This is a genomic window from Enterococcus olivae (assembly GCF_053760925.1).
This window is the reverse complement of the sequence record NZ_JBSMVT010000024.1, coordinates 1-45,598: the sequence shown is the minus strand read 5'-3', so window position 1 is coordinate 45,598 and position 45,598 is coordinate 1. Positions and strand designations below refer to the sequence as shown.

The 45,598-nt window shown below is 40.7% G+C and carries 46 protein-coding genes and 1 other RNA gene; 34 read left to right on the top strand and 13 right to left on the bottom strand.

All coding sequences use genetic code 11. The features are described from left to right. Positions 1 to 194 precede the first annotated feature (194 nt). The 6 genes from ACWODM_RS13105 to ACWODM_RS13080 all read left to right on the top strand — a co-directional run bounded on the left by ACWODM_RS13105 (position 195) and on the right by ACWODM_RS13080 (position 2,470). Complete coding sequence (locus tag ACWODM_RS13105; protein WP_455321817.1) at positions 195 to 629, top strand: universal stress protein; 435 nt, start codon at positions 195 to 197, stop codon at positions 627 to 629. Positions 630 to 737: 108 nt separating this feature from the next. Continuing rightward, complete coding sequence (locus ACWODM_RS13100; RefSeq protein ID WP_455321816.1) at positions 738 to 1,085, top strand: RNA polymerase sigma factor; 348 nt, start codon at positions 738 to 740, stop codon at positions 1,083 to 1,085. Further along, positions 1,075 to 1,194, top strand: coding sequence for an RNA polymerase sigma factor (locus ACWODM_RS13095; protein WP_455321815.1), 120 nt, complete (start codon positions 1,075 to 1,077; stop codon positions 1,192 to 1,194). Before ACWODM_RS13100 ends, ACWODM_RS13095 begins: the two co-directional genes overlap by 11 nt. Positions 1,195 to 1,266: 72 nt before the next feature. After that, positions 1,267 to 1,632 carry a hypothetical protein gene (locus ACWODM_RS13090; protein ID WP_455321814.1) on the top strand — a complete coding sequence of 122 codons (366 nt, stop codon included), beginning with the start codon at positions 1,267 to 1,269 and terminating at the stop codon, positions 1,630 to 1,632. A gap of 24 nt (positions 1,633 to 1,656) precedes the next feature. Beyond that, positions 1,657 to 2,217, top strand: coding sequence for a hypothetical protein (locus tag ACWODM_RS13085; RefSeq protein WP_455321813.1), 561 nt, complete (start codon positions 1,657 to 1,659; stop codon positions 2,215 to 2,217). Position 2,218: 1 nt separating this feature from the next. Beyond that, positions 2,219 to 2,470: a hypothetical protein gene (locus tag ACWODM_RS13080; protein ID WP_455321812.1), complete on the top strand. Its 252-nt coding sequence runs from the start codon at positions 2,219 to 2,221 to the stop codon at positions 2,468 to 2,470. 111 nt (positions 2,471 to 2,581) lie between these two features. Here ACWODM_RS13080 and ACWODM_RS13075 read toward each other — a convergent pair whose 3' ends face one another. Then, positions 2,582 to 3,841 carry a peptidoglycan DD-metalloendopeptidase family protein gene (locus tag ACWODM_RS13075; RefSeq protein ID WP_455321811.1) on the bottom strand — a complete coding sequence of 420 codons (1,260 nt, stop codon included), beginning with the start codon at positions 3,839 to 3,841 and terminating at the stop codon, positions 2,582 to 2,584. Between the two features lie 189 nt (positions 3,842 to 4,030). On the opposite strand from ACWODM_RS13075, the gene ACWODM_RS13070 reads away from it, so the two are divergent. From ACWODM_RS13070 to ACWODM_RS13045, 6 genes are all read left to right on the top strand, one after another. Further along, the gene (locus tag ACWODM_RS13070; protein WP_455321810.1) at positions 4,031 to 4,693 is read left to right on the top strand and encodes a winged helix-turn-helix domain-containing protein; all 663 of its coding nucleotides are present in this window, start codon (positions 4,031 to 4,033) and stop codon (positions 4,691 to 4,693) included. A 13-nt stretch (positions 4,694 to 4,706) separates the two neighbouring features. Further along, on the top strand, positions 4,707 to 5,177 hold the full coding sequence (locus ACWODM_RS13065) for a GAF domain-containing protein (RefSeq protein ID WP_455321809.1): 471 nt from the start codon (positions 4,707 to 4,709) through the stop codon (positions 5,175 to 5,177). Between the two features lie 101 nt (positions 5,178 to 5,278). Beyond that, positions 5,279 to 5,645, top strand: a transfer-messenger RNA (tmRNA) gene (gene ssrA / locus ACWODM_RS13060). A 150-nt stretch (positions 5,646 to 5,795) separates the two neighbouring features. Then, the gene (locus tag ACWODM_RS13055) at positions 5,796 to 6,764 is read left to right on the top strand and encodes a tyrosine-type recombinase/integrase (RefSeq protein ID WP_455321808.1); all 969 of its coding nucleotides are present in this window, start codon (positions 5,796 to 5,798) and stop codon (positions 6,762 to 6,764) included. 71 nt (positions 6,765 to 6,835) lie between these two features. Beyond that, positions 6,836 to 7,384, top strand: coding sequence for a hypothetical protein (locus ACWODM_RS13050; RefSeq protein ID WP_455321807.1), 549 nt, complete (start codon positions 6,836 to 6,838; stop codon positions 7,382 to 7,384). A 149-nt stretch (positions 7,385 to 7,533) separates the two neighbouring features. Then, complete coding sequence (locus ACWODM_RS13045) at positions 7,534 to 7,758, top strand: phBC6A51 family helix-turn-helix protein (RefSeq protein ID WP_455321806.1); 225 nt, start codon at positions 7,534 to 7,536, stop codon at positions 7,756 to 7,758. Between the two features lie 457 nt (positions 7,759 to 8,215). On the opposite strand, the gene ACWODM_RS13040 is transcribed toward ACWODM_RS13045, so the two are convergent. Further along, entirely contained in the window at positions 8,216 to 8,986 is a 771-nt protein-coding gene (locus ACWODM_RS13040; protein WP_455321805.1) for a Cof-type HAD-IIB family hydrolase, read from the bottom strand. 148 nt (positions 8,987 to 9,134) lie between these two features. Here ACWODM_RS13040 and ACWODM_RS13035 point away from each other — a divergent pair, with 148 nt between their 5' ends. The 3 genes from ACWODM_RS13035 to ACWODM_RS13025 are packed head-to-tail and all read left to right on the top strand — an operon-like array spanning position 9,135 to position 11,624. Then, on the top strand, positions 9,135 to 9,485 hold the full coding sequence (locus tag ACWODM_RS13035) for an SdpI family protein (protein ID WP_455321804.1): 351 nt from the start codon (positions 9,135 to 9,137) through the stop codon (positions 9,483 to 9,485). Beyond that, entirely contained in the window at positions 9,466 to 10,179 is a 714-nt protein-coding gene (locus ACWODM_RS13030) for a winged helix-turn-helix domain-containing protein (RefSeq protein WP_455321803.1), read from the top strand. Before ACWODM_RS13035 ends, ACWODM_RS13030 begins: the two co-directional genes overlap by 20 nt. Continuing rightward, entirely contained in the window at positions 10,179 to 11,624 is a 1,446-nt protein-coding gene (locus ACWODM_RS13025; RefSeq protein WP_455321802.1) for an ATP-binding protein, read from the top strand. Before ACWODM_RS13030 ends, ACWODM_RS13025 begins: the two co-directional genes overlap by 1 nt. Before the next feature lie 49 nt (positions 11,625 to 11,673). Here ACWODM_RS13025 and ACWODM_RS13020 read toward each other — a convergent pair whose 3' ends face one another. The 3 genes from ACWODM_RS13020 to ACWODM_RS13010 all read right to left on the bottom strand — a co-directional run bounded on the left by ACWODM_RS13020 (position 11,674) and on the right by ACWODM_RS13010 (position 15,193). Continuing rightward, on the bottom strand, positions 11,674 to 12,156 hold the full coding sequence (locus ACWODM_RS13020; protein ID WP_455321801.1) for a hypothetical protein: 483 nt from the start codon (positions 12,154 to 12,156) through the stop codon (positions 11,674 to 11,676). Next, positions 12,135 to 12,884 carry a hypothetical protein gene (locus ACWODM_RS13015; RefSeq protein WP_455321800.1) on the bottom strand — a complete coding sequence of 250 codons (750 nt, stop codon included), beginning with the start codon at positions 12,882 to 12,884 and terminating at the stop codon, positions 12,135 to 12,137. Before ACWODM_RS13015 ends, ACWODM_RS13020 begins: the two co-directional genes overlap by 22 nt. A gap of 170 nt (positions 12,885 to 13,054) precedes the next feature. Continuing rightward, complete coding sequence (locus ACWODM_RS13010) at positions 13,055 to 15,193, bottom strand: LTA synthase family protein (protein ID WP_455321799.1); 2,139 nt, start codon at positions 15,191 to 15,193, stop codon at positions 13,055 to 13,057. A gap of 210 nt (positions 15,194 to 15,403) precedes the next feature. On the opposite strand from ACWODM_RS13010, the gene ACWODM_RS13005 reads away from it, so the two are divergent. Genes ACWODM_RS13005 through ybaK form a run of 3 tightly spaced genes read left to right on the top strand, consistent with a single transcriptional unit; the run spans position 15,404 to position 17,840 of the window. Further along, positions 15,404 to 16,570: a class I SAM-dependent rRNA methyltransferase gene (locus ACWODM_RS13005; RefSeq protein ID WP_455321798.1), complete on the top strand. Its 1,167-nt coding sequence runs from the start codon at positions 15,404 to 15,406 to the stop codon at positions 16,568 to 16,570. Positions 16,571 to 16,588: 18 nt separating this feature from the next. Next, complete coding sequence (gene aroD, locus ACWODM_RS13000; RefSeq protein ID WP_455321797.1) at positions 16,589 to 17,344, top strand: type I 3-dehydroquinate dehydratase; 756 nt, start codon at positions 16,589 to 16,591, stop codon at positions 17,342 to 17,344. Between the two features lie 13 nt (positions 17,345 to 17,357). Continuing rightward, on the top strand, positions 17,358 to 17,840 hold the full coding sequence (gene ybaK / locus ACWODM_RS12995; RefSeq protein ID WP_455321796.1) for a Cys-tRNA(Pro) deacylase: 483 nt from the start codon (positions 17,358 to 17,360) through the stop codon (positions 17,838 to 17,840). Positions 17,841 to 17,881: 41 nt separating this feature from the next. Here ybaK and ACWODM_RS12990 read toward each other — a convergent pair whose 3' ends face one another. After that, positions 17,882 to 19,144: an NAD(P)/FAD-dependent oxidoreductase gene (locus ACWODM_RS12990; protein WP_455321795.1), complete on the bottom strand. Its 1,263-nt coding sequence runs from the start codon at positions 19,142 to 19,144 to the stop codon at positions 17,882 to 17,884. 111 nt (positions 19,145 to 19,255) lie between these two features. On the opposite strand from ACWODM_RS12990, the gene gdhA reads away from it, so the two are divergent. The 3 genes from gdhA (at position 19,256) to ACWODM_RS12975 (ending at position 22,748) form a co-directional block, all read left to right on the top strand. Next, positions 19,256 to 20,602, top strand: a complete 1,347-nt coding sequence (gdhA, locus tag ACWODM_RS12985) for an NADP-specific glutamate dehydrogenase (RefSeq protein WP_455321794.1) — start codon at positions 19,256 to 19,258, stop codon at positions 20,600 to 20,602. Positions 20,603 to 20,690: 88 nt separating this feature from the next. Further along, positions 20,691 to 22,037 (top strand): glucose-6-phosphate isomerase, encoded by a 1,347-nt coding sequence (locus ACWODM_RS12980; RefSeq protein ID WP_455321793.1) that lies wholly within the window; start codon positions 20,691 to 20,693, stop codon positions 22,035 to 22,037. A 132-nt stretch (positions 22,038 to 22,169) separates the two neighbouring features. Next, a complete protein-coding gene (locus tag ACWODM_RS12975) occupies positions 22,170 to 22,748 on the top strand; it encodes a YdhK family protein (protein ID WP_455321792.1) in 579 nt (192 codons plus the stop codon). Positions 22,749 to 23,023: 275 nt separating this feature from the next. On the opposite strand, the gene ACWODM_RS12970 is transcribed toward ACWODM_RS12975, so the two are convergent. The 5 genes from ACWODM_RS12970 to ACWODM_RS12950 all read right to left on the bottom strand — a co-directional run bounded on the left by ACWODM_RS12970 (position 23,024) and on the right by ACWODM_RS12950 (position 27,296). Further along, positions 23,024 to 23,176 carry a hypothetical protein gene (locus tag ACWODM_RS12970; RefSeq protein WP_455321791.1) on the bottom strand — a complete coding sequence of 51 codons (153 nt, stop codon included), beginning with the start codon at positions 23,174 to 23,176 and terminating at the stop codon, positions 23,024 to 23,026. A 313-nt stretch (positions 23,177 to 23,489) separates the two neighbouring features. Further along, complete coding sequence (locus ACWODM_RS12965) at positions 23,490 to 25,286, bottom strand: glycerophosphoryl diester phosphodiesterase membrane domain-containing protein (protein ID WP_455321790.1); 1,797 nt, start codon at positions 25,284 to 25,286, stop codon at positions 23,490 to 23,492. Positions 25,287 to 25,381: 95 nt separating this feature from the next. Further along, a complete protein-coding gene (locus ACWODM_RS12960) occupies positions 25,382 to 25,924 on the bottom strand; it encodes a TVP38/TMEM64 family protein (RefSeq protein WP_455321819.1) in 543 nt (180 codons plus the stop codon). Between the two features lie 137 nt (positions 25,925 to 26,061). After that, the gene (locus tag ACWODM_RS12955; protein ID WP_455321789.1) at positions 26,062 to 26,538 is read right to left on the bottom strand and encodes a threonine/serine exporter family protein; all 477 of its coding nucleotides are present in this window, start codon (positions 26,536 to 26,538) and stop codon (positions 26,062 to 26,064) included. Further along, complete coding sequence (locus tag ACWODM_RS12950) at positions 26,535 to 27,296, bottom strand: threonine/serine exporter family protein (protein WP_455321788.1); 762 nt, start codon at positions 27,294 to 27,296, stop codon at positions 26,535 to 26,537. The genes ACWODM_RS12955 and ACWODM_RS12950 overlap by 4 nt, the downstream gene beginning before the upstream one ends. Positions 27,297 to 27,598: 302 nt before the next feature. Between ACWODM_RS12950 and ACWODM_RS12945 the strand changes: the two genes are divergently transcribed. Next, positions 27,599 to 28,153, top strand: coding sequence for a TetR/AcrR family transcriptional regulator (locus ACWODM_RS12945; RefSeq protein WP_455321787.1), 555 nt, complete (start codon positions 27,599 to 27,601; stop codon positions 28,151 to 28,153). A 134-nt stretch (positions 28,154 to 28,287) separates the two neighbouring features. Here ACWODM_RS12945 and ACWODM_RS12940 read toward each other — a convergent pair whose 3' ends face one another. Continuing rightward, positions 28,288 to 29,091 (bottom strand): Cof-type HAD-IIB family hydrolase, encoded by an 804-nt coding sequence (locus ACWODM_RS12940; protein WP_455321786.1) that lies wholly within the window; start codon positions 29,089 to 29,091, stop codon positions 28,288 to 28,290. Between the two features lie 280 nt (positions 29,092 to 29,371). Here ACWODM_RS12940 and ACWODM_RS12935 point away from each other — a divergent pair, with 280 nt between their 5' ends. The 4 genes from ACWODM_RS12935 (at position 29,372) to ACWODM_RS12920 (ending at position 33,662) form a co-directional block, all read left to right on the top strand. Then, positions 29,372 to 30,814, top strand: coding sequence for an NCS2 family permease (locus ACWODM_RS12935; RefSeq protein WP_455321785.1), 1,443 nt, complete (start codon positions 29,372 to 29,374; stop codon positions 30,812 to 30,814). A gap of 235 nt (positions 30,815 to 31,049) precedes the next feature. Continuing rightward, positions 31,050 to 32,048 (top strand): YeiH family protein, encoded by a 999-nt coding sequence (locus tag ACWODM_RS12930; RefSeq protein WP_455321784.1) that lies wholly within the window; start codon positions 31,050 to 31,052, stop codon positions 32,046 to 32,048. A 28-nt stretch (positions 32,049 to 32,076) separates the two neighbouring features. Further along, positions 32,077 to 32,280: a hypothetical protein gene (locus tag ACWODM_RS12925; protein ID WP_455321783.1), complete on the top strand. Its 204-nt coding sequence runs from the start codon at positions 32,077 to 32,079 to the stop codon at positions 32,278 to 32,280. A 179-nt stretch (positions 32,281 to 32,459) separates the two neighbouring features. Then, positions 32,460 to 33,662, top strand: coding sequence for a multidrug efflux MFS transporter (locus ACWODM_RS12920; RefSeq protein WP_455321782.1), 1,203 nt, complete (start codon positions 32,460 to 32,462; stop codon positions 33,660 to 33,662). Between the two features lie 41 nt (positions 33,663 to 33,703). On the opposite strand, the gene ACWODM_RS12915 is transcribed toward ACWODM_RS12920, so the two are convergent. Continuing rightward, the gene (locus ACWODM_RS12915) at positions 33,704 to 33,886 is read right to left on the bottom strand and encodes a YjzD family protein (RefSeq protein ID WP_455321781.1); all 183 of its coding nucleotides are present in this window, start codon (positions 33,884 to 33,886) and stop codon (positions 33,704 to 33,706) included. Positions 33,887 to 34,006: 120 nt separating this feature from the next. Here ACWODM_RS12915 and dnaE point away from each other — a divergent pair, with 120 nt between their 5' ends. From dnaE to ACWODM_RS12875, 8 genes are all read left to right on the top strand, one after another. Next, complete coding sequence (gene dnaE, locus ACWODM_RS12910; RefSeq protein WP_455321780.1) at positions 34,007 to 37,330, top strand: DNA polymerase III subunit alpha; 3,324 nt, start codon at positions 34,007 to 34,009, stop codon at positions 37,328 to 37,330. A gap of 158 nt (positions 37,331 to 37,488) precedes the next feature. Then, the gene (gene pfkA, locus ACWODM_RS12905; protein ID WP_455321818.1) at positions 37,489 to 38,451 is read left to right on the top strand and encodes a 6-phosphofructokinase; all 963 of its coding nucleotides are present in this window, start codon (positions 37,489 to 37,491) and stop codon (positions 38,449 to 38,451) included. 61 nt (positions 38,452 to 38,512) lie between these two features. After that, positions 38,513 to 40,297, top strand: coding sequence for a pyruvate kinase (gene pyk / locus ACWODM_RS12900; protein ID WP_455321779.1), 1,785 nt, complete (start codon positions 38,513 to 38,515; stop codon positions 40,295 to 40,297). A 184-nt stretch (positions 40,298 to 40,481) separates the two neighbouring features. After that, positions 40,482 to 41,036, top strand: a complete 555-nt coding sequence (locus tag ACWODM_RS12895) for a YceD family protein (protein WP_455321778.1) — start codon at positions 40,482 to 40,484, stop codon at positions 41,034 to 41,036. A gap of 56 nt (positions 41,037 to 41,092) precedes the next feature. After that, positions 41,093 to 41,272, top strand: coding sequence for a 50S ribosomal protein L32 (gene rpmF / locus ACWODM_RS12890; protein ID WP_455321777.1), 180 nt, complete (start codon positions 41,093 to 41,095; stop codon positions 41,270 to 41,272). 215 nt (positions 41,273 to 41,487) lie between these two features. Beyond that, positions 41,488 to 42,909: an NADP-dependent phosphogluconate dehydrogenase gene (gene gndA, locus ACWODM_RS12885; protein WP_455321776.1), complete on the top strand. Its 1,422-nt coding sequence runs from the start codon at positions 41,488 to 41,490 to the stop codon at positions 42,907 to 42,909. A 149-nt stretch (positions 42,910 to 43,058) separates the two neighbouring features. After that, complete coding sequence (locus ACWODM_RS12880; protein ID WP_455321775.1) at positions 43,059 to 43,745, top strand: response regulator transcription factor; 687 nt, start codon at positions 43,059 to 43,061, stop codon at positions 43,743 to 43,745. Next, a complete protein-coding gene (locus tag ACWODM_RS12875; protein ID WP_455321774.1) occupies positions 43,742 to 45,262 on the top strand; it encodes a HAMP domain-containing sensor histidine kinase in 1,521 nt (506 codons plus the stop codon). The genes ACWODM_RS12880 and ACWODM_RS12875 overlap by 4 nt, the downstream gene beginning before the upstream one ends. The last annotated feature ends 336 nt before the right edge of the window (positions 45,263 to 45,598 follow it).

The window sequence follows — 45,598 nt, the reverse complement described above, 5'->3', positions numbered from 1 at the left end:
ATTTCTAATGGAAAAAATTTTTCCATTAGAAATAACTAGGCAAACCGAACGCAAGTGAGGTACTAATAACAAAATTTAAGTGAAGTCAGCTGCTTTTTTATTCAACCTCAAAAAATTTGACACATACCCCTTGAGGCTACGTTTTGCTTGATCGAAATCAGAGTGCTATAATATAGAAAAAGGGGGCGTTTACAATGTTAGAAACGTATGACAAAGTATTGATAGCAGTAGATGGTTCCAAACAGTCCGAGAAAGCATTTGATGAAGGAGTTGAGATCGCCAAAAGGAATAATGCCACCGTGTATCTGGCATGGATCATCAATGATGTAGAGTTGACGACAAGTGCTTATGCCTTTTCTAAATTGTTGCATGATGAAAAAGAGTTTGTTGAGGACTTTTTGACAAAAAAAGTCAATCAAGTGAAAGAAGCGGGAATCGAGAACGTACAGCCGGTCATTGAAGTAGGATCTCCAAAACGCAAATTAGCTGTCGACATTCCAGAAGAGTATGGCATCAATTTGATTATCATGGGATCGACCGGTAAGGGAGCCCTTACCCAAGCTTTGATTGGTTCTACAACCGCCTTTGTTGTCAATCATGCAATATGCAATGTGATGGTTGTCAAATAGCAACATCCTCTTAGCAGATACTCTCAAACAATTAGAGTATCTGCTTTTTTTTTTTGCAACTTTTTCAAGTCTCGTCCGTCATACATAGAAGAAAAGGGGGAAATAGGGTTGGAGGAATGGATCGTTTTATATTATGAAAAGCTCCAACACTATTTCCGAGGAAAAGTGAAGGATTCTTTTCAAGCGGAAGATTTGGTACACGATGTCTTCATCAAAGTCATGCTGGCTTTACCGAAGAAGCAACCGGATGATTTCGAAGCTTGGCTCTTCACGATCGCCAAATATACCCTGTATGATTATTACCGGAAAAAGAAGCTCGATTTATTGCCAGAAGACTATGAGTACTTTTTACCAGCTGCTGATCAGACATTGGAAAAAATCACTCAGCAGGAAAGGATTCAACAAATCGATGGTCTGACCGAAAAATTAAGAGTATCCTCTGGTCTTGTTTGCTAGAGGATACTCTTATGAAGAAATTTCATTGATCTTAAAACTGTCAGTCAGTACAGTAAAATCACGGATTTTTCATGCAAGAAAAAAATTAAGGAGTGACAGCGATGAATGAAAAAAATACCAGCGATTTCAAAAATAAGTAGAACGATCGAAGCAGAAATTGATCCTGACAGGAATTTATCAAGTGCTTTTTTGGGGCTTGGTTTTACTTGCTTGTTCCTACTTGTTCCCTTGGGTTTACTATAAAAACAGTCACAATGACGCCGAGCTTATGCGTAGTCTGCCATCTGATCCTTTAGGAATCACTGTCACAGTTGAAGAACCACTACGTGACGATTATTTGGAAAAATATCGCTTTTACTGGTACGAAATGTCACAAAGCAATCTACATTACGATCCATTGAATTTACAGATTCGCTCAACCTTTCTGGGGAAAGAAGAAATCTACCCATTGATCGCTAAAACAGCTGGTCAGGCAGAAATTGTCCATGAAGTGACAGCGCAGTATTGGTTTGATTATTTAACACGATTCGATGTTCGTAGCAGCTAGTTAAATGTCTTCACGCCGTCGACAATGCCGGTTCTTGGCTATACACCTGATGATGAACAGAAGTTTCTAGACTATTTAAAAGAACTGGGACAGTATAAATTGGCAGATTTGACGATTTATTTAAAAATCCCTTTATTGCCAAGTGAAGTTCGTGAGAGGACCGCGGATCTGGAGGTGCTGCATTATGGGATTGACTACGCGGACAGTTCAGAGTTTGGTTATTCTGATTGGATGCTGCAGGGACAAACTGCCAATGATTATGATCAGCTAGTGGAGAATGTAGTCAAAGAGGGGCTGGATTACTTAACATCTTATTTCCCAACCTATGGCCATTTAGGCTGGGAGAATAGCGAGTATCTTAATACCTTTTTTAGATCAAATCAAGATCTGAGATTTTATGATTTTGCAGATATTCAGGATTATGTTGATTACAATGGCGTGAAGATCAGTACACTGCGGGTTTCTGCCTCCAGTGAGATTTTGGCTGAATGGTTGGAAAATAATCGTGAGGCCGTGGTACGGGTAGAATTGAATCAGTTGACGGATGTGATCCTTGAAGGGGCACAAATAGGGGAGGGGAATTAAAGTGGAACGTTTTAAAACAATTTGGATGTTTATAGTTAAAAGCTATTCGCTTTATTTCTTAGCATTTTTTGTTTATCAAGTCACCGTTTTGGGGAGAATAGTGAATCGGAATGCGTTCATTTTTTATGATGCAGTCTTGAATGAGCCGACAACCGTTAGCTGGATTCAGAGATTGTTGAGTGGCAGTTTGCATCCAACAGTATTAGGAAGTGGTCGCTGCGATTACCTTGCTGCTTGCGTGGAAGGATCGTGATCTTACTCTTGGTAAGCAATTGATTTATCCAGGAGTCATTTTCGTATTGATCGCGTTGAGAACATTGGGGTAAACAAAAAAAGAACGAATCCTGCGATTCGTTCTTTTTGCTTACATAACAAATGATGTTGGATCAACAAATCCTGACCAGATTCCTGTCCCTACACGGAAATCCAAGTGTGTACCAGTTGAACGGCCAGTGGTTCCCATGCCACCGATCGTTTGACCTTGGCTGACACTTTGTCCATTGGAAACACCAATACTGCTCAAATGCAGATAATGAGAATAATAGCCGTCGTCATGGCTGACAATGATATAATTGCCACCACCAGTATCAAAACCAGTTTGAACGACAGTTCCTGCTTTAGCAGCAAAGATCGGAGTACCCGTAGAACCAACTAAGTCGATCCCTTTATGGAACTCAGAACCGGCCCCTGTTGGATTGGCGCGGGGACCATAAGGACTAGAGACAGAGACGTTGCTGACCGGAGACATCCAGCCCGAAGAATTTACGGACGGTGCTGCTGCTTGCGTATTTACTGATACTGATGCAGAAGAACCAGCTGATGAAGACGAGCTAGCAGACGATGAAGAGGCGCTCTTCACAGAAGAGACTGTGGCCTGTTCTTGAATGGCTTTACGAGCTTCTTCTTCTTGTTTGCGTTGTTCTTCCAAGGCTTTTAACTGCTCTTGGCGCTTGCGTTCGGCTTCTTCTTTTTGTTTAACAAATTTTTCTTTTTGTTTTTTCTCAGTCGCAACGGAAGATTGGAGTTCATTGATCAATACTTCTTGATCCAATTGAGCTTCAACTAATTCCTGCTGCTTGACTTGAAGTTCAGCACTTTTATCTTCGATCACTTGTAGACGTTCTTCCGTTTCAGCTAGAAGCTCTTCCAGCTTCTCTTTGTCTTTTTGTTGCTCTTTCAAGATATCGTTGTTTGCTCCAACGATTGTTGAAACAGCAAGTGCACGACCCACAGCTTCATTTAGAGAGTCAGCTGTTAAGATTGCTTCCAGGAAGTTGTCGGCGCTTTGATTGGTCTGCACATCGACCGCTTGTTGTTTCAGCTGTTCATCACGCTTGGCGATCACGATTTTTAACTCTTCTATTTCCTCGTTCAATTCATTCAAACGTTCTTCTTCTTTTGCTTTATCAGCCAACAGATCGTTTATTTCTTGTTCGATCTGATCCACGTTTGCTTGGATTTGTGCAAGTTGCCCTTCGGCTTCTTTTTGATCTTCTTGCAAAGATTCGATTTTTTGATCTTGTTCTTTGATCTTATTGTCTAAATCATCTGCATAAGCTAGCGATGGGCTGGCTAGCAGAGCGGTAAGCAACGCAAGGGTTGCTGTTTTTTTCAACTTAATCATAGATAACCTCGCATAAATATATTCTTCACTTTATCTAATATATGAAACAATTGTGAGTTTTGTGTGAGTAATTGAGAAATAATTTGAAATATAGCACTTTTAATCCAATTGAAACAAAAATAATTGAGTTGTTACAATCTGTGATGTTGAAAATTTTGACTTCGTGTATAATGAAATCGAGGTGAGAGAATGAATATTCAATTAGTATCGAATCAACCCCAAAATTATCAAAAATACTTGGATTGTCTGCGTTCAGAGTTACCTTTTGTGACTTGTCTTGTGTCTACTCAGATCAGGGAGGATCAGAACATTCTTCTCCTATTTCCAGATCAATATCCAACGATTGAAGGGTCATTTCTTTCAGAAGATTCAAAAGGAAAAACGTGGTATATTATTTTTAATGAGAATTTGACGGAGGAACAACGCTGTCAGTTTTTAAATAGAGGCATAGATGTGATGTGGTCCTTCTCGTTGAGCAAGTACGAGTTTTTAGCGAAGATCAAAGCAATCTTTCGGTTGATGGAGCGTCATCATTTACCAGAAGCACTTAGCTACAATCAGGAAGAACTAGTGTTGCAGATGGCGACGCAGCAGGTTTATGTGGAAGGACAGGAAGTCATCTTGACCGCTTCTGAATATCAACTATTGCTTCAGTTTATGCAGCATCCCAATCGAGTCTACTCGCGAGATGAGCTGTTGGTATTATTGAACAATCAGCGAGGAACCCATCGAGCGATTGATACCCATATCAAAAATTTGCGCCGAAAATTAGTAGTAAAGAACAGAGAGTTTGAATACATTCGAACGGTTCACGGGCGCGGGTACCGTTTTGAAGCAAAACCAAATGAATAAGAAGAGGTGCAGTATGTGGCAAACATCAGAAGAAAAAAAACAAGCATATGAATTATTATTACTACAGCAAAAAGGATTATTGGAAGCAGAAGCACACTGGATCGCTTCTCTATCCAATTCTTCTGCTTTATTGAACGAAACCTTAAAGGATACAGTCTTTGCAGGTTATTATTTATTTGAAGAAGGAGAGCTGATTCTAGGTCCTTTTCAAGGGAAAGTTTCTTGTACGAGAATCAAACTTGGAAAAGGTGTTTGTGGAGAATCTGCGGAAAAGCAAGAAACAGTGATCGTTGCTAATGTCAAAGAACATGACAATTATATCTCATGTGATTCTGCTGCAATGTCTGAAATCGTAGTGCCAATGGTAAAGAATGGACGTTTGATTGGTGTTTTAGATATCGATAGCAGCAAAACACATGGTTATGATGAGATAGACCAGGAATATTTGGAAAAATATGTCGACATACTGCTGAGTGTCTTGTAAGGGACAAATTTGATTAGTCAAGACTGGTCAGAACTTTTCGGTTGAATTCCCGTCGAATTATGCTATACTGTTATTTGGTAGTGATACCCCTTTTTAATCAAGGGGACGTTACGGATTCGACAGGCATAGTTTGAGCCCGAATTGCGCTTCGTAGGTTACGTCTACGTAAAAACGTTACAGTTAAATATAACTGCTAAAAACAATAACTCTTACGCTTTAGCTGCCTAAAAACAGTTAACGTAGATCCTCCCGGCATCGCCCATGTGCTCGGGTCAGGGTCCTATTCTAAGTGGGATACACCTATTCTTTCCGTCTGCAAGTATAGGAAGAGAACATCAGACTAGCGAAATAAACAGCCTGTCATTCGGCGGATTATCTAGCGAATCTCTTAAATCGAACTGACTATGAGCGTAGATTTTTGGGTAGCGATATGTTTGGACGCGGGTTCGACTCCCGCCGTCTCCATATGGAGCAATAAGTTTCAGTGAGTCTCTGAATGCTGTTACCGCAGTGTTTGGAGACTCTTTTTGTGCTCTGTGGTCTAACAGATGTTAATGAACGGTGACACGTACTCAGTTGGTTTTAACATATTTTTAAGATGAGGGAGGTGTATGCACTGTGGGACAAGGGATTTACAGGGTTACTAATGCAAAAATTGACCTGAAATTTACTGGAGAAAACAGTGGAAATCAGCAAGGCGGTATGAAGATATTGGATGCTCTGGATGTTATTTTAAAGCAGTTAAAGCTGTTAGGCAGAAGGGAACGGACACTCCATGAATACAGGAAATGGACTCTTAGCTACGTTCAGACTGTTGATCAGGAGTACTTATCGGAGATCACTGTAGAAAGTATCTTCCAGTGGCTGTCCAGTATGGAAGGAACGTCTAACGCAACAAGGAATATCAGATTAAAGAGTTTTAAAGCAGTACTCAGTAGATGCTTTGACAATGGATGGATTCCCAGTAAGTTCTGGAAGAATATTCAGATTAAAGTTGATACTAAAGTAAAGCCTGCAGCTACAGATGATGATATCAGGATTCTGCTGTCTGTGCTGGACTTATCCAATTGGCACCAGTTACGGGATGCTACAGCTATTCTGTTGATGTACAGGACAGGAATCAGGTTAGCGACTCTGAGCAGTCTTAAGGAGGAACACGTGGACTATTCAAGTAAGCAGCTTCTTCTGTCTGCAGATATTATGAAGAATCATGACTGGCTGAAACTGCCACTGGATGAGGACTTACTGTTGTTACTAAGAGCACTTACTGACCACAACAAGATTATCCGCAGTAGAAAGAAGAAGCGGAACTCCTACGTGTTCATTACGGAACAGGGCAATCAGGTACAGAGCAGCTTTAACAACAATGTGGTGCAGAAGAGACTGGGAAGGTACGGGAATGAGTTGAATCTGCAGAACATCAATCCACATGCTTTACGCAGAGGATTTGCAACCAATCTGATGAAGAAGGATGCACCTATTTCGCTGATCAGTAAAGCACTGGGACACACTGATACTGTTACAACCAGTAAGTATCTGTATCTGTCCAAAGAGGAAGTGGCAGAGTCACTGAAGCAGTATCTTTAATGCAACATTGACCTACTGTCACACTGTTGTTACAATAAAATTACAGAATATATATAAAGGAGTTTATTCATATGAAAAAAGGGTTAGTCGGAGTTGGAGTTACGTTAGCAGTACTACTGTTTTGGTTTGTTGCCTGTGTAGATACGTCTGAGGTGGATGTTGACTTGTTTCCAGAAGAGTCAGAGTCTGTTGCAGAGTCTTCAGCAGTAGACACAGCGTCTTCAGAAGTAACTGAGGATGCAGTAACTACCTTTACTGCAGATGATTCATTTAGTTTTACTGACGTTACTATCAACCCAAAGTCAGTTACGTTAACAGAGGAAGACGGTAGCTACTATGCTACACTGGAACTAAGTTGGATCAATGACAGCTTACCGCAGGAGTCTAAGTTTACTGGAGCACTAACAGGTATTGATGTTCAACAGGACGGAGAGTTACTAACAGAGGTGTCAGGTGCTTATGCAGATACAGACTCTGACGTTCACTTTCCTAATGCAGTAGGTGGAGAATGGGGAGTTAAACTGACGTATGAGCTGTTGAATGCTGAGGATGAAATAGCATTCACCTTTGTTCCTGCAGATGAACACAGCGACTCTGAGACAATTACAGTACAATTTTAATATAGTTGTCTGCTATTTACTTGCTACAGTGTACTAATATATAGAAAATGGTTAGAACTGTCACTGACCATTCCTTCCATGCAGTGAGACTTAATTGTCTTGCTGCTTTTTTCTATGGGGGGACTATTTACAGTGTAAGGAGGTAACGTATGTTAGTTAACATTCACCAATCAAAGTTAACAGAACAACAGGAGTATGCAATTGATTTACTGGTAGGAAGAACACCAACAGGTGAATCTATGTCTAAACAGGCTATTGCAGATGAAGTAGGAGTTTCACGTCAAACCATTTATGACTGGCTGAAGAAAGATAAATTCCGTCAAGCATTGGTTGCACAGGCTAAGACTGTTACAGACTCTGGCGCTAACTGTTAAAGCAGAAGAAATGGGACTGTCATTGGAACAGTACAAACAGGAATATAATGAGGAATATTACAATGAGGAACAGTAGATGAAGGAAGTACAATTTACCACTGGGGGTAGTTGCGTAGCAGAGGGAATCTGTTATTTAACCGTAAACTGCTTGCTTTTCCGCCCAGATATGTGTTAAAGTAACTGTAAATTAATTGAACCAGTACGGCAGAAGTTCATTCACACTGTTTTGTGCTGTTGGTCTACAGTATGTATCTTTAACGGACGGTAAAAAACTGAAATCAAACTTGTGACGCGGGTTCGACTCCCGCCGTCTCCATATGGAGCAAGTCTCTAAGTGTTGCAGTAGCAGCGTTTAGGGGCTTTTTTTAGCTAGTAACGAGTAGTGACCTATCACTGATTAGGCAATAGAACGTTCAAAAAAGAAGCTACGTAATCACGCAGCTTCTTTTAAATAGTGTCAGATCAAATCAAAATGTTTCAAGCCGTGGACGATGCCACCGTCAGAATTTTTTTTAGTGATAAAGGTGGCTCTTTCTTTCAAACCGTCAATCGCATTGCCCATCGCGATCGTATAATCACAGGCTTCAAAAAGTGGGAGATCATTGATCCCATCGCCAAAAGCAAAGGTAGGGACGTTTTCCAAATGAAGCATTTTTTTCAGTCGTTCAACAGCGGTCCCTTTTGAAGTTCCCTTGTTGACGGTATCCAGTGAGAAAGGTAGGTTTCGGTAGAAGGTCAGCTCTGGAAATGTTTCTTGATAGTATTCATCGCCATCTGGTGCGATCACAAGGAACATATGGACATCCTGAGTTTGGTAACCATTTGGCTGAATCTCAGGCAGCGGGGTATTTAGCAAGCGATAGGTTTCCACCGTTGCTTCATCGTGACCGCTGGACCAGCAGTTGGTCGTATTGTAAAAAGAGACATTGTGATTTTTTTCAGCAACACTGGCTAGCATTCGTTGAGAAACATTTGGATCGATTTTCTCGCTGTAAAGTTCTTTTCCTTCAACTCGGATAAAAGCGCCATTCATGGCAATGTTGGAGGTGATTCCGGTGTTTTTACGAACCATATCAAAATCAAATTCCGTTCGTCCTGTGGCGATCACAGGTAGAATATTATTGGCTTTCAATTGAGCCATTGCAGGACCAATCTCTGGGGCTATTTGCGCATGAGGATCCAAAAGTGTACCGTCCAAATCGAAAAAAGCTAAAGCTCGGTAAGTCATCGTTCAATCTCCTTTTGTCATCAGTGTAATTTCATCTTAACAAAGATTGAAAAAAAGACAAAGGTTTGTTGAAAAAAATATGAAGTTGTTGGTGGGATCGGGGATTTCGAGTATACTAGATACAGGTAAAGAAACGAGGAGTGACAAGATGATTTTTTTAGTAGTAGGGACTATTTTTTTGGTGGTGGGATTAGCATTTTTTGTTGTTCCCTCAAAAAAAGAAAACCTGATTTATGGGTATCGAACGTATTTGTCCAGACAAAGTGAGGATCATTGGAGATATGCACAAAAGATGAGCGCCCTGTTTTTTCTGCTTTTTGGCGCAGGCATGGCAATCATCGGCGGAGTGCTGAAATATACGGACAACACCAATTTTTTCTTGGTGGAGCTACTGCTGATCCCGTGGTTTGTTGCCCCGATGTTTGGCTGTATTGAAATGAAATTAAAAAAATTTGATCAAAACTATAGAGGTGAACGAAATGAATATCTTAATGATTGAAGACAATGAATCGGTGTCAGAAATGATGCAAATGTTCTTTTTGAATGAAGGTTGGGAAGCTGTTTTCAAATATGACGGCAAGGAAGGCTTGGATGAGTTTTTAGCAGATCCTGATAAATGGGACATGATCACTCTCGACCTAAATCTACCAAGTATGGACGGGATGGTCGTGGCTCGTAAAATTCGGGAGGTTTCCAGCACTGTGCCGATCATTATGTTGACAGCCAGAGATTCTGAAAGTGATCAGGTGATCGGGTTAGAGTTAGGTGCTGACGATTATGTGACGAAGCCATTTAGTCCGTTAACACTGATTGCACGGATCAAGGCCTTGCATCGTCGAAGCGAGCTGGCAGAAAAAGCAGCTACCAATGACAGTGAACAAGATTTTGACGTTGAGACAGAGCATTTCAAAATGAATGTCAAAACGCGGGAAGCGTATCTAGACGGTCAGGCGATCGATGGCTTGACACCAAAAGAATTTGATTTGTTGTATACATTGGCTAAAAAGCCGAGACAGGTTTTCTCCAGAGAACAACTTCTGGAGCTAGTCTGGGATTATCAATATTTTGGTGATGAGCGAACTGTCGATGCTCATATCAAAAAGCTACGCCAAAAAATTGAAAAAGTCGGCCCACAGGTCATTCAGACTGTTTGGGGCGTCGGTTATAAATTTGATGATTCTGGTGTTGCCTAATGCGATACCTTTATCAACAGCTACTGGCCTTCTGGTTTGTCATTGTGATCACACTCTTGACCCTCGGGATCGCCTTGATGCAGATGACGCGACAAACGATCGAAGAAAATAATTACAGACAGCTTGTTGGCTATGCAGATGCAGTCGTTGAAGTGATGCGCATGCGTAGTGAAGTGACTTCATCCTTTGATCTAGAGCTGGATTTGGTTCGTTCGTTGAATATGTCAGAAGTGATCTTGAATCAACAGGGCGTGAATTTTGTCTTTCTAAAACGAGACAAGGAAGTGCTGTATCCCGTGGCTCCAGAGCAAGCAATCAATTTTTCAGTGAATGGTTACTGGGAAAGACTAGAGGAAGGTCAGAAGCAGCAGTTTACCACTGATACAAATATTTTTGGTGAAACGGAAGTGACTTCCTATACCATGATTCCGGTCAATCTGGCGAATGTTTTTTACGGGGCGCTGATCGTGACCCAGCCTGCTGAAAACGTAAAAAGCACCGCAGATGAATTCACCGTGAATCTGATCAAAGGTTTTGCCTTGTCCGGCGTCTTGGCGTTGATCATCAGTTATTTTTATGCTACCTTCCAGGTACGCAGGATCAATCGTATGAAACGGGCGACCAAAGAAGTTGCGAATGGCAATTTTGACAGTATCTTGCCAGTCCACAATCGCGATGAATTTGATGAGCTGGCAGAGGACTTCAATAAAATGACTGTTTCTTTAAAGGAATCACAAAAAGAGATCGAACGACAGGAAGAGCGCCGACGTCAGTTCATGGCAGATGCCTCTCACGAGATGCGGACACCACTGACGACAATCAATGGTCTGCTAGAAGGATTGGAGTATCATGCGATCCCTGAAGATCAAAGAGACAATGCGATTCGACTGATGAAAAATGAGACGGAACGTTTGATTCGTTTGGTCAATGAAAATCTGGATTATGAAAAAATTCGAACCGACCAAATCTCGATCGTAGTCAAAAAATTCAATGGAACCGAAGCATTGAAGGGTATTTTGACGCAATTAAAACGCAAAGCAAAGGCAGCGAACAATCAATTGATTTTGGAAACTACGGAAGACATCGAGGTGTTTGCTGATTATGATCGTTTTGTTCAGATTGTTGTCAACATTATCCAAAATGCGATCCAATTTACTGAAAACGGTGAGATTCGAATCAAGATCGAGAAAGGCTATCTAGAAACGATTGTCGAGATTGCGGACACGGGGATCGGTATGAGCGAAGAACAATTGAAGAATATTTGGGATCGCTATTACAAAGCAGACCCTTCTCGTAAAAATCGTCAATTCGGTGAGTCTGGTCTAGGTTTACCGATCGTCCAACAGTTAGTCCGTCTTCACAAAGGATCCATCGATGTGAAGAGTGAGCTGGGACAAGGAACGACCTTTAGAATTAGTTTCCCTGATGTGGAGATCACAGAATAAGCCAACAAAAGACCTTAAGAAAGCTAATATGCTTTCTTAAGGTCTTTTTCTAAAATATCTGGTCAATATAGGGTGTTTGACAAAGTTGCTTGTCTGAGCTGAATAAAATGATTTTAAGCTGTTTGTCATGCGCAAGTTGATGACAGAAGGGAAGTAGCCATTGAACATCTTTGACAGACAATTCCTTGTAACAGCGATTAAGTAGAAGGATCTTTTTTTCCTGGAGCAGTTGACGTACCAGCTGCAGTTTGACTTTTTCCAAGGGAGTCAATTCCTCTTGAGACAAAATTTCGGGAGAAAGTTCAACTAAGGAAAGATAGGTTGAAATCTCAAGCTGTCGATGTTTTTTCACTCCCAATAGAAGATTGTCTTTTAAGGAAAGAAAAGGGAGGATCTGAATATTTTTTGTCACCATTCCGATTGTTTTCAAAGAAAATGGACGGGGAGACTGAAAAAGGTTTTTGGCACATTGATCTGCTCGAACCAGATAAAAACCAGCGGGTAGATCGGCTAAAGAGATTGATTTTTCCATTGATGATACCTCCAATAACTATAGCTTCCTGAAATACACAGACTCATAGAACCCAGCAGACCTCCTAGGGTCACCAAGGTCTTCCACAGTGACGAAAAGAACATACGGAACCACTCATGACTCGATAACTGAAGTGATGAGAAGAGCGCTTGATTGGTCCGTGGAAAACGGATCAACAAACGATTCAGGGAATCGTCTTCCATGACCTGAATGTTGACAGAAAGCTCATTGAGCGAGTCCATCGCTTTTAGATGTGTTTCCAAGACAAGATTACCAAGACTATGCTGAAAAATTAGAAAAACCATACTAAAGACAATTGCCAGTAAAAGAATCGGTGAGAGATGCTCGGCTAAATTAAAACGCATCCAAGCATAAACCGAACTACCCGATTGATACCAAGCAAGCAATTCCTGATCTTTTTTGATTTGCCCAAAGAGAAAAAAGACAAAGAAGAAGGCCAGCAAGAGTGGTAATCTGAGATCGCGAATATATGTATAAACCAGCCTCAATTGTTCCTGTGATTGTCGTAATTGTTGCAAAATAAAGCTTTCTTCTTCCTGATAGCCAGAAGAAGTTATTAGCTCTTTGGTCTGATTGAAAAGCAGTGGAAGAGATTCTAGTAAACTATTCAAAAAAAGTAGTAGACTAAAACCGATGACCAGTAAAAGAGTATACAGAACGGTTGATCGCTTATGATATCTCAAACTAGCCAAAGCAAACCTAATCATGTTTCTCATCCTCACTTTCTTACTTTAAATATAGCGGATGATTTTGAAAAAACTATGAATATCTTATAGTAAAAAAGCGAAAGTATCGATGAGAAAGAAAAAAATAAATCATAAAATCACACAAAAAAAAAGGAAAGATCCATTTTTCAGGATCTTTCTTTTCAGTTTTTCTATTCAGTAGTTTCTTCAGTATTTTCCTCTACAACGACATCAGGATTGTATTCCTGATAAGATTTCGTATCATAAAGATCAACAGTCGATTCGTTGTTGTTTTGTGAGAAGAGGCTAGTAGAGTCTTCTCCTAATTCTCGCTCAATCGAGGTCATTCTTTCCATGATATTTTTATAACTGTACTCGCTTGGGTCAACAGGCTCTAAACCGCTTGCTGTATGGAAACGTAACAAATCTCCGTTATTGACTTTGTCAGAAATTTCCAGCTGACGATTGGCTTCATTTTGCAATTGATCAAATTCTGCCTGCATCTCTTCGGTCTGCATGTTCATAGCGAGCTTCGAAGAGTTGTTGTACAAGGTACCATTGTAGTAGGTGTATTTTGATGTCATGAATGAACCGTCTCTGAAAACAGCCATTTCCTGATGATCGTCTGAAAACAGATCCTGACCTAACTGGATAAAGTTTTGTGTATCAACACCTAGCAAATGCAAAACAGTTGGCAAGACATCGATTTGCGAGCCGTAGGTATGACTCACTCCACCACCGTCTTGACCGGGAAGATGAACCATAAATGGGACACGTTGCATTTGGGCGTTGTCAAAGTCGTTCCAAGTGGCACTTGATTTACCGACCAACTCTGCCAAATTGCGATTGCGTCCGTTAGAAACACCATAGTGATCACCGTACAGAACGATTACAGAGTTTTCATACAAACCACTTTCTTTCAAATAGTGGAAGAATTCTTCTACTGATTTATCTAAATAGTTGGCTGTAGCGAAGTAACCATTGATCGTATCATCCGGTGTATTGGCCATTGGGAATCCAGCATCATCGTTCGTGAATTCTGCGTAAGGATAATGATTAGAAACGGCAATAAATTTTGAATAGAAAGGCTGCTGCAAATGTTCCAGGTATTGAACGGATTGTTCAAAGAAGGGTTTGTCATGCAGACCATACTGGAATGAATTTTCTTCGTTGACATCATAATAAGAAGAGTCGAAGAAATAATCGTAACCGAATCGTTTGTAGATCTCGTTACGGTTCCAGAAGTTTCCAGCATTTCCATGGAATACAGCAGAAGTGTAGCCCTTGGTTTGTTTCAAAATATCAGGTGCTGCTTCAAAGGTGTTTTTACCACCAAACTGCGTGAAGAAAGCTCCTTGGTTCAGTCCGAATAAAGAGGTTTCCAATAATGTTTCAGCGTCACTCGTTTTTCCGGCTTTTACTTGATGGAAAAAGTTGTCGAAGCTGTAGGTACTTTGGTCATGAAAAAGACTATTGATGAATGGCATAACTTCGTGCTCAACACCGTTTTCGTCTTTCAATTTGTAATCAATCAGAAATTGCTGCACACTTTCCAAATGGATGTAAATGACATTCTTACCTTCAGCAATACCAAACATGTCTTCATTAGGTGCGGCATAATGTCCGTGGACATAATCTTCTACTTCCTTCATATCGTTGGGACTTGCTTCAGCACGAACTTGTGTCGTTTTGTACGTCTGAACCGCATCGTAAGCAGTGAAAGCATTCAACCCAAGATATTTTACTAGGTAATCTCTTGAAAAAGTTCTAGTCAACAAACCGGAACGATCCGTCTCTGCTAGAAAGAGGTTCCCAGAGAAAATCATAATCGCTAAAGTAGAGACCGCCAAGGCCACGCGTGCTCGGATCGGTTCGGTATCCATTTTGATTTTCTTCGTCATCAGTCCAGCGACGATCAGAATAAAATCAAGGAAATAGAACAAATCGGCTGGTTGGAAAAGCTTCAAGGCACTTTCACCAAGTCCACTGGCTACTTTTCCGGCACCAAGAATCGTATTGATCGTGATAAAATCTGTAAACTCACGATAATAGGTGACATTTGCGAAAAGCAAGACAGTCATTAACAGATAGATGAATAAGAGTGTCGCATAGGACAGCTTGGTTCGTCTGACATACAAGGCGATCGAAAGTAGCAAGAGCGTTGTTGCGATCGGGTTAATGAACAGGATGAAGTACTGCATCGAGCTTTCAATGCCCAAATTGAATTCTGTTAGATAGGCTACGATATTTTTTATCCAAAACAAAACAGCTAATAAGCTGAAAAATCCTAGACGAGTATTTAAAAAGTTTGGTAATTTAAAATTTTTCAAGGGAATAGTTCCTCGCTTTCTTGAAATCAAGTATGAATAAAATTCACATTTGCAATCATCTTTCTTATTCTACTAGGGACAAGAAAGCGTGTCAATAAAATAAGGAATACGACCTTTAAATTAATTTTTTCTTTAAAAACAGATGCAGCAGACAAAAAATCGGGTTTTTGTTATACTAAACGTATTGAGAATGAAGCAGGTGTAAGCAAAATGAAGATAACAGTCACACAAAAAGCAGTCAAAAAAATCAAAAAAGATTATCCGTTGATTCAGTCTGAAGATTTGGTCCGACCCGTTGAGACCAATGAATGGGTCACATTTACAGATACTCAGGGAAACCTGGTTGCCAAAGGCTATTTAGGCAAACAAAACAAGGGGATCGGATGGATTTTAACAAGAGAAAATCGCGAACTGGATGTCTCTTTTTTTGCCGAACGATTCGCAGCCGCCAAAAATCGCAGGAATCATTATTACAGGAATGAGCAAACAACAGCTTTTCGATTGGTCAATGGAGAAGGCGATGGTCTGGGAGGTTTGATCGTAGATTTGTACGAGGATTTCGCTGTTTTTTCTTGGTACAATGAAACGCTCTATTTCAATAGAAAGACGATCGTGACTGCCTTCAAGAAAATCTTTCCTGAGATCAAAGGGGCGTACGAGAAGATCCGTTTTGAGTCAAGCTTGCCAGAAAGTAAGCAAATGTATGGGAAGGAAGCACCCGAACCTTTATTGATCAAGGAAAATGGCATTGTCTATGCCACCTATTTGAATGAAGGTTTGATGACGGGGATCTTTCTTGATCAGCATGAAGTGCGAGGACGTTTGTCAGATGGTTTGGCTTCAGGAAAAACCGTCCTCAATATGTTCAGCTATACAGGTGCTTTCTCTGTCGCAGCAGCTATGGGAGGCGCGGTCCAAACAACCAGCGTTGATCTGGCTAAACGCAGCCTACCTAAGACCAAAGAACAGTTTACAGTGAATGGATTGGATCTGGAGCAACAGAAGATTCATGTGATGGACACCTTTGAGTATTTCAAGTATGCGAAGAAAAAAGAGTTGCTCTTTGATCTGATCGTACTAGATCCACCCAGCTTTGCTCGCAATAAGAAGAAGGTATTCAGTGTTGCTAAAAATTATGGCGACCTGATCGAAGACAGCGTCGATATTCTACATCCGCAGGGAACGATCATTGCCTCAACAAATGCCGCCAATCTTTCACCTGAAAAATTTCAGCAGCTGATTGAAGACGCTTTGGATAAAAAAGGCGTGTCCTACGAACAGACTGCCGCCTATCGCTTGCCAGATGATTTTACTGTTTATGCCGGTTTTCCAGAAGGAAATTATTTAAAAGTCTATGTTTATCAGTTAAAACAATAATAAATGGGGGTGTCGTCGTTGTTACAAGTAAAAGAGTTGACATTAGGTGAAGGCCAGCCAAAGATTTGTGTACCACTGGTCGGCAACACTACAGAAGAATTGCAGCTAGAGGCGGAGAAAGCCAATCAGACGGCTGCCGATATCATTGAGTGGCGTGTGGATTATTTTGAAAATGTTCATGTGATGGAAGACGTCTTAGACGCATTGACAGTGATTCGTGAAGCCTTACCTCAGAAAGTTCTGCTATTTACGTTTCGGACGAAAGAGGAAGGCGGAGAAAAAGCGATGACGCTGACTGAATATCAGCAGTTGTGTCTTTCAGCCGCAGCCAGTCAAAAAATCGATTTGATCGATGTCGAGTTAGCCAGAGTGGAATTTTTGGGACGAGGATTTGTAGCAGCGTTAAAAGAAAACAAGGTCAAGATCATTATGAGCAGCCATGATTTTGAAAAGACACCCGACGACGCCACCCTTGTGTTTCGAATCAATGTGATGAATCAGTTTGGCGCAGATATCGGTAAACTGGCGACGATGCCGCAACAGCTTCAAGATGTTTTAAGAATCATGGGGATCGTTTCTAAGGCAAGAGGCTTCAACCAACTGCCTTTAGCAGTGATGGCGATGGGAGATCTGGGAAAAGTGACTCGGATCACGGGTGAGATCACAGGCTCCGTCTTTACCTTTGGATCTTTGGATCAAGCCTCTGCACCGGGTCAGATCCCCGTGGCACAATTAAAGGAAATATTGGAGACCCTGCGTGTAACTGAAAAATAGGAAGTGACAGAAGTTGGCAAAAAAAAAGCCAGTAAAAACCAATGCGATTCGTTTGATTGAGCAGCAAAAAATCCCTTATACCGAGCATCGGTATGAATGGTCGGAGGAACATTCGGGAGCAGATGAAGCTGCGAAGCAATTGGGACAAACTGAAAAAATTTACAAAACATTGTTAGCAATGGGCAATAAAACAGGCCCCTTGGTGGCAGTCATTCCCGGAGATCGGGAGCTGGATCTAAAGAAAATTGCCAAAGCCAGCGGAAACAAGAAGGTTGAGATGCTGCATTTGCGTGACTTGGAGACAACGACCGGTTATATCCGAGGAGGCTGTTCACCAGTGGGAATGAAAAAGTTGTTCCCAACCTATATCGATAGCTCTGCGGAAACTTTGGACACGGTGATTGTTTCAGCTGGTCGTCGTGGTTTGCAGATGGAATTGAAACCAGCAGATCTGGCTAAGGTGGTAGGGGCAGACTTTGTGGAAATCTTGGGATAGCAAAAAAGAGTTGGCGCATGTGCCAACTCTTTTTTATGTGGTCAATAACTAAAATAAGCAGCAACTTCAGCCGCATGGACTCCAGCAGAATGACCGGTACAAAATGCAGCAGTGATATTGAAACCACCGGTATACCCGTTGATGTCGATCAATTCGCCACCAAAGAACAGACCAGGCATCTGTTTACTTTCCATCGTTTTAGGATTGATTTCCTTCAGATTGATCCCGCCACCAGTAACAAAAGATTTTTCTAGTGGAAAGGTTTTGGTGATCGCGATTCGATAATCTTTCCACAAATGAACGATCGCAGCTGCCTGATCCTCGGTTAATTGATGGGCAGGTAGGTCCGCTAGTTCGAGTATGTCTAGATAAAAATGGAGTAGACGTTCTGGTAAAAAAGCTTGGAGGGCATTTTTCAGAACCTTTTTGTTGTCTTTGACAGTCGCCAGTAGCTGTTGTGTTAGCTTATTAGTATCTGTGTCAGGAAAGCAATCTAAGGAGACTTGGACCGTTGCTTGTTTTTCCAGCAGTTGATTAACAAAAGAAGAACAACGCAACGCTGCAGGACCTGACAAGCCGAAATGGGTAAAAAGCAGATCCATTTTGTGCGTGGTCACGGCTTTGTTCTTTTCATCCAAAACAGACAATTCAATATCTCGCAAAGATAGTCCCTGTAAGGTTTTTTCTTGAATAAAAGCTTCTTCAGAAACCAAGGGAGATTCTGTCGGATACAAAGGAGCGATCGTATGTCCGACTTTCTTAGCTAGTTTGTAGCCGTCGCCTGTCGAACCAGTGGAAGGATAAGTTCTTCCGCCTGTCGTCAAAATAACACAGGGAGCTTGAAATTCTTCAAACTCTGTTGCAACTCCAGTAATTTGTCCTTCATGCAATAGCTTTTTCACTACCGTATTCGTCGCAATCGTTACATTGAGTTCTTTTACTCGCTGCAGGAGTGCTTCCACGATCGTTTTGGATTTATCGGTGACCGGGAACATTCTGCCATGATCTTCTTCCTTTAAAGAAACACCTTGTGACTCAAAAAAAGCCATCACGTCTTGATTGTTGAACTGAGCAAAGGTGCTGTATAAAAATTTGCCATTTCCCGGGATATGCTGAATCAAATCTTCCACTGAACGGTTATTTGTGACATTGCAGCGTCCGCCACCTGTCATGAGAAGTTTCCGTCCGAATCGCTTGTTTTTTTCTATCAATAAAACTTTCGCATTGTTCTCTGCGGCAGCGATTGTGGCCATCAATCCGCTGGTTCCTCCACCAACAACAATCACGTCATATGTTGCATCCATCTCTCTCACCTCAGAATAAATAGTTTGAAAATTAAAAAAATTATCATAATTTGCGTGCAATTAAAAAAATTTTCTGCTAAAATCATACTACCAAATCAAGGGGGTATTTTCATGACAAAAGCATCAGAATATGTAAAAAGCATTCAAAAAGAAATCCATGACAAGGATGCTAACCAAGCAGAGTTTCTGCAAGCAGTAGATGAATTTTTAGCGACAATTGTTCCTTTCTTAGAAAAACATCCTGAGTACGAAGAAAACAATCTGTTGGCGTTGATCACTGAGCCAGAACGTTTGATCCAATTCCGTGTGCCTTGGCAAGATGACAAGGGCAACTGGCAAGTCAATCGTGGTTATCGTATTCAGTTTAACTCCGCACTTGGACCTTATAAAGGTGGCTTGCGCTTCCACCCAAGTGTCAACTTGAGTATTTTGAAATTTTTAGCATTTGAACAAATCTTTAAAAATAGTTTGACAGGATTACCGATTGGCGGCGGTAAAGGTGGCAGTGATTTTGATCCCAAAGGCAAATCAGACGCTGAAATCATGCGTTTTTGTCAAAGCTTCATGACAGAGCTTTCTAAACACATCGGACCAGATACAGACGTTCCTGCAGGGGATATCGGTGTCGGTGGACGTGAAATCGGTTATTTATATGGAACATACAAACGCTTAAAACAATACGATGCAGGCGTGTTGACTGGAAAACCGTTGGACTTCTGGGGCAGCAAAGGCCGTACTGAAGCAACTGGTTACGGTGCCGTGTACTTTGTCAAACATTTACTTGCTGACTTAGAAGAAAACTTCGAAGGAAAAACAGCGATCGTTTCCGGAAGTGGGAACGTAGCCATCTATGCAATCGAGAAATTACAAGAATTAGGTGCCAAGCCTGTAACTTGTTCAGATTCTAATGGTTTTATTTATGACAAAGACGGGATCGATCTGGAGCTTCTAAAAGACATCAAAGAAGTGAAGCGTGAACGCTTGACCGCTTATGCTTCTGAACGTTCACAAGCAGAATACCATGAAGGTTCTGTTTGGGACTTTGATTTGGAAGCTGAGTTAGCCTTCCCATGTGCGACTCAAAATGAGATCGAAATAGAACAGGCAAAACGTCTGGTAGCTAATGGCGTGAGAGTTGTGGCTGAAGGTGCCAACATGCCAAGTACATTGGAGTCAGCAGAATACTTTATCGAACACAAGGTATACTATTGCCCAGGGAAAGCTGCAAATGCCGGTGGTGTAGCTGTATCGGCACTTGAAATGAGTCAAAATTCTCAACGTCTACAATGGGAAAAAGAAGAAGTGGATACAGGTTTAGATGGTATTATGCAAAATATTTACGAAGCATGCCGCGACACTGCACAGGAATTTGGTGCAGAAAACAACTTCATGTTGGGAGCAAATATTGCAGGATTTGCCAGAGTTGCGAAAGCAATGCAAGCACAAGGCTTAGTTTAGTCAGAATTTACTTGAAAAAAAAGGTCAAAGAAAGTAAAGTAGTAGGTGTAATGAAACTACTACTTTATTTTTTTAGGGAGGATTCAAGATGGGACATATTTCATTTGATTATTCAAAAGTAGCTCCATTTGTAAGAGAGCATGAATTAGATTTCTTACAAAGCCAAGTCTCGGCAGCAGACAAGGCATTGCGTGAAGGTACAGGTCCAGGAAGTGACTTTTTAGGCTGGATCGATCTACCTGAGAATTATGATAAAGAAGAATTTGATCGTGTGAAAAAAGCAGCTGAAAAAATCAAATCTGATTCTGACGTGTTAGTTGTTATCGGTATTGGAGGATCTTACTTAGGTGCTCGTGCAGCGATCGAGTTTTTACAGCATTCTTTCTACAATGCGCTACCAAAAGAAGAACGTAAAACACCTCAAGTTGTATTTGCCGGCAACTCGATTTCTTCTACTTATTTATGTGATCTGATCGAACTGATTGGCGACCGTGATTTCTCTGTGAACGTGATCTCTAAATCAGGGACAACCACTGAGCCAGCGATCGCATTCCGTATTTTCAAAGAAATGCTGATCAAAAAATATGGGAAAGAAGAAGCAAACAAACGAATTTATGCAACGACAGACCGTGCTCGTGGTGCTGTAAAAGTTGAAGCCGATGCAGAAGGTTGGGAAACATTCATTATTCCTGATGATGTCGGTGGTCGATTCACTGTCTTGACTCCGGTTGGTTTGTTACCGATCGCTGTTAGTGGAGCAGATATCGATGCGTTGATGAAAGGGGCAGCCGATGCTCGTGTTGCTTATTCAAGCGATGACTTGAAAGAGAATGAAGCTTACCAGTATGCAGCATTCCGCAATATTTTGTACCGCAAAGGAAAAATCATTGAAATCTTGGTCAATTATGAGCCAGGAATGCAATATTTCTCTGAATGGTGGAAACAATTGTACGGCGAATCTGAAGGGAAAGATCAAAAAGGCATCTATCCTTCAAGTGCGAACTTCTCTACTGATTTACATTCGATCGGTCAAACGATTCAGGATGGTCAAAGAAATGTTTTTGAAACAGTTGTAAAAGTTGAAAAAGCGCGCAAATCAATCAATATTCCTTTACAGGATGCTGATTTGGATGGTTTAGGCTATCTTCAAGGAAAAGAAGTCGACTTTGTTAATACGAAAGCTTTTGAAGGTACACTGTTGGCACATACTGACGGAAATGTACCGAACTTGCTAGTGAAGATTCCAGAAATGGATGAGTACACATTAGGTTATACAATGTACTTCTTTGAAATTGCTGTTGGTCTTTCTGGTTATATGAATGGTGTGAATCCATTTGACCAACCAGGTGTGGAAGATTACAAACGTAATATGTTCGCCCTTCTTGGCAAACCAGGTTTCGAAGAGTTAGCAAAAGAATTGAACGAACGTCTATAAAAAATTGAAGCTGAGGAAGATTGGAAATGATCTTCCCCAGCTTCTTTTCTTTTTCCAACGTCTTTTCTTTTTACGGATTCATGTGAAATTGTTACAATGAAAGAAGAGAATAGAAAAGGAAAGGTGAGAGCGATGAAAAAAAGAATGTTTGTTTCGTTGTTTGTAGGAAGTTTTTTACTGATTTTAGGCGCATGTGCCTCAACAGACACACAGGATTCAGAACATGAAGAACATTCGACTGTTACAGAAGCATCGACGTCAGACACCGAGGAAGAAATGATGCACCATCATGGTTCAGGAGAAATTCCTGCCAACATGGTGCCGGCAGTAGATCCTAAGTATCCAATAGGAGCAACTGTCAAGTTGACAGCTACGCATATGCCAGGAATGGACGGGGCAGAGGCGACTGTAGCAGGTGCGTATGACACGACGATCTATGAAGTGACCTACACACCAACTGATGATGGGCCAGAAGTAGCGAATCACAAATGGGTCGTTCATGAGGAATTACAAGATCCCGGCAATCCGGCTTTACCAGGAGACACTGTTGTTTTGGAGGCTGATCACATGGAAGGCATGCAAGGAGCGACTGCTGTCGTGACGGACGCTATTGAAGGCACAGTTTACGTTGTGAATTATCAACCGACAGATGGCGGAGAAATGATGACTAACCACATGTGGGTTACCGAAGATGAAATGACAGAAGAATAATAGCAAATAGTGGAAACAAGTCGGACGTTCTTTTGCGTCCGGCTTGTTTTTGCTGTGAAATCAGAAGGGAGAGTAAAGGTGGACAAGGACAATCGTTGGAGAAAACTACAGGAGTAATAAAGAATAAAACATTCTTCAAGGAAATATCGGATGAAGTGGCCGTATTTATCTTGACGTTTAGTCTACAATTAGACACAAAAAGACCGTCTTTCGCGCGAGTACGAGAGACGGTCCTAATCGAACTTATCCGATGTATTCATGAATGAGGGTCCTTTCTAAGCTTTGATAGAGTTTAGTTTTTTGATTGCTTCTTCAATTGTAACACCGTAAGCGATATGTGTTTCATCTTTGTTGTCGATTGCCATGAACATGTTAGTTTGCGTGTCAAAGGCAATGCGATATTCTAAGTTTTCTTTTGTGAATGTCATACGAATTTCCTCCTTTACTCTTTGTTACCAGCCGCTAACTTTACTTTAGCACGAAGTCATGTAATTTACAAAAAAAATCGTAGGATTCGTTAAATTTTCTTAACAAAATAGCTAGTTTGATTCTTTTAGTCCAGCTAGTAGACCAATTGAAAGTGTGACAAAGATAATTGTTTGTAAAATGACCATTTCTTTTCCCTCCATCCATTTATCATTACTGCTACTATAAGATAAATTCAAGGGAAAAACACGAACACCACAGTTACAAACAGAGAACAAAATTGTCATCTGTCTGACTGTGGTGTGTAAGAATGAATCAGCCAACACCCAAAACGAAGTGGACCAATTTATCAGAATAGGTCACTGCCTCTGGCTGGTTGACAGTGTCATTCAGTAGTTCCATCTGATCTGTCACGATCCCGTCTGCGCCATAGAAAATCATACGGTTGATCGTATCCTCATCATTGGTGGTCCAGACAAAGACTTGTTTTCCATCCTCCTGGACCGTTTGGATGAAATTACGTGTCAATGTGGTATATTCGATCGTGATAAAATCAGCCTGTGTGATCGGCGGTCCGACAAGACTAAAGGGTAGAATATAACCAGCAGTAAGCTCTGGGGCTTGTTTTTTGATTTCTTCAATAATCTGATAAGACAAACTTTGTACAATGTGTCTGTTTGCGATTAGCCGTTCTTGATAGTTGTCGAGAAACAATTCTACTAGTTGTTGGATATCTTTTTTCTGTGTTTTTATTTCTATAAGTAAAGGTTGTTCCAAGTCTTCGGCTGCATCTAAGTAGTCATCAAATGTACTGATTTTTTCTGTTTGACTATTTTCTGAGACAGTTAGCGCTTGTGCTTCTGCTAAGGTTGTTTCCTCTGGTTTTTTTCTTACACCGGCAAGTGCATTGAAATTAAAATCATGGAACACGATAAAGTGACCGTCAGAAGTCAGCTGAATATCCATTTCTATATAGTCGGGGGAAAAGCTAGTACTGGTCCTTTCCAATGCACTGATTGAATTTTGAACACCGTTACCATTGCTTACCCCTCGATGAGAAATAGTTGACGGTTGGCTGAGGCTGAAATCTGTTAAATACTCTCGATTGTACAAACTCACACCTACGCCAAAGAAGATGGCCGCAACCAACAGCAAGGCTTGGATGAGTCCTGCATAGCGATTTGTCTTCGATTCATCATTAAACCAGGACGGTAATTCTGGAAGAAAGCCTTCATCATCCATAAAATCAATGATTACATAAAAAATACCAACTGTTGAAAGAACGATATTGATCAGTAAGAAAAACTGCAAGAGTGTCATAGCGAAGATCGCTGAGGTCAATGCGTGCTCTGCAGCGAATTCCTCGACCAAGCGCTGGGCACCTAAAATCAGGAAAAAGGCAGAAGTGGTCACTGCTAGGACACTGCCTGTGATGATCAGCAGTTGAGCCACGATAGCAAAAAATCTTTTTCTAGTCAGCATCCAGCTTTCTTTGATAGCTTGCTTGAAGGGACGATCTCGCAAAATCATTTCAGGTAAAGCAAAAACTAACCGAATCCCCAGATAGATCATACTAGCATAAAAAAGTAGAAACAAGCCGATGATCACGATTCGATTATCAAAAATAAAATCAACAATGAATACCGGGATCTTCACTTTGGAAAGCAAATCGGATTGAAAGGTAAAACCACCGATAGGCAAAACCAAAAAGAAATAGAAAAAGAAAAACAAGATTGTTTGGAGTCGTACTTTTTTCATTTGGTATAGCGTCATTGTCAGAAGTGGCTTGAGTCTGACAGGTTGTTTTTTCTTAATAAAATAGACACTTAGTAGCAAAAAGGTGAATTCAAAAAAAATAGCGAGTAGGACAGCAATCAAAATCAGCAAAAGTGAAAAGCTGACTCCTGGATGACGCAGTAGAACCTCGCCGATGTTATCAAAAGAAAGATAAGGAAGTTCTCCTCTGCGCAAAATGAAAGTGGTAGAACTGGTCAAAAGAGGGATGAGGAGGAAGAGAATTGCGCCGTGCATTAATAGTACATTTTTAAAGTAGGCTCTCGTTCCTAATAAGAAATCACGTGTATTGATTAAACTGTGTTTTAGATAATTCATCTCACTCATCTCCTAGTCTCTCTTGATGATACTATAAAAAAAGTGACTGTCCAAGATTTTTGGATAGTCGCTTTTAAACAGTCAGTTAAAAGTGTCTAGAGTAAATTTGTTAAAAATGTTCCGCCATAAACCAAGGCCATACTATATAGAAAGATGGATGCTGGTTTAGCCAGTAGGATGATCGCAGTATATTTTTTGAATGAGATGTCGGTCAAGCCAGCCATCAAACATAAGGCATCGTCTGGGGTGACAGGCAAAAAGATCGCTAAGGCAAAAAGCTTGTCGAAGCGTTGCTGATTATTCAGCCAGTGAGCGTATTTCGTATAGATTTTTTCACTGACAAGGTGTTCAACCAGCGGCTTCCCATAATGACGAGACAAGAGAAAGATGATGATCGATCCTATGCAGATACCAATATAGTTGTACACGAAACCCTCGATAGGTCCAAACAGTAGCACGCCAGCTACTAGTGAGAGTCCACCGGGAATGATCGGAATGATCACTTGAATAATCTGGATCAAAATAAACAGTAACGGGCCAAAAACAGCAGCAGAATTTACAACAGTCTGTAAAGACTGCATATCTCGAAAAACACCTAATTGAAAAAAGTAAACAGCGACGATCAGTGAAAAAGCCATCCCTGTGAATGAAAGCAGATGAAAGACTTTTTTAGTTGTTGCTACGCGCATAGCAAGACACTCCCTTGTCATAGTTAGCTTGATTATACGGGCAAGACAGTAAAATAGATAATATCTAAACTGGAATTTAGAATATCTTATAGATTTCCTGATTGGTCTTGTTTGTTAAGTCGATGTTTTTTTATTTGCTGCCATTTGCCAATGATTCTCTCAATCAAACTGATGATCATAAAGGCTCCAGCAATACTTCCGGCAGTGATGATCACGATCATCATGTTTTCAAAAGCAATGACATTGTTTCCCAACACCAGTTCTCTAACAGCTTTGTACGCAGGTCCACCAGGGACAAGTGGAACCAGACTAGGAATATGAAAAATAATCATCGGAATCTTTTTTTTACGGGAAAAGAAAATACTGAAACAGCCAATCACAACCGTAGCAAAAAAATTAGCTACAGCTAGACCGGCTCCTTCCTGATGCAAATAAAAGTAAACAAGCCAGCCAATACTGCCGGTCAATCCGCTTGATAGCAGGACGCGCCGAGGGATATTGGTCAAAATTCCAAAAGCGATCGTACTGAGAAAGCTTGAGATCCAGTGAATAAGAAAAGTCATAAAATCGTTCCTCCAAAAAAAGACAGCGATGTTGCAATTCCAACACCGATCGAGGCAGCGATAATCAATGCCTCGGTACCTCTCGCGAGTCCGCTGATCATGTGCCCTGCCAGAATATCACGAAAGGAGGTGGTGATTGCTACACCAGGTACGAGCGGCATCACGGCACCAATAATAATATTGTCCATGTTAGCTGCTAAGTGCCAATTGACTGCAAGAATAGCACAAGTACCAATTATAAAAGAAGCCAGTAAAATATCAAAAAACCGAAGATCAATCAGGATTTTCATACAGTATTTGACCGAAAATCCCAGACTGCCAATCAGAAAAGTGGCGGCCAGGTCTTGAATCGTTCCGCCAAAAATATACATTAATAGACTGCTCATGACACCTGCACTCAAAATCTGCAGCCATAAAGGAAATGCTGGTGTGTCGTAGTCGATTTGTTTCAGTGAATTGTGCAGAGTCAGCAAGTCGATTTTCTTTTCAGCAAAAGCACGAGAGAGTTGATTGACCGCAGCGACTTTTTCTAGATTGATCGATCGCTCGGCCACATTTTCCACCTGTGTGTAGTGACTGCTGCGTAAGCCCATAAAAATACCGGTTGCAGTGACATAGCTGACACTGTTGGGCTCGTTGGCGTTTGCAGCGATACGATTCATCATATCCTCCACTCGATAGACCTCTGATCCACTTTCCATCATTATTTTTCCTGCTAGTAGACAGGTTTCTAATACTAGTTCCCGAGATGCGGCCATTTCTTTGACTCCTTCTGTGGTATAGATTCTCTAAAGATGTGTTTATTTTATCTTTTTCCTGAGAAACCTACAAGAATAGAAGACTCAAAGCAAATAACATAACAGCCATCGTGCGGTATTTTTTCCGAAAATTTCCGAAAAAATATCGAATAAAATGAAAAAAGAGCAATCAACAAAGTTGAAAATAACCAATTTTATTGAGAGAATGAAATGTAAGGGGATTCTGGATAAAATACTTTAAAAAAAGTATCATATAAGTTAAAATAACATTGATAGATTAATTTTTGATGAGGAGGGGAACTATGAGGCATAAAGTATATACAAGAGAGCACATATTAAAAGCAGCTTACGAAGTGGTTGCCAAAGATGGATTCAGTAATTTTACTGCAAGAAACGTGGCAAAAAAAATGGGTGTTTCCACTCAACCGATTTATCTGGAATTTAAAAATATGCAGGACTTAAAAAATACACTAGCTGAAACAGTTTATCGGGACTTGGAAGAACGGATCTTTTCTATTGAACACACGGGTGACCGATTGATCGATCTAGCCATCAATTATATCGATTTCTCACAAAAAAATCCGGATTTGTTTATGGCCTTGTTTGTTGATGAATATGGTGGTGGAAAATTGATGTATGATTTTTCATATGCGCACTTTGTCAAGACGATCGAGGGCTACAAGGAGTACAGTGATCTGTCAGAGGAGTATTTGAAGGCTCTACATAAAGGGATCTGGATTTCTATTACCGGGGTTGCTGCGTTGATGTCTTCAGGAATCATTGAACCGAAACGCCAGCAAATCATCGAAATCGTTCAGCAAGCGATTCGAGCGATCCTATCGGTGAAAGATGAATAAACAAGAAACGGGAAAAAAACGTAGGAAATCAATTTGTTTCACCGTACAGATTGATTTCCTACGTTTTTATGAGAATTTATATGATTATTTTGAAGCTATATCTGAGTCTTTTTTTTAAGATGAACTTTTGTTGATCATAGAGACAAATAACGTTCCAAATAGTCTGCTAGTCCGTCCTGATCATTTGTTTTTGGCGTGATGTCATTAGCGACACTTTTTAGTTGATCCGTGCCGTTAGACATGGCAACACCCCAGCCAGCATAATCTAGTAGTTCGACATCATTGTGTTCATCTCCAAAAGCTAACACGTCTGTTTGCTTGATATTCAATGAATCAGCAATGACCGAAACAGACATCGCTTTTTGAACACCTTTAGGTACGATTTCTAAGATAGCATTTGGTCCACCCCATGTACGGACATCGATCTCTCCGTTGAATTGCTTGCTCAGAGATGAAGAGACTTGGGCTGAGAATTCGTGTTGTGTTTTTACCAATAAAGACGTTGGATTAGTGGTCAAGTTTGAAAATAGATTCTTTTCTGACACATTTTCGGCTGCAAAGAAGGAGCCTTCAAAGTCTTTTAAGTCATTGATATAAAAGGTTTCTCTGTTTTCGGCTGCGACGAAGTCTAAATTCAAAGCTTCTTTTTGCGCGAGAATTTCGAAAGCAATATCCTTAGAAATAGATAGTTCTCGTTCAAAGGACCATTTCTGATAAGGTTTATGCACCAAAGCACCATTGAAGTTGACCATTGGTGTGTCTAGTTTTAGCTGACGATAAAATTGTTCACTCATTCGGAAGGGACGTCCAGTAGCGATACTGACATAGTGCCCGGCCTTTTTTGCTTTTTCTAAAACCTCCACTGTTCGAAGGCTGATTTGCGACTGACTATTTAGCGTTGTTCCATCTAAATCGATGGCAATCAATTTTCGTGACATACTCAATCTCCTTTTCTAGATTGCTTCTGCAAGTGTAACATATTTCTGCTATTTAAGAAATATTCTAAAACGTTCTCCTCGATAGGGATGTAGCAAACCGACGATTCATGATTAAAACACGAACAATGAAATGAAAATGAAAAGTTTTTGTTAATGAAATGTTGATAAATAGTAAAAGGATAACTATAATCTGTAGTTGTTCAACGAAAAGACAAAGATTGCCTTTATTTTTAAATTTTTCTTTCGTTGTCTAACTTAAATTTGGGAGTGAATTGAAACAATGGACAAGTTTTTCAAATTAAAGGAAAACCAAACAACCGTATCAACAGAATTTGTGGCGGGGACAACAACATTTTTTGCAATGAGCTATATTTTATTCGTTAACCCGTCTATTTTATCAGCGTCAGGGATGCCTTTCCAAGCAGTCTTCTTGGCAACGATCATTGCTTCAGTGATCGGGACACTGATCATGGGACTATTTGCGAATGTTCCTTATGCGCAAGCACCTGGAATGGGCTTAAATGCCTTCTTCACATTTACAGTGGTTTTTGGTTTGGGTCATAGCTGGCAAGAAGCCTTGGCGATGGTCTTTATCTGTGGTTTGATCAATATTTTTATTACCGTAACAAAAATTCGTAAACTGATCATTCGTGCGATCCCAGAAAGCATGCAACATGCGATCGGTGGTGGTATCGGGATCTTCGTTGCTTATGTTGGGATCAAGAATGCGAACTTGTTGAGCTTTTCAGCAGATTCAGGAACGATCACAAGCTCGATCGTTGAAGGCGATGCTGCAGTCAACGTGACGATGAATGGTGGCGTGGTGCCAGAATTGGCAGCCTTTAACAATGCACCTGTTTTGTTGGCAGTGATTGGTTTGGTTTTGATGACAGTTCTTGTGATCATGAATGTGCGTGGCGCCATTCTGATCGGGATCGTTGGTACAACAATCATTGGTATCTTGATGGGAGTTGTTGATCTGGGTGCAATTGACTGGCAGGCAAATTCTCTAGGCAGTTCGATCAAAGAGCTAGGAACAACTTTTGGTGCAGCTTTTGGACCAGAAGGGATGCAATCGTTGTTTAGCGATTCATCCAAAATTCCGCAAGTGTTAATGACGATCATTGCCTTTAGTTTGTCAGATACTTTTGATACGATTGGAACCTTTATCGGAACAGGCCGTCGTACAGGAATCTTTTCTCAAGAAGACGAAGAAGCTTTGGAAGACAGTAAAGGCTTCACAACAAAAATGGATCGTGCTTTGTTCGCAGATGCGGTAGCTACTTCTATCGGAGCAATTTTTGGTACCTCTAATACAACAACTTATGTGGAATCAGCAGCTGGTATTGGCGCTGGTGGACGTACAGGTTTGACCTCGCTTGTTGTTGCAGCGTTGTTTGCATTGAGCAGCTTGTTCTCACCAATCATCGCGGTTGTTCCTGCGCAGGCAACAGCACCGGCATTGATCTTGGTTGGGGTCATGATGATGGCCTCTTTCAAAGACATTGATTGGACAGACTTAGAGGATGCAGTACCTGCATTCTTCGCATCGATCTTTATGGGTCTTTGCTACAGTATTTCTTATGGTATCGCTGCAGGCTTCATTTTCTTCACGATCGTGAAAGTAGCCAAAGGCAAAGTCAAAGAAGTTTCTCCTGTTTTGTGGATCGTGGACATTCTGTTCATTTTGAACTTTGTGATCATGGCAAGTCTAACAATGTAGAAAAAATAGTGAGCTCCTTCTCCAGTTTTTTGGAGAGGGAGCTTTTTTATTAGTGAAGGAAGAATTGTTTTGAAAATGATTAAACAAGTTTTGACGCAAGGTCTAGGTAACAAGTTCTTTTAATTTGAGATTTTTTTATCAGTTTCAAATAGAATGCAGAAAAGAGCTTTTTTTCGTCACACAATGTTTTTATCGTGGTAGTATAGAAATAAATATAAAACAAGGTCGTGAGTCAATGGATTTTATGAAGAAAAATTACTTAGGAATTCTCCTTACTTGGGGAATAGCACTAATAGCAACCCAACTTGGAACTGTTTTTCCAATCGTAGGAGGTCCGGTTTTTGGGATCCTGTTGGGGCTGTTGATAGCTTTTATACCTAGAGCAAATTCATTCGAAGCAGGCATTAAATTTACTTCAAAGAAGATATTACAATTTGCCATTATTCTTTTAGGATTTGGTATGAACTTATTTCAAATATTTAAAGTAGGAAGTCAGTCTTTGATCGTGATCATAGGAACGATCACTACTTCTCTAATCGTTGCCTATCTTGTAAGTAAATGGTTGAAAATCCCCTCAAATATTTCTGTGTTGATAGGAGTCGGTTCCTCTATTTGTGGCGGTTCTGCGGTGGCGGCGACTGCACCAGTCATCGATGCAGATGATGAAGATGTTGCTAAAGCTATTTCGGTCATTTTTTCTTTTAATATTTTAGCTGCATTTTTGTTCCCTGTATTTGGTCAAATTTTAGGAATGAGCGACATTGGCTTTGGCATGTGGGCAGGAACAGCCATTAATGATACCTCTTCTGTCGTGGCAGCGGGTCAAACTTGGGCGGCCACTCAGGGCAGCGATACCGCATTGAATTATGCTACGATCGTTAAGTTAACCAGAACTTTAGCGATTATTCCTATTACATTGTTTTTAGCCTTGTATCGATCCAAAAGGAATGCTGCGACCGCGGTTGATCTCTCTAAATCTTTTCCGTGGTTTATTTTATTTTTCCTTTTAGCAGCGGTGATCAATACATTTATTCCTATCCCTAGTTCTATTATTGATTTGCTGGTTAGGCTAAGTAAATTTTTTATTGTTATGGCGCTCACAGCAATTGGCTTGAACACAAATATTGTACAATTAATCAAAGGGGGAGGGCAGGCACTTTTTCTTGGCTTGAGTTGTTGGGTAAGTATCATGGCTGTTAGTTTAGTTTTGCAACGTATTTTGACAATTTGGTAAGAGTGAAGATTTTTTAGGAGGAATAACAATGATTAAGAAAATTATTATTGAAAGACTAGAAAAAGGAAAAGAAGTGGCATTTAGATATGAACGTGGAAATTCTTTCCATGCAGATACCTTAGTGGATGAATTGGCTGATGAGCCGAATTGGATTCATGTGAGGCACTCCTACAATAGTAATTCAAGATTAATCAATCTTAATGCGATTCAAAGAATTGTCCTTGAAGATTAAATCTCGCAAAAAAAAAAACGGTCTTTGCAAGCCAAACCAAGTATTTTAAAATACTTGGTTTGGCTTGTTGTGCATGTATTTTCTTATTTTTCAAAAAATAGAATTTTGTTCCTTTTCAGACTAAGGGGTTTGAAAATCTCAGAAAATGGTCTATAGTTGTAGGGAAAGAAGGTTTGTGTATGAACATTGATTGGAAGAGGAACTTGATGATTTCTTGGATAGGTTGTTTCTTTACTGGTGCGAGTATGAGTTTAGTGATGCCTTTCATTCCTTTGTATATTGAAGAATTAGGTGCTCCAAAAGATCAGATCGAACTGTTTGCGGGACTTGCAATCTCCGTGACAGCATTTGCGGCAGCAATCGTTGCGCCGATCTGGGGAAATCTTGCGGACCGCAAAGGACGTCGTTTGATGATGATCCGTGCCTCGGCAGGGATGACTTTGACAATGGGGTCTTTGGCATTTGTTCCTAACGTTTATTGGCTCTTGATCATGCGATTTCTCACAGGTGTTTTGTCTGGGTACATCCCTAATGCGACAGCGATGATCGCTTCACAAGCACCTAGAGAAAAAAGCGGTTGGGCTTTGGGAACATTGGCTACCGGAGCGATCGCTGGAAATTTGATTGGTCCCTCTATGGGGGGAGCCTTGGCGGAACTTGCCGGGATCAAGAATGTGTTTATCATTACAGGGATTGTTTTATTTATTACTGCTCTTTTAACTGTTTTTATGGTAAAAGAAGATTTTACCCCTGTAGAAAAGCAGGAAATGCTGACGACCAAAGAAATTTTTGCTAGAGTGAACAACGTTCAAATTTTAGTTGGGCTTTTTGTCACATCACTCGTTTTACAGGTAGGAATCACGAGTATTAGCCCGATTTTGACCTTATACATTCGTCAACTGAGTGGCAACACCAATAATATTCTGTTTGTCAGTGGCTTGATCGTTTCGATCGCTGGAGTATCAGCGATTATTTCTTCTCCCATCTTGGGTAGAATCGGGGACAAGATCGGTAACCATAAGATTTTATTGGGCGGCTTGATTTTTTCTCTGTTTTGCTTTATTCCGATGGGATTTGTCAAGACGCCATTTCAACTGGGAGCATTGCGCTTTCTGTTAGGTTTCTCAACGGGAGCTTTGATGCCGTCCATCAATACGCTGATCAGTCGGATCACGCCACCAGAGGGTGTTAGCCGGATCTATAGCTATAATCAAATGTTTATGAATTTTGGCCAAGTCTTAGGACCGATGGTAGGATCGACCGTTGCCCATAGCATGGGCTACCCAGCTGTATTTTGGGTGACGAGTAGCTTCGTTCTTTTCAATATTTGTCTGTCAACATTTAATTTTAGAAAGTATCTTAAAAAGAATACAATTAGTTGAAAAGATAAAAAAACCAGTTACAATAAATGTAACTAGTTTTTTTAGTGTGTAGTTTTATGATTAGGAACGGCGACTTTTCCGATGATGATGATGAACAAGCCGACGATAATGGAACAGATCAGTGTCCATGTAAAATCATAAGGCGTTGATGTCAGAGCACCACCTAAAAAACCGACAACTTGACCCAAAAGAACTGCCCAGAAAAGGGTAACAATGTAGCGCATGGCTATACCTTCTTTCAATACTGAAAATAATCGTCTTTAGTGTATCATATTTTTGTAACTTGTAAAGATTTTCATGTTTTTCATTATATATTATCATCAAAAACTGGAGGAATATAAAAAATGACTATTTCACAACTCACAACGATGACCGCTTATTCATTGTTACAAAGTACAATTAAAATTCCTCAATACATCCAAGCAGCCAAAGCACTGGGCTACCAACAATTAGGTATCACAGATGTAGATAATCTTTATGGAGCCCTTGAATTTTTTCAAACCTGTAAAAAAGAAGGAATCAAACCGATCATTGGTTTGAATCTCATCTATACCTCAACCTTCACAGAAACAGAACATGAACTGTTTCTCTTTGCTAAAAATTTCTCGGGCTACCAAACACTGATGAAGCTTTCCAGCCAAAAGATGATCACAGGGAAGGTGACTTTAGAAGATCAAGCGATGGACCACAATGTTTTTGCGATCTTGCCGGCTCAAAATGAATTGTCTTTCTTGCTTGAAGAGGAAAGTCAACGGGCAGAAATGCGTTCCCAAGAGCTTCAGCAGCTATTTGGAACGAACCAGCTTTTTTATGGTGTTCCGTACCAGAGTCATCTCTCCCGAGATGTTGAAGCATGGATGGGCTCACAGAGAATTAAACCAGCAGCTTATCAGGCAGTAGACTCACTTCAATCGGAAGATGCCTTTGCAGTCAGTGTCTTGCATCATATCAAAAATGGCACGCAGATCGAGGATCTACGTCAAGAGCTGCAACAGCTCTCACCTGACAACAGTTTAGTCGCTGCTGAAGAAAAGCAAGCTTGGTATCAGAAGCATCAACCAGCAGCATTACTGGAGGCAGAAAGAATCGCTGCTGCCTGCCAGTTAGAGATTCCGCTCCATCAAACCTTGTTGCCCCATTATCCCCTAGAAGAAGACCAGCAAGCTGTCGATTTTTTGAAAGAGATTTGTCTGGAGCTGCTACCTAAACGTGTGCCGAACTATGATGAGACCTATCAGCAAAGACTGTTGTATGAATTATCTGTGATCCACAACATGGGCTTCGATGATTACTTTCTAATTATTTGGGACGTGATGGCATTTGCTCATCGGCAAAAAATCGTGACGGGTGCAGGTCGTGGTTCAGCAGCCGGATCGTTAGTCGCCTACGTGTTGTCCATTACCGATGTGGATCCGATTCAGTACCAGTTGTTGTTTGAACGTTTTTTAAATCCAGAACGCTATACTATGCCTGATATCGATCTGGATATTCCAGACAATCGGCGAGAAGAAGTCCTACTTTATGTAAAAAACAAATACGGTCAGGAGCATGTTGCCCAGATTGCCACCTTTGGAACGATGGCTGCTAAAATGGTTCTGCGAGATGTTGGCCGTGTGTTTGGACTCTCTCAAAGTGAATCCAATCGCTGGTCAAGAGCAATCCCAAATGCTTTGAAAATGACCTTGGACAAGGCCTTTCAGGAATCGAAGTCGTTACGGGAGCTAGTCGAGTTGAATGAGCGCAATCTGCGTTTGTATCAAGCGGCAAAAGCGCTGGAAGGATTGCCGCGGCATGTCTCGACCCATGCCGCAGGCGTCGTGATCAGTGACGAAAAGCTATCAGAACTGATCCCGCTTCAAGAAGGCTCAGAAGAAATCTGGTTAACACAGTTTACAATGAATGACGTGGAAGCTGTGGGATTGTTGAAAATGGATTTTCTTGGTTTGCGAAATCTGTCGATCATTGATGATACACTGCAAGGAATTCGTAAGGTCTCCAAAAAAGAATTTACTCAAAAGGATATTCCTCTGGATGATCCAGAAACCTTAGCCTTGTTTCGACGAGGTGAAACAGCAGGGGTTTTTCAATTTGAATCAGCAGGGATTCGTAATGTTCTACGACGATTGAAGCCTGAAAACATCGAAGACATTGCGGCGGTCAATGCTTTATACCGACCGGGGCCGATGCAAAATATTGATGCCTTTATCCAGCGGAAACACGGGAAAGAAAAAATCAGCTATCCTGTTCCCGAGCTGCAACCGATTTTAGAAAATACGTATGGTATCATCGTTTATCAGGAGCAGATCATGCAAGTTGCTTCGCAAATGGCCGGCTTTTCTTTAGGTCAGGCCGACATTTTAAGAAGAGCGATTAGTAAGAAGAAAAAAGCCGTATTGGATGAAGAACGTCGACATTTTGTGAATGGGGCGGTGAACAACGGCTACACCGAAGAAAAAGCCAATGAAGTTTATGATTATATCGAACGATTTGCAGATTATGGCTTTAACCGTTCCCATGCATTCGCCTATTCTTTCGTCGGTTTTCAAATGGCCTTTTTAAAGGTTCATTACCCAGCTGCCTTTTTCAAAGCTTTGCTGCAGTCGGTGCGCCATAATCCAACGAAAGTCAAAGAGTACATGAACGAAGCACAAAAACGTAAAATCCAGCTTTTGCCCCCATCTATCAACAAAAGCACCTATGGATTCTGGTTGTCTTCTTTTCATGAGATCCGCTTTGGTCTAAGTACAATCAAAGGTGTCAGACGAGATTTTTTGGCAGATATTTTAAATGAGCGCAAAGCCAATGGTCCTTATGCGTCGTTGGATCAGTTTCTGTCACGTCTTTCTCAGCGCAATACCAAGTGGTTGAAAGAAGAGTTGATTGAGCCGTTGATTTATGTGGGCGCATTCGATGAACTCGAACCTAATCGCCGTCAGGCTGTCGCTCAGCTGGAAGGAAAGATCCAAAATGTGTTGTACAGCGGCGGAAGCATGGAGCTTCTAGATATGATGACCTTGAAAAATCAGGAAGTTCGAGAGTACACATTGGAAGAGAGATTGAACTTGGAAGAAGAACTACTCGGTGTGTATTTGTCGGGTCATCCCGTTCAGAAGTTTGAGAAAACCCATCAGTGGAAAAATGTTCAGGACATCTCAGAGATCATTGAGAACCAACAAACACGTTTGCTCTTCTACGTGAAAAACATTCGTGAGATTCGAACAAAAAAAGGCGAACAAATGGCTTTTATTGAAGGAAATGACACCAGTGGCGAAATCTCGGTCACCGTTTTTCCTACTCTTTACCGTCAGATTCGCAGCCGTCTTGCGGTCAATCAGGTTTTGTATATTGAAGGCAAGGTTGAAAGAAGCTCTTTTAATGGAGAGCTTCAAGTACTGGCGCATCGAATCGAATCTGCTGAAACAGTGGAAGAGTCTTTTGCCGATCAGACCTGTTACTTGAAGATTGCTACGCAGTCAGAAGAAAAAACATTATTGGAACAGTTATCGATAGTCATTAGAGAGCATCCGGGCAATGTTCCTATCTTACTCTTTTTTGAAAAAGATCGCCGAAAACAATTATTGGATGAAAAACGTTGGCTTAGTTACTCAGAAGACGTAGAACAATTATTGAAGCGAATATTTGGAGAGAAGAATGTTGTTTTTAAATGATTTTCTGTAATTTTTCATAACTTCTTACATTTTTTGAACTTTTTTTCTATATTTCAAGACATTTGTAAGGATTAATGGTAAAATACTAGACGTGATTAATGCTTCAAAAGCGATTAATTGAAAATGACAAAAATATAAATAATGAGGTGAAAATGAATATGAAACGCATCGGAATCTTAACCAGTGGTGGAGATGCACCTGGTATGAATGCTGCGATTCGTGCGGTAACTCGTAAAGCAATTTTCAACGGAATGGAAGTATACGGAATCAATTATGGTTTTGCCGGATTGGTTGCTGGAGATATTCGTCGTTTGGAAGTTGCAGATGTTGGTGACAAGATCCAACGAGGAGGCACGTTCTTATATTCTGCACGTTACCCTGAATTTGCAACACAGGAAGGGCAGTTAAAAGGGATTGAACAATTGAAAAAATTTGGGATCGAAGGTTTGGTCGTTATTGGCGGAGATGGTTCTTACCATGGCGCGATGGCATTGACTAAGCATGGTTTCCCAGCTGTAGGGATCCCGGGAACAATCGATAATGATATTCCTGGAACAGACTTTACAGTCGGCTTTGATACAGCGATCAACACCGTTTTGGATTCTTTGGACCGTATTCGTGATACGGCCACTTCCCACGTTCGTACATTTATTATCGAAGTAATGGGACGCGACGCTGGAGATATCGCCTTATGGGCAGGTGTTGCTGGTGGAGCAGATGAGATCATTATTCCAGAACATGACTTCGACATGGAGATCGTTGCAAAACGCATCAGAGAAGGTCGTGACCGTGGCAAAAAACATTGCTTGATCGTTTTAGCTGAAGGTGTAATGGGCGGGAATGATTTTGCCGAAAAATTAAAAGAATATGGAGATTTCCATGCACGTGTCTCTATTTTAGGTCACGTTGTACGTGGTGGCTCACCAAGCGCCCGCGACCGTGTGCTTGCAAGTAAATTTGGCGGCTATGCTGTAGAATTGTTAAAAGAAGGCAAAGGCGGTCTGTGTGTTGGGATGTTAGACAATAAAATCGTTGCTTCTGATATCGTAGATACTTTGGAAAACGGCAAACATCAACCAGATTTATCATTGTATGCATTGAACCAAGAGTTATCATTTTAAGCTTTAAGTTAACAGACATGACGCATAAAAACAGGTAAAAAGAATAGGAGCATATTTTTCAATGAAAAAAACAAAAATCGTTAGTACATTAGGTCCAGCTAGTAATACTGTCGAAATTATTTCTCAATTGATCGAATCAGGAGCAAATACTTTCCGTTTCAACTTCTCTCATGGAGACCATGAAGAACAATTAGCACGTATGAACTTAGTTCGTGAAGCAGTAAAAGTAACTGGTAAAGATGTTGCGATTCTTTTGGATACAAAAGGTGCAGAGATTCGTACAACTGTTCAAGATACAACGAATGAAGATTACGGCCGCGCCGGTTACATCCAATTCAATGTCGGCGATATCACTCGTATCGCGATGGATCCAGAACTAAAAGGAACGAAAGAAAAAATTTCTGTGACTTACACTGGGTTATTTGACGATGCTCGTGTTGGCGGACATATCTTGTTTGATGATGGTTTGATCGACATGGTCGTTATCGAAAAAGATGAAGTGAACCGTGAGTTAGTCGTTGAAGTAAAAAACAACGGAATGCTAGGTTCTCGTAAAGGTGTTAATGCACCTGGTATCTCAATCAGCTTACCAGGGATCACTGAAAAAGATGCAGATGATATTCGTTTTGGTTTAGATAATGACATCGATTTTATCGCTGCCAGTTTTGTTCGTAAAGCACAAGACGTTCTTGAAATCCGTGAAATCTTAGAAGAGAAGAACATGACACATGTCCAAATCATTTCTAAGATCGAATCACAAGAAGGAATCGACAATATCGATGATATCCTAAAAGTTTCTGATGGTATCATGGTTGCTCGTGGAGACATGGGTGTAGAGATTCCAGCTGAATTCGTCCCAATGGTTCAAAAAAATATCATCAAAAAATGTAATGCTGCAGGTAAATCAGTTATCACAGCTACTCAAATGCTAGAATCTATGCAAGAAAATCCACGTCCAACACGTGCGGAAGCTTCTGACGTTGCCAACGCAGTCTTTGATGGAACAGATGCAACGATGCTTTCTGGAGAATCAGCAAATGGTTCTTATCCAGTAGAAGCTGTTGCAACTATGGCTCGTATTGATGAAGAAGCTGAGAGAGCGATGCTTGCATTAGGAACTTACCAAATCAATCAATTTGATAAGTCTGACGTAACTGAAACAATTGGTCTATCTGTTGCTCGTGCAGCGAAAAACCTAGGCGTTAAATGTATCGTTGCTGCTACTGAATCAGGACATACAGCAAAAATGATCTCTAAATATCGTCCAGATGCAGATATTCTAGCTGTGACATTTGACGAACGTACAAAACGTGGTTTGATGTTAAACTGGGGTGTTTATCCAACTGTAACAGCAAAACCATCTACAACTGATGAAATGTTTGATTTAGCAACTAAAAAAGCTGTTGAATTAGGCTTTGCAAAAGAAGGGGACTTGATCCTAATCACTGCCGGTGTACCAGTTGGTGAACGTGGAACAACGAACGTTATGAAGATTCAGTTGATCGGTTCTAAATTGATCGAAGCACAAGGTGTTGGCGGACGCGCAGTCGTTGCAAACACGGTTGTTGCAACAAATGCAGAAGACGCAATCGCGAAAGCGAAAGACGGTATGGTATTGGTTGTCCCTACAACTGATAAAGAATACATGCCTGCTATTGAAAAAGCAGCAGCCTTGGTTGTTGAAGATGGCGGTTTGACTTCTCATGCGGCAGTTGTCGGAATTGCGAAAGACCTACCAGTTATTGTTGGTGCAACAGATGCAACAACGATTATTGAAGATGGTGAGTTAGTAACTGTTGACCCTCGTCGTGGTATCGTCTACCGTGGAGAAACAACAGCGATTTAATGAATGGAACCCATTCTAAAGCAGGGAATTTTCCCTGCTTTTTCTTTTGGGATATAGTTTGCTTTTCATTAAAAAATAACAGAAGCTCCTTTTTTCCAGAGGATGAAAAGGGTGTCAAGAAAATTTCATTGACAAAGGGAAATAACCTCTGTATAATAGCTTTTGTTGCTTAGAGGTGATAAAAATGAAATGGTCTTTATTGGAATTAAGAAAATACCAAGACATGCCGCTAACGTTTGAAGAGACTTTAGATCTCAAAAACGAATTGATGGAGCGGGACAATCAAATAATCGATTTGGCTCCAGTCAATGTGAAGGGGTTAGTGACTGTAGGCAAGCAAGAATATCTCTTGCACTATACTGCCAACACGGTCATTACATTGCCATCCACTCGTTCATTAGAACCTGTAGAATTGCCTTTGCAGTTCTCAGTAGACGAGGTCTTCATGACACCGGAGCAATACCAGCAAAAAGATGAACTCGTTCCAGAAGAAGAAATTCTTATTTTGGAGACACAAACATTAGATTTGAGTGATTCTGTTGCAGACAATCTCTTGCTTGAGATTCCGATGCAAATCTTGTCAGAGGAAGAGCGAAATACCAATGAATTGCCATCAGGTGATGATTGGGAAGTTCTTTCAGAAGAGGACTATCAGCGTCAACAGGAATCAAAGGAGCAAACAACAACTGATCCTCGTCTTGCAAAACTCGCCTCTCTATTTGAAGAGGAAGAGGAGTAAGATTGGAATAACCCGCAGCCTTCAGGTTGCTTTCAATTTTAAGGAGGTGTAGCAAAATGGCAGTACCAGCTAGAAGAACTTCAAAAGCTAAAAAAGCTAAACGTCGTACACACTACAAATTATCTATCAACGGATTGAACGAATGTCCAAACTGTGGCGAATTGAAAAAAAGCCACCACGTTTGCGCAAGCTGTGGACATTACGATGGTAAAGATGTAGCAACAAAAGAAGCATAATCTATTTTTTCGGAAAATGGATTTCAAACCTTAGGCTAACCATGGAGCCTAAGGTTTATTTTTTTATTCAAAGCTGAGAAATAAGCTTGTGGTTGATTTTTTAGAAAAATCAAAAAAATCGGTTTCTTTGAAAGAGTTTTGTTTGAATGAACAGGTTTTTACGCTATAATGAAGAAGATTAAAAATTTCCAATGATTGACCAAGGAGGAGTTTAAATGACAAAACAACAAATCGGTGTAGTCGGGATGGCCGTAATGGGAAAAAACCTGGCCTTAAACATTGAAAGCCGTGGCTATTCAGTGGCTCTATACAACCGAACAGGATCAAAAACAGAAGAAGTTGTGAAGGAAAATCCAGATAAAAACTTACAAGGAACCTACAGCGTAGAGGAATTTGTCGACGCGATCGAAAAACCACGCCGAATCGTCTTGATGGTTCAAGCAGGCAGTGGAACGGATGCGACGATCCAATCCTTATTGCCGCATTTAGACAAAGGGGACGTTTTGATCGATGGCGGAAATACCTTCTTCCAAGACACGATTCGTCGAAACAACGAATTAGCAGACTCAGGCATTAACTTCATCGGAACAGGCGTTTCTGGTGGCGAAGAAGGCGCCTTAAAAGGTCCTTCAATCATGCCAGGGGGACAAAAAGAAGCCTATGAATTAGTCGCACCAATTTTAGAACAAATCTCAGCCAAAGCCGAAGACGGCTCACCTTGTGTGATCTATATCGGTCCAGATGGTGCTGGACACTATGTAAAAATGGTGCATAACGGCATCGAATACGGCGACATGCAATTGATCGCTGAATCCTATGACTTGATGCAAAACATTCTTGGACTTTCTGTTGATGAAATGGCAGAAATCTTTGCGGAATGGAACCAAGGCGAATTAGACAGCTTCTTGATCGAGATCACTGCTGATATTTTGACGCGTAAAGACGATCTAGGTACGGGTCAACCAATTGTTGATGTGATTCTGGACGCTGCCGGTAACAAAGGCACCGGAAAATGGACCAGCCAAAGTGCGCTAGATTTAGGTGTACCATTACCATTGATCACGGAATCGGTCTTTGCTCGTTACATTTCTGCTTACAAAGAAGAACGTGTACAAGCCAGCAAGGTCTTGCCAAAACCGGAAGCACCAGCATTTGATGGCGACAAGAAAGAGTTGGTGGAGAAAATCCGTCAAGCCCTTTACTTCAGCAAAATCATGAGCTATGCCCAAGGCTTTGCGCAATTGCGTTCGGCATCCAAAGAGTACGAGTGGGACTTGCCATTCGGTGAAATCGCGAAGATCTGGCGCGAAGGCTGTATCATTCGTGCGCAATTCTTGCAAAAGATCACGGATGCCTATGAAAAAGAAGCCGATCTGGAGAACCTTTTGTTGGATGATTACTTCAAAGACATTACGGCGAACTACCAACAAGCCGTTCGTGACGTGGTAGCTTTGGCGGTTCAAGCAGGCGTACCTGTGCCAACCTTCTCTTCAGCGATCTCGTACTTCGATTCCTATCGTTCAGATCGTTTGCCAGCGAACCTGATTCAGGCACAACGGGATTACTTTGGTGCGCACACCTACGAACGTACGGACCGTGAAGGCATCTTCCATTATTCATGGTATGACGAAAAATAAGAACAATTTTTACTAAAAAAGAAAGAGATGAGTCTTTTCTGAGAAGATAATGGACGAATCTCTTTTTTAATTTGTCTTTCCATGATATTATCGTAGTAGCATTTTGTGAAAGAGAATAGATAATGACAAGCAAAGGGGATTATAATTAAATGAGTAATATTCTAATCATAGAGGATGAAAAAAATCTGGCTCGATTTGTAGAACTGGAATTAAAACATGAAGGTTATACAACAGAAGTGCACTACAATGGGAGAACTGGTTTGGATGCTGCACTGAACAATGAGTGGGATGCAATTTTACTTGATTTAATGTTACCTGAATTGAATGGCTTGGAAGTATGCCGTCGGATCCGTCAGGCAAAAAATACACCAATCATCATGATGACTGCAAGAGATTCTGTGATCGACCGAGTTTCTGGTTTGGACCATGGGGCAGACGATTATATCGTCAAACCATTTGCTATCGAAGAATTGTTGGCTCGTTTACGTGCCTTGTTACGTCGAATTGATATCGAAGGTGACAAAAATGTCGCGAAACAAACAACGATTACTTACCGTGATTTGACGATTGAAAAAGAAAATCGAGTAGTCAGACGAGGAAGTGAGATCATTGAATTGACCAAACGTGAATACGAACTTCTATTGACATTAATGGAAAACGTAAATGTCGTTTTAGCTAGAGACGTTCTTTTAAATAAAGTTTGGGGTTACGAAACAGAAGTAGAAACGAATGTTGTGGATGTGTATATTCGTTATTTGCGTAATAAGATCGATGTTCCTGGAGATGAAAGCTACATTCAAACAGTTCGCGGGACAGGATACGTGATGCGCTCGTGAAAAGATTAAAAGAAAAAATATCTGGATTGCAAGAACTACGAAAGCCCTCTTTGACTATCAAATGGGCTTTTGCCAGTTCTTTCTTTATCTTTGTTGTTTTTACTATCTTTGCTGTGACAACGTATCAGTCATCGATCGCTTTGTTTGTGGAAAAAGAACGAAAGAATGCGGAGCAAGTCACAGATGAGATCGCGTCCAGATTGGCGAACTCGACAAATGAATTGAGCTTAGTTAGCACTTATCGTAATTTGACAAACAGCACCCGTGGAGGTAGCCGTCTTTATGATCGCACGTCCACACTAGAAGGGATTTTAATGAAGATTGACCCCTTCATCTCAGAGTTGGGACGTTCAGAAATGACGCTCTACGTCTATAATCTAGAAGAAAAACTTGTATTTAAAACTAGAGAAAAGAACGTACAGTTGACACAAACAACAAATAAAAGTCCAAGCGTCGTAACTATTGATGGTCTGACTGGTTTTATTTTGGTTCGGCCAATCTACTCTATCGAAACAGGGGAGAAAACCGGATATGCTCAGACATTTTATGAGCTGACTTCCTTTTATGCGATTCGAAATCGTCTGTTGATTATTTTGATTGTTTTAGAGATTATTTCCTTTATCGTCAGCAGTGTTCTCGGATATCTTCTGTCTTCTTATTACTTGAAGCCATTGAAGGTGTTAAGGGATACCATGGAACAAATCCAAAAGAATCCACAGGCTGATATTCACACACCTAAAATAGATACTAATGATGAATTGGCAGATATGGCAGAGATTTTCAATCGAATGCTAGATAGAATGCGGTCCTATACAGAGCAGCAAGAGCAGTTTGTGGAGGATGTATCTCATGAACTACGGACACCCGTTGCGATTATTGAAGGGCATTTGAATATGCTGAATCGCTGGGGAAAAAATGATCCTGAAATCTTGGAGGAATCTCTAGATGCTAGTATGCAGGAGATCAGTCGGATGAAAACACTGGTTCAGGAAATGCTGGATCTTTCCCGAGCTGAGCAGGTCGATGTTTATTATAGTAATGAAACAACACAGGCGAAGGAAGTCGTCCATCAAGTATTCAATAATTTCAAAATGTTGTATCCTGACTTTGTCTTTATTTTGGATGACGATTTAGCATCCGAAAAATTATTGCAAATTTATCGCAATCATTTTGAACAGATTTTGATCATTCTTTTGGACAATGCTGTAAAATATTCGACGGATCGTAAAGAAGTACACCTTTCCCTTTCAAAAAATAGTAAAGAAGTAGAGATCGTTATTCAGGATTTTGGAGAAGGAATCTCAGAAGGAGACATTTCTAAAATTTTCCATCGATTCTATAGAGTTGATAAAGCTCGTGCTCGAACCAAAGGGGGAAATGGACTAGGATTGTCGATTGCAAAGCAGCTGTTGGAGAGTTACAAAGGAAAAATAATGGTACAAAGCAGTCTTGGACAGGGAACGATTTTTAGAATGTATATTCCAATCGTCAAAGAGGCTCTAGAACTTCAGAAATAGAAACGAAAATTCGTATGATGATTCAGCGGTTTTCGGCAGAAATAACTAAATTACACGAACATTGGAGGCGAACTTATTTTAAAGATTCGTCTCCAATTTTTTTGTAAAAATTGTGTCTTTTTTTAGTTGATTTTTAGTTATAGAATTGCTATATTAATACATGTCCTCAATAACAACTGGATTGAAGTAGAGTAACAAAAATAAATTTCAAAAAAGTAGTTGACGACATTCGAAACAAATGATATTATAACAAAGTCGCTAAATTACCGATTGGATCTTTTCGCTGATCTAACAGCAAAAACATTTCAAAAAAGTAGTTGACAGATAACAAGTCAT

Excerpts from the sequence above, each read along its gene's own strand:
- ACWODM_RS13105 (WP_455321817.1), top strand. The coding sequence starts at position 195 with ATGTTAGAAACGTATGACAAAGTATTGATAGCAGTAGATGGTTCCAAA.
- ACWODM_RS13085 (WP_455321813.1), top strand. The coding sequence starts at position 1,657 with ATGCCGGTTCTTGGCTATACACCTGATGATGAACAGAAGTTTCTAGAC.
- ACWODM_RS13075 (WP_455321811.1), bottom strand. The coding sequence starts at position 3,841 with ATGATTAAGTTGAAAAAAACAGCAACCCTTGCGTTGCTTACCGCTCTG.
- ACWODM_RS13070 (WP_455321810.1), top strand. The coding sequence starts at position 4,031 with ATGAATATTCAATTAGTATCGAATCAACCCCAAAATTATCAAAAATAC.
- ACWODM_RS13065 (WP_455321809.1), top strand. The coding sequence starts at position 4,707 with ATGTGGCAAACATCAGAAGAAAAAAAACAAGCATATGAATTATTATTA.
- ACWODM_RS13050 (WP_455321807.1), top strand. The coding sequence starts at position 6,836 with ATGAAAAAAGGGTTAGTCGGAGTTGGAGTTACGTTAGCAGTACTACTG.
- ACWODM_RS13045 (WP_455321806.1), top strand. The coding sequence starts at position 7,534 with ATGTTAGTTAACATTCACCAATCAAAGTTAACAGAACAACAGGAGTAT.
- ACWODM_RS13040 (WP_455321805.1), bottom strand. The coding sequence starts at position 8,986 with ATGACTTACCGAGCTTTAGCTTTTTTCGATTTGGACGGTACACTTTTG.
- ACWODM_RS13035 (WP_455321804.1), top strand. The coding sequence starts at position 9,135 with ATGATTTTTTTAGTAGTAGGGACTATTTTTTTGGTGGTGGGATTAGCA.
- ACWODM_RS13030 (WP_455321803.1), top strand. The coding sequence starts at position 9,466 with ATGAATATCTTAATGATTGAAGACAATGAATCGGTGTCAGAAATGATG.
- ACWODM_RS13025 (WP_455321802.1), top strand. The coding sequence starts at position 10,179 with ATGCGATACCTTTATCAACAGCTACTGGCCTTCTGGTTTGTCATTGTG.
- ACWODM_RS13020 (WP_455321801.1), bottom strand. The coding sequence starts at position 12,156 with ATGGAAAAATCAATCTCTTTAGCCGATCTACCCGCTGGTTTTTATCTG.
- ACWODM_RS13015 (WP_455321800.1), bottom strand. The coding sequence starts at position 12,884 with ATGATTAGGTTTGCTTTGGCTAGTTTGAGATATCATAAGCGATCAACC.
- ACWODM_RS13005 (WP_455321798.1), top strand. The coding sequence starts at position 15,404 with ATGAAGATAACAGTCACACAAAAAGCAGTCAAAAAAATCAAAAAAGAT.
- ACWODM_RS12990 (WP_455321795.1), bottom strand. The coding sequence starts at position 19,144 with ATGGATGCAACATATGACGTGATTGTTGTTGGTGGAGGAACCAGCGGA.
- gdhA (WP_455321794.1), top strand. The coding sequence starts at position 19,256 with ATGACAAAAGCATCAGAATATGTAAAAAGCATTCAAAAAGAAATCCAT.
- ACWODM_RS12980 (WP_455321793.1), top strand. The coding sequence starts at position 20,691 with ATGGGACATATTTCATTTGATTATTCAAAAGTAGCTCCATTTGTAAGA.
- ACWODM_RS12975 (WP_455321792.1), top strand. The coding sequence starts at position 22,170 with ATGAAAAAAAGAATGTTTGTTTCGTTGTTTGTAGGAAGTTTTTTACTG.
- ACWODM_RS12970 (WP_455321791.1), bottom strand. The coding sequence starts at position 23,176 with ATGACATTCACAAAAGAAAACTTAGAATATCGCATTGCCTTTGACACG.
- ACWODM_RS12965 (WP_455321790.1), bottom strand. The coding sequence starts at position 25,286 with ATGAATTATCTAAAACACAGTTTAATCAATACACGTGATTTCTTATTA.
- ACWODM_RS12960 (WP_455321819.1), bottom strand. The coding sequence starts at position 25,924 with ATGGCTTTTTCACTGATCGTCGCTGTTTACTTTTTTCAATTAGGTGTT.
- ACWODM_RS12955 (WP_455321789.1), bottom strand. The coding sequence starts at position 26,538 with ATGACTTTTCTTATTCACTGGATCTCAAGCTTTCTCAGTACGATCGCT.
- ACWODM_RS12950 (WP_455321788.1), bottom strand. The coding sequence starts at position 27,296 with ATGGCCGCATCTCGGGAACTAGTATTAGAAACCTGTCTACTAGCAGGA.
- ACWODM_RS12945 (WP_455321787.1), top strand. The coding sequence starts at position 27,599 with ATGAGGCATAAAGTATATACAAGAGAGCACATATTAAAAGCAGCTTAC.
- ACWODM_RS12940 (WP_455321786.1), bottom strand. The coding sequence starts at position 29,091 with ATGTCACGAAAATTGATTGCCATCGATTTAGATGGAACAACGCTAAAT.
- ACWODM_RS12935 (WP_455321785.1), top strand. The coding sequence starts at position 29,372 with ATGGACAAGTTTTTCAAATTAAAGGAAAACCAAACAACCGTATCAACA.
- ACWODM_RS12930 (WP_455321784.1), top strand. The coding sequence starts at position 31,050 with ATGGATTTTATGAAGAAAAATTACTTAGGAATTCTCCTTACTTGGGGA.
- ACWODM_RS12925 (WP_455321783.1), top strand. The coding sequence starts at position 32,077 with ATGATTAAGAAAATTATTATTGAAAGACTAGAAAAAGGAAAAGAAGTG.
- ACWODM_RS12920 (WP_455321782.1), top strand. The coding sequence starts at position 32,460 with ATGAACATTGATTGGAAGAGGAACTTGATGATTTCTTGGATAGGTTGT.
- ACWODM_RS12915 (WP_455321781.1), bottom strand. The coding sequence starts at position 33,886 with ATGCGCTACATTGTTACCCTTTTCTGGGCAGTTCTTTTGGGTCAAGTT.
- dnaE (WP_455321780.1), top strand. The coding sequence starts at position 34,007 with ATGACTATTTCACAACTCACAACGATGACCGCTTATTCATTGTTACAA.
- pfkA (WP_455321818.1), top strand. The coding sequence starts at position 37,489 with ATGAAACGCATCGGAATCTTAACCAGTGGTGGAGATGCACCTGGTATG.
- pyk (WP_455321779.1), top strand. The coding sequence starts at position 38,513 with ATGAAAAAAACAAAAATCGTTAGTACATTAGGTCCAGCTAGTAATACT.
- ACWODM_RS12895 (WP_455321778.1), top strand. The coding sequence starts at position 40,482 with ATGAAATGGTCTTTATTGGAATTAAGAAAATACCAAGACATGCCGCTA.
- rpmF (WP_455321777.1), top strand. The coding sequence starts at position 41,093 with ATGGCAGTACCAGCTAGAAGAACTTCAAAAGCTAAAAAAGCTAAACGT.
- gndA (WP_455321776.1), top strand. The coding sequence starts at position 41,488 with ATGACAAAACAACAAATCGGTGTAGTCGGGATGGCCGTAATGGGAAAA.
- ACWODM_RS12880 (WP_455321775.1), top strand. The coding sequence starts at position 43,059 with ATGAGTAATATTCTAATCATAGAGGATGAAAAAAATCTGGCTCGATTT.